The sequence below is a fragment of the Microbacterium meiriae genome (genome assembly GCF_040686935.1).
Taxonomy (GTDB): Bacteria; Actinomycetota; Actinomycetes; order Actinomycetales; family Microbacteriaceae; genus Microbacterium; species Microbacterium meiriae.
Window position 1 is genome coordinate 390,013 of record NZ_JBFBMF010000004.1, and the last position, 54,743, is coordinate 444,755.

Sequence of the window (54,743 nt, forward strand, 5' to 3'; positions counted from 1 at the left end):
CGGGAGGCGGCCGCGCGTTATCGGGCCCGACGGCAGCAGGGTGGTGGTGCTGAGGACGACGGCGAGATCGGCACCCCGTCCGCGGCGGCGGCGGTCGATCGAGCCGCCTTCGTCGAGTCCGCCATCCAGGTCGCCATCCGTCGCGGCGACTTCGACGACCTGCCGGGCGCCGGGAAGCCGCTCGAAGGGCTCGGAGACCACCACGACCCGGACTGGTGGATCCGTCGGAAGATCGAGACGGAGAGGCTGACCGGGCTCGGTCCTCCCGCGATCCTGCTGCGCACCGAGGACCGGGAGCTCGACGGCCAGCTCGACCTCCTCGGCAGAGAATCCGACGTCCGTGAGGTGCTCGAGGACTTCAACCGCCGCGTGCGCGAGGCGCGCAGGCAGCTGCAGGGCGGGCCACCCGTCGTGACACCGCTGCGCGACGTCGATGCCGAGGTCGCCGCGTGGGCGGAACGCCGCGCGACGCGGCCCGCCCCTGCCGAAGCGCCATCCACGCGCCGACGCTTCGGCCGCCGACGCCGGGACTGACCTCTTCTGGACACCGTGGGGGACCCCGGCCATAGGCTGGAGCGCATGACCGATGTGCTTCCCGCGGGCCTCGCGCTCGACGACCTCAGCCCCGACATCCGCCCGCAGGACGATCTCTACCGTCACGTGAACGGCGCCTGGATCGCTCGCACCGAGATCCCCGGGGACAAGGCGCGCTGGGGCTCCTTCCATCTGCTGGCCGAGCAGGCCGAGAAGGATGTGCGCGCGATCGTCGAGGAGTCGCAGGAGGCGGAGGAGGGGACTCTCGCCCGCAAGATCGGCGACCTCTTCGCGAGCTTCATGGACACCGATCGCGTCGCCGCCGCCGGTGTGACCCCGCTGGCCGAGACGTTCGCCGAGATCGACGCGATCGACGGCATCCCGGCCTTCCTCCGCACCGTGGGCGCCTACGACCGGGAGGGCCGGGCGGCGGTCATCGGCCTCTACGTCGACGGCGACCCCGGGAACCCGGAGCGCTACCTCCCGGTGCTCGTGCAGGCCGGACTCTCGCTGCCGGACGAGAGCTACTTCCGTCTCGACACCTTCGCAGAGACCCGCGCGGCGTACCGGGAGCACCTCGAGCGCCTGCTCGCTCTCGCCGGTGTCGCCGATGCCGCCGCGCAGGCCGAGCGCTCCATCGCCCTGGACACCGAGCTCGCCGGGCACCACTGGGACAACGTGCGCAGCCGTGACGCGGTGGCGACCTACAACCTCAAGACGTGGGACGAGCTCCAGGCCCTCGCCGGCGTCGACCTCACCCCGTGGCGCGAGGCCGTGACGCCGACGAACCCGCGGGCGTTCGACGAGGTCGTCGTCGCGCAGCCGAGCTTCTTCGAAGGGCTGGGCGGCCTGCTCACTCCCGAGCGGCTGGACGACTGGAAGGCCTGGCTGCGTGCGAAGGTCGTGCACGCGGCGGCGCCCTACCTCACCGACGAGCTCGTGCAGGAGAACTTCTCGTTCTACGGCACCCAGCTCACCGGCGTTCCCACGATCCGCGAGCGCTGGAAGCGGGGCGTGTCGGTCACCGAGGGGGCGCTCGGCGAGGCGATCGGCAAGGTCTACGTCGAGCGGCACTACCCGCCGACGGCGAAGGCCGCCATGGACGAGCTCGTCGCGAACCTCGTCGAGGCGTACCGGCAGAGCATCGAGACGCTGGAGTGGATGACCGCCGAGACCCGGCAGCGTGCGCTCGCGAAGCTGGACGCCTTCACGCCGAAGATCGGGCACCCGGAGGTGTGGCGGGACTACTCGGCCCTCGTGATCGACCCGGCCGACCTCCTCGGCAACGTGCGCCGCGCGGCGATCTTCGAGCACGACCGCAACATCGACAAGGTCGGGAAGCCGATCGACCGCACCGAGTGGCACATGCCGCCGCAGATGGTGAACGCCTACTACAACCCCTCGATGAACGAGATCGTGTTCCCCGCGGCCATCCTCCAGTACCCCTTCTTCGACGCGGGGCGCGACGCGGCGGCGAACTACGGCGGGATCGGCGCGGTCATCGGGCATGAGATCGGCCATGGCTTCGACGACCAGGGCAGCCGGTACGACGGCGAGGGGCGCCTGCAGGACTGGTGGACCGATGCCGACCGCGCCGCCTTCGAGGAGCGCACGAAAGAGCTCATCGCCCAGTACGACGCCCTCGTGCCGGAGGGGCTGGACGCCGAGCATCACGTGAACGGCGCTCTCACCATCGGCGAGAACATCGGCGATCTGGGCGGGCTCGGCATCGCGCTGAAGGCGTATGAGCTGTCGCTGCGTGCGGATCCCGCGGTGGCCGAGCCTGTCGAAGGCCCGGTCATCGACGGCTACACCGGTGTGCAGCGGCTGCTCCTGTCGTGGGCGCAGGTCTGGCAGCAGAAGAGCCGGGACGCCGAGACGCTGCGTCTGCTGACCATCGACCCGCACTCGCCCAACGAGTTCCGGTGCAACCAGATCGTCCGCAACATCGACGCGTTCTACGAGGCCTTCGGGGTCACCGAGAAGGACGCCCTATGGCTTCCGGAGTCTTCCCGGGTGACCATCTGGTGACGAACCTCCGCACTCTGTGAGACGCGCCCCGGCGGTGGGGTTACGATAGCCCTGCCGCCGGGGCGCCCCTTCCCGGAAGCGCAGTATCCCTCCCCCTCCTGAAGGACCACGCGTGGGTGCGACCGACCCTGGTGACGCGTTCCGGAACGCCTCGGCTCCCGGAGCGTCCGGGAGCGCGCCCGAGTCGGCCAGCGGTCGCCGTTCGCAGCGGCCGGGAGCCCGCCGGCTGCCGCGTCGCGTGGCCGTCGGTCGGCGGTCGTTCACGTCGACGCTGAAGGCTCTCGAAGGCCTGGCGAACGCCGGGGCACAGGTGTCGGTGCACGTGGTCGACCTCGACTCCCATGTGCACGTGCTGGCGGGGGACGACCACGTCACGATGCCCGTCGCGGGGCTCGGTGTGGTCCCCCTGCTCATCGAGGTGGCGGCGGCGTTCGAGTCCGGCGCCCTCGACCCTCTCGAGATCGTCGAGCGCTCGAGCGTCGAAGCCGTGGAGAGCTCCGGCCTGTGGCGGCATCTGCGCGCACCGGCGCTGCCGCTGGAGGATCTCGCCGTGCTGGCCGCCACCGCCGGAGATCCGATCGCCGTGAACATCCTGCTGCAGAAGGTGGGGCATGACCGGGTGCGCGAGCGCATCGAGGAACTGGGTCTGCGGCGCACCGCCCTGCTCGACCGGTTCCGCGACCGCCGCGGTCCGGACGACGCCCCGCAGGTCGCCGTGGGGTCGGCGCGCGAGCTCGCGGGTCTGTTCTCCGCGCTCGTCAACTCCCAGGTGGTGGATGCCGCAGTCAGCGCCCAGGTGTCGGAGTGGCTCAGCCTCAACCAGGACCTCAGTCTCGTGGCCGCCTCGACGGGGCTCGACCCCTTCGCACACGAGCACGATGCCCACGGCCTGCTGTTCGTGAACAAGACCGGCCGCGATCGGGGGGTGCGCGCCGAGGCCGGTGTGCTCGCGGGGCCGCGGGCCGGTGTCGCCTACTCGATGATCGTGTGCTTCGACGACCTCTCGATCAGCCACCGCCTCCGTGCGCACGACGCCTTCCGCGTGCTCGGGGTCGAGCTCATGGAGTACACGCACTGACTCCGCACGCCTGCCCCGCGCGTCAACGCAGGCATCCGCGTGGCATCAGGCGCCCAGGGGCGCAGCCAGCTTGATGTCGCGTGCTCGCCTGATGCGGCGCGAGAGCCTGAGGTGGCGCTCGCCTGATCGCGCGGGGCACGGGCTAGCATCGGGGCATGCCTCATGCCTGGACCCCGCACCGCCGCGACGACGGCGAGCTGCTCGGCTGGATCCATCCGGAGGGCGAGGACTGGGTCGCCGTCGATGTCCTCGGGCGCAGGGTCTCCGGCCCGGGCGAGTGGCTCGACGCGGAGGCAGCGCTGGAGGAGCACGGCATCGGCTGGCTCGCTGATCCGTGGATGCTCGAGGGAGAGGACGACCGCCCGCTGCGGGTGCGCATCCTCGAGGTCACGCCGGACGAAGAGGGCGTGCCGGGGCGCATCGTCGTGAAGGTCGACGACTTCGGGGACATGACCCGACCCGCGACCGCACGGTTCACTCTGCCGTGGCCGCTTCCCTCCCGGCTGCGGCCGCCGCGCGCCGATGACCCGGACCCGCGCACGATCTCCCGCTGAGACTCGGCCCGCACGTCGCAGATCCGCCGCACGTCGCACATCTTGCGGGAATCCTTGCGACCTCGCGCGATTATCCGACCTCGCGCGAATCCCGGACCGGCGCGAATCCCCGACCCCGCGCGAGTCAGCCCGGGAGCGACGGGTGCTGCTCCGTGGCGCGCCGCCGCGGGATGAACAGCGACAGGACCACGGCCACGATGCCGGCGGCGATCGCGAGCCAGAAGCACACCTCGAACGCCGTCCGCGTCGGCACGGCCACGCCTCCGACGTCGACGCTCATCGCCGCGAGCACCCCGCCCATCACGGCCGAGGCCGTCGAGGTGCCCACGGAGCGGAACAGCGCGTTGAGCCCGTTCGACGCCCCGGTCTCGTTCGCGGGCACGGAGCGCATGATGATCATGGGCATCGCGGCGAAGGTGAACCCGATTCCGACGCCGATGAAGATGTTGGCGACGAAGATGTGCCACACCTCGGTCGACCACAGCAGCACGAAGACGTAGGCGAGCACGATCGCGATGGCGCCGACGGTGAAGAGCGGACGCGGCCCCACGGTGCGCTCCAGCCATCCGGACAGCGGTGAGATCACCATCATGACCAGACCCGCCGGCATGATCACGAGCGAGGCGGCCACCATGTCGAGCCCGAACCCGGCGCCGCCCACCGCCGGCATCTCCAGCATCTGCGGGAAGGTGACGTTGGAGGCGAACAGGGCGAAGCCCATGCCGATCGCGGCGATGTTCGTGAAGAGGACGGCGGGCCGAGCGGCGACCCGCAGGTCGAGCAGCGGATCCTTCGCGCGGAGCTGATACCAGCCCCACAGCAGCAGCACCGCGACGCCGCCGATCACGCAGACGAGGGTGAGCGGTGCCGTCCAGCCCCACTCGGCGCCGCGCGACACGAACAGCAGCAGGCCCGTGAGGCCGATCGCGAGTCCGATGGCCCCGAGCACGTCGAGGCGGCCGGGGGAGCGGAGCACGTCCTCCGGCACCACGGCGAGCACCAGCAGCAGCCCGAGGACTCCGAGGGCGGCGGCGAGCCAGAACAGCATGTGCCAGTCGGCGTTCTCGGCGAGCAGTGCGGCGACGGGCATGCCGATCGCCCCGCCGACGCCCATGGTCGCGCTCATCAGGGCCACCGCGGTGCCGAGGCGCTCAGGCGGCAGCACGTCGCGCATGATGGCGATGCCGAGGGGGACGACGCCGGTCACGGCCCCCTGGAGGGCGCGGCCTATGATCACGCCGACGATCGATCCGGAGAGCGCGGCGATGACCGAGCCCACGATGAGGATCGCGAGGAGCACGATGACGACGCGACGCTTGCCGTACATGTCGCCGAGACGGCCGGAGATGGGGGTCGCGACGGCGGCCACGAGCAGGGTGATCGTGACCACCCAGGTGGTGTCCTCGCGGGAGGAGTTCAGCAGCTGCGGCAGCTCGGCCTGCAGCGGCACGACGAGGGTGAACATGAACGACGAGCACAGGCCCGCGAACGCGAGCACGGCGATGACCGCCCACCGCGGAGGGGTACGGGAGAGGCGTTTCCTGGCTCTGTCGTCGTTCGCACCCACCGGCTCAGGCTATCGGCGTTCCCGGAGGGGAGGGCCGATGTGGTTGCATGGCCGGATGACCGACGACTCCGCGCCCGTGCAGCACCCCGCCGACTCCGCGTACCACCGACGGCTCCCGATCGGAGAGGTGCTCGACGCCTCGGCGCTCGCGGAAGGCCTGCCCTGGGCGTTCGAGAGCATCACGATGCGACCGCTGGAGCCGATGCTCGTGCCGGAGGAACCCCGAGCCGGCGAGCGGGACCCGGCCGAGTGCGGCCACTGCGGTCCGAGCGTGCACACCATCTGGCACGACGACCTCTGGCAGGTGCGTGCCGGGTGGGATGTCGGCGGCCTGCCGTTCATCGGCGGGGTCGCGCCGCGTGAGCACTGGCTCCTCGAGAACGCCCCGCAGGAGGTGCTCGCCGCTCTCGGACCGCTGATGCAGCGCGTGTCGGAGGCGGTCAAGAGCATCCCCGGCGTCGCCCGCTGTCACTTCGGCCGCTGGAATGACGGCTCCGCGCACATGCACATGTGGGCGCTGGGCCGTCCGGCCGGCATGATGCAGGGACGCGGCGCGGTGCTCGCGTTCTGGGACGGGATCCTGCCGCCGCTGCCGGCGGAGATGGCCGAGGACCACCTCCGCATCGTCGCGGAGGCGCTCGCCGCGGGCGGGGGACAGGCCTTTCCGCACCGGTGACCCGGGGTCGGTTTCCGCGAACGGGCGGAGGAGGGGCAGACTGGGATCGTGCGAACCATCCGCGATCTCGACACCGTTGAACTCATCCTCGACGCCCAGAGCCTGCTCGACTCCATCCGGGGTCCGCAGCGCGTGGTGGACGCCGGGACCCTGCGCGCCCTGCAGCAGTCGGGCAACTACGTCGTCGGCTTCTTCGACGTCGAGGGCGACGAGGAGCGCATGGTCGGCGCCTCGATCGCCTTCTTCGGCGAACCGGCCCGCCGTGCCATGCACTCGCACATCACGGCCCTGCTGCCCGAGTACCGAGGGCGCGGATGGGGGCGGGAGCTCAAGGAGCACCAGCGGCAGTGGGCCTTCTCCCGCGAGGTCGGCCGCATCACGTGGACCTTCGACCCGCTGGTCGCCCGCAACGCGCACTTCTTCCTCACCGTCCTCGGCGCCCGCGCCACGGGCTACTCGGTGAACCGCTACGGCATCTTCGGCGGCGGCGATGCGGGCGACGAGAGCGACCGCCTCGACGTCGAGTGGGCCCTCGCGGACATCGCAAAGCCCCCGGCGGACGATGCGGTCGTCGAGACGCTGGAGATCCCGGACGACATCGAGGGCATGCGGGAGTCCGACCCCGCGGCCGCGCACGAGTGGCGGCTGCGCCTGCGCGCGCAGATGGAGGGCCTGCTCGGCAGCGGTCTCACGATCGGCGGCTTCGAGGCCGGTCGGGGCTACCTCTTCACCGCGTGATCGGCGGCGCGGCCGTCACCGCACGCCGCGCATGAGCCGCAGCACCGGCTTCACGCTCAGCAGCAGTCCGATGCCGACGAGGATCGCGATGCCGCCGAGGATCGAGAAGTACGGCACCTCGTTCCCCGGATCGTAGAACTTCACGAGCTCGCCCGAGATGGCGGTGCCGAGGGCGATGGACAGGAAGAACAGCGCGACCATCTGCGTGTGGAAGACCGCCGGGGCGAGCTTCGTCGTGACCGACAGCCCGACCGGCGAGAGCAGCAGCTCGGCGACGGTGAACACGAACAGGATGCCGACGATCGCGAGCAGCGGCGTCGAGTTCGCACCGCCGCCGGAGAACGGCAGGAACAGCAGGAACGCGGAGCCCATGATGATGGCGGCCAGTCCGAACTTGACCGGGGTCGACGGCTGACGCTTCCCCAGCTTCGTCCAGACCGCCGCGAAGACCCCGGACAGGATGATGATGAACACCGGGTTGATGGACTGCACCCACGACACCGGCATCTCCCACCCGAACAGGTCGCGGTCGAGCCGTTTGTCGGAGTAGATCGTCAGCACCGTGAACTGCTGCTGGTACAGCGACCAGAACGCGACGCTCGTGAGGAACAGCGGCAGGAACCCCCAGACCCGCGAGCGCTCGGTGGCGTCGATGCGGCGACTGCCGAGGATCACCGCGAAGTAGGCGACCGCGGCGACCGCGGTGACCCCGATCACGATCGTGGCGAGGTTGTCGGCCTGGATGACTCCGGTCAGCACGAGCACCGCGATCACGACGACCGCACCGACCGCGATGCCGGCGACCAGCGGGTAGCGCGTGCGGGGGAGCGGGTTCGGCACCTCGCGCGAGGAGGCGGGCAGGCCGCGGCGGCCGAACGAGTACTGCACGAGACCCAGCGTCATGCCGAGGGCGGCGAGGCCGAACCCCCAGTGGAAGCCGAGGGTCGACTGGAGCAGCCCGGTGAGGATCGGTCCGAGGAAGGCGCCGAGGTTGATGCCGAGGTAGAACAGCGAGAACCCGGCGTCGCGTCGTTCGTCGTCCGGACGGTACAGCGTCCCCACGACGGACGTGGCGTTCGCCTTCAGGCCTCCCGAGCCCAGGGCCACGAGCACGAGTCCGACCCCGACGCCGACGAACCCCGGCAGGAGCGCGAGGGCGAGGTGGCCCGAGACGATGACGATGGCGCTGACGAACAGCACCCGCTCGGAGCCGAACAGCCGATCGGCGAGCCAGGCCCCGAGGATGGTGGACAGGTACACGGAGCCGCCGTACGCGCCGACGATCCCGCCCGCCACCGCCTCCGGAAGCCCGAGGCCGCCGTCGGTCACCGAGAAGTACAGGTAGATGAGCAGGATGCCCTGCATGCCGTAGAAGCTGAACCGCTCCCACATCTCCACGCCGAAGATGTGCACGAGCGACCACGGCTGCCCGAAGAAGCGGGTGTCCTCGTCGCGGGAGGCGGGCGGGTGCGCGGTGGTGCTCATGCGTGGGACGGTACTCCTCCCGCGGGTCCCGCGGCCAGGGGTTGCGCTCCGGCCCCGGATAGACTGGGGGTGCCCGTGCTCACGGGCATTCTCCGCATCCGACCATTGGAGCCACCGTGGCCGAACAGTCCCGTCTTGACAAGGTCATCGCCCTCGCCCGCCACCGCGGGTTCGTGTTCCAGGCGGGTGAGATCTACGGCGGTTCCCGGTCGGCCTGGGACTACGGACCCCTCGGCACGGAGCTGAAGGAGAACATCCGCCGCCAGTGGTGGCAGACCTTCGTGCGCGGTCGCGGTGACATGGTCGGCCTCGACTCCAGCATCATCCTGCCGAAGCGCGTGTGGGAGGCCTCCGGCCACGTCGCGACCTTCACCGACCCGCTCGTCGAGTGCCTGCAGTGCCACAAGCGCTTCCGTGCCGACAACCTCATCGAGGACTTCGAGGCGCGCAAGGGGCGGAAGGCCGAGAACGGTCTCGCCGACATCCCCTGCCCGAACTGCGGCACCAAGGGGCAGTACACCGAGCCGAAGGCGTTCTCCGGTCTGGTGAAGACGTACCTCGGTGTGGTCGACGACGAGTCCGGCCTCTACTATCTGCGCCCCGAGACCGCGCAGGGCATCTTCGTGAACTTCGCGAACGTGCTCACCGCGAGCCGCAAGAAGCCGCCGTTCGGCATCGGCCAGGTCGGCAAGGCGTTCCGCAACGAGATCACCCCCGGCAACTTCATCTTCCGCACCCGCGAGTTCGAGCAGATGGAGATCGAGTTCTTCACGCCGCCCGCCGAGGCGCCGCAGTGGTTCGACCACTGGGTCGAGGCGTGCTGGAACTGGTTCATCGACCTCGGCATCGACCCGGAGAACATGCGGCAGTTCGACGTGCCGGAGGAGGACCGCGCGCACTACTCGGCCGGCACCATCGACGTCGAGTACCGCTTCGGCTTCGCCGGCAAGGAGTGGGGCGAGCTCATGGGCGTCGCCAACCGCACCGACTACGACCTCTCCAGCCACAGCGAGGCCTCCGGCCAGAGCCTGACGTACTTCGACCAGGCCACGGGCGAGCGCTACACCCCGTACGTGATCGAGCCCTCGTTCGGACTCACCCGCGCGATGATGGCCTTCCTCGTCGACGCGTACGTCGAGGAGCAGGTGCCCAACGCCAAGGGCGGCACCGACACGCGCACCGTGCTCAAGCTCGACCCGCGCCTGGCTCCTGTCAAGGCCGCCGTGCTCCCGCTGTCGCGCAACGAGAAGCTGTCGCCGCTCGCCCGCGAGGTGGCCGACACGCTGCGCGGCTCGTGGGCCGTGGACTTCGATGACGCCGGTGCGATCGGCCGGCGCTACCGCCGCCAGGACGAGATCGGCACGCCGTTCTGCGTCACGGTCGACTTCGACTCGCTCGACGACCGCGCCGTGACGGTGCGCGACCGGGACACGATGGCACAGGAGCGCGTCCCGATCGACGAGCTGCACGCCTACCTGGCGGAGCGCCTCCGCGGCGCCTGACGTGACGGCACCGGGGGGAGCCGACGCACGGGGGGAATCGTCGCCCGTGCGTCCGGTCGCGGCCATCGTGCTCGGCGCGCTCGCCGTGTCGTGGATGATCCTCACGGTGCTCGACCTGCGCGAGAACGACGGCGCAGGCCCGATCATCGCGATGTTCGGCATCCCGGCGCTCCCGGCGGCGCTCATCATCCAGATCGTGATGGCGCGGCTGGGGGAGCGCAAGCGGGTGCCGAAGGCCGTGTTCTGGTGGGTGCTCGCGGTGCTGCCGCTCGGGACCCTGGCGGGCTTCGTCGTCGCGATCCTCCGTGACCCGGACTACTTCATCGCGGACGAAGGCCCCTGGATGCTGATCTGGGTGCCGATCTTCATCGTCGTGGGGCTGCTGCTCGGCGCCCTCGTCTGGTTCTTCTTCGTGTTCCCGCTCGTGTCGCTCGTGACGGTGATCCGCATGATCGCGCGCGGGGAGGCGAAGCCCGGCGCCCTCATCATGCCGATCGTGCTGCTGAGCCTCGGGGTGCTGAGCATCGTGGGCGGACTCTCGATCGACACGGACAGCAGCGGCCGCGCGTCGTGGGGATCGATCATCGCCGCGTTCCTCGGCCTCCCTGGGAACTACGAGGTGATCTGGGAGCCCGGCCTCTGGATCGTCCGCGGCATCGTCCTCGCGATCATCCTCCTCTTCGCCGTCCCCGCCGTCCCCGCCCGCCTCCGCTCTCGCTGAGACCCCGGGTTCTCGCCGAGCCCCCGGGCCGCGTGTGGGGGTAGGTCGGGGTCTCGCCGAGAAAGCGGGGTCTGGCGGGCGCAGAGTGACCCTGCTATGGTCGCTCCTCGTGGGTACTCTGATTCGCTAGATCGGGACGCCGCGTCGAGAGCTCTTCTCCGCGGTGGGTCCTGAGCGACCCGCACCCGAGCAGGGTGCGGTCGAGGTTCCTGTTCCCCGCGTCATCGACGCAGATCCCGGCGGTGCGCGTGCGCCGCCGGAGAGGACCCCTCATGTTCCCTGTACCCTCGCCTCCTTCCGACACTCCGGCCCGCGTTCATCGCGAGTGCGCGCTGCAGGCCGCCTCCGTCCGGTTCGCCGACCGTCTCGTGCTGAACCGCATCGATCTCGCCGTCGGACCCGCCGACCGCCTCGCCGTCATCGGCGACAACGGCGCCGGGAAGTCGACGCTGCTCGATCTGCTCGCCGGTGCTCTCGCGCCGACATCCGGGGAGGTGCGGCTCGACCTCCCCGGCGGGATCGCTCATGCCCGGCAGAACCCCGTGTTCGCGGATGGAGCGTCGATGGCCGATGCCATCGACGATCTCCTCGGCGACCTCCGCGTGCTGGAGCGTGACCTCGGCCGCGCGTACGAGCTCCTCGCCGCCGGGGGATCCGCCGAGCGTGCGCAGCAGATGGCCGCTGTGGCCCTGTTGCAGGACCGTTTCGAGTCCCGCGGCGGATACGACGTCGACCGTCGCATCGACACCGCCCTGGAACAGCTCGGGCTGGGCGGAGTGGACCGCGCGCGACCGGTGGCCGCGCTGTCGGGCGGAGAACGGGCGCGGCTCGCTCTCGCGGTCGCCCTCTCTTCCGGAGCCGAACTGCTCCTCCTCGACGAGCCCACGAACGACCTCGACGACCGGGCGCTGACTTGGCTCGAGGAGCGACTCGCCGCGCACCGCGGAGCGCTGGTGGTCGTGACCCACGACCGCGACTTCGTGGACCGTTTCGCGACGGCTGTCGTGCAGGTGGAGGACGGTCGGATCCGCCGCTACGGCGATGGCTACGCCGGGTTCCTGCGAGCGCGCGAGGCCGAGAGACGTGCGGCGGCCGCGCGCCACGAGGAGTGGAAGGCCGAGGTCGCCCGGGCCGAGTCGCTGCTCGCCGCCAACGCGTTCCGGCTGCAGGCGATCCCGCGGAAGCTCGAGCTCGACGGCTTCGGTCATGGCGCGTTCCGGGCGCGGAGCCGCGACCACGGTGCCGTCGGACGCATCCGCATGGCGAAGGAGAGGCTGGCGCGGCTCCGGGCGGACCCGTGCCCACCTCCACCGGAGCGGCTGCGGTTCGTGGTCGCAGCAGAGGATCGGGCACCGCTCGACGACCCGCTCCTGACCCTCGATGCCGTCTCCCTCCGTGAACCGGGACGACGGCTCGACGTGTCGCAGTGGACGATCGAGGCCGGTTCGCGGTGGCTCGTGACCGGGCCGAACGGCGTCGGGAAGACGACGCTCCTCCGCCTCCTCGTCGGCGAGCTCCTGCCTGCATCCGGGACGCTCCTCCGCGCCGACGGCGTGCGGTTCGCGTTCCTCCGGCAGGAGGTCGACACGCGCCTGCGAGGTACCGCCATCGAGGTCTTCGCGGCGCGGACGGGGACGCCGCCGGCGGATGCGCACGACGCTCTCCTGGCTCATGGACTCTTCCGCGGGCCGGAGGCGGACCGCGACGTGCGGACACTCTCGGTCGGGCAGCGTCGCCGGCTGGATCTCGCGGTGGCCCTGGCGTCGCGGTTCGACCTGCTGCTGCTCGATGAGCCGACGAACCATCTCGATCCCGAGCTCGTGGAGCAGCTCGAGGGCGCCCTCGTCGACCATCCCGCCGCCGTCGTCACGGTGACGCACGACCGCCGGTGGCGGCGTCACGCGGCGCACGCGCGGCGCGTGCAGGTCGAGGAGGGGGTGGCTACCATCTGAGACCCCGCCCTCCCGCCGAGACCCCGGGCCCCACACGTCCCCACGCCGGGGTCTCGGCGGTAACCCGGGGTCTCGGCGACAGGAGGGGGAGCTACGACGTGATCGTCAGGTGCATACGCGCGTCGCCGCCGGACTCGACCCAGGCGCGCGAACGCTCGAGGATCCCGCGCAGCACGTCGAGGTCGACCTGATCGAGGTCCTTGATGTAAAGGCAGCCCACCCCTGTCGTGTGCGGGCCGAGCGCGCCGAGAGCCTCCGCGTGGGCGTCCACGCTGTCGAGGAGGTAGATCGTGGTCGCGGACTTCCGGGGGGCGAAGCTCAGAATGCCGCTGTCACCCTCCGTCCCGGTGGGGTAGCGGTAGTGGCAGGAGCCGAACCCGATGATCGAGCCCCAGGTCTGCGGTTCGCGTCCGGAGATGTCCCGCAGGAGAGCGGTCAGCGTCTCCGCATCACGGCGACGCACGGCCGGGGAGGAGCGGGCGATCAGCCCCGCGACGTCGTCCCCGGTCGGCTGCACTACTTCGCCGCCTTCGCCGCCGCCTTCATCGCCTTCTTGTACTCGCGCACCTTCGTCAGCGATTCGGGCGACACGATGTCGGCGACGCTGCGGTACGAACCGTCCTCGCCGTAGGGAGCGGAGGCCTCCCGCCAGCCCTCGCCGGTGAACCCGTACTGCTTGCCGAGGAGGGCGAGGAAGATCTTCGCCTTCTGCTCACCGAAGCCGGGAAGAGCCTTGAGTCTCTTGAGCACCTCGGCGCCGCTCGGCTGGCTCCCTGAGCCTGTCGAAGGGCCTGAGCCTGTCGACGGGCGCGTCCAGAGGGCGGCGGCGTCCCCGTCCCAGTCGTCGACGAGCGCCTGGCACAGGGTCTGCACCCGCGTCGCCATGGATCCGGGGAACCGGTGCACTGCGGGGGTCTGCCGGAAGGCCTCCAGGAACTCCTCCGGTGCCATGCCCGCGATCGCCGAGGCATCCGCGGCGCCGGTGCGCTGCTCGATCTTGAGCGGACCGGAGAACGCGGTCTCCATGGGGATCTGCTGGTCCAGCAGCATGCCGATCAGCAGAGCCGTCGGGTTCTCGGTCAGCAGGGCGTCGGCGGCGGTGTCTCCGGTGATGTGAAGGGCCATGAGTCCCATCCTCTCTCACTACGGGGCGGCGGATTCGCAGATGCAGAGCTGGGTCGAGGAGCCCGCCCCGAAGAGGCTGCCGTCCCAGCCGCCGAAGCGCTCGACCAGTCGGAGTCCGGCATGCGCAAGGAGCACCGGCAGTTCCTGGGGGAAGATGATCCGCACCTCGATGGACACCGTCTGGAAGTCGGGCTCGGAGTCCGTCGAGAAGTACCAGGTGCCGCGCGTCACCTGTGCGGCGGCATCGTAGGCGTCCGCGACGTCGACGCGGACGTCGCCGCGGTCGGGATCGGCGAATGTCGTGCGCGGGCGCCGGACCCCGTCGGCGTCAGCCAGGAGCCGCACGTCGGGATGGAAGACGTCGAAAGCGAAACGTCCGCCGGGCGCGAGGTGCCGCCGTGCCGCGCGGAAGCACTGCACGATGTCGTCAGCCTCGTGCAGGTGCAGCAGAGCGTTGCCCGCGATGAAGATGAGGTCGAACTCGTCGCCCAGGTCGAAGTCGCGCATGTCGCCGTGCTGCCACTCGACGGACACACCGCGCTCCTCAGCCTTCTGACGTGCCACAGCCAGCATGTCGAGCGACAGGTCGAGTCCGACGCTCGGGTGCCCGTCGGCCGCGATCGGGATCAGCTTCTGACCGGTTCCGCATCCGAGCTCGAGCACGCGACCGCCCACGCTGTCGGCTTCGGCGCGGTAGAAGTCCACGGCTGCCTCGCTCGTCGGAAACAGCAGGTCGTACAGCCTCGCGTCCGAGTACAGATCCTGGGTCATTCGCGCCTCCTCGTGCCCCACGCTCTCACAGCGCGGATCCTCGCGCAGCCCATGGCTCCCGCACTCTGGTCCATCAGCATGTCGACGCGCAGCACACGGCTCTCGTTCCGCAGCGTCGGCGGCGGTGTCTCCGGTGATGTGGAGGGCCGCGCCTCCCATCTCGCCCACACGGGATCAGGCTGTGGCGGCGTCTTCGACCGTGTCCGCGGCAGGGGCGATCCCGTACAGCGTCGCGAGCGCGGCGGCGAACTCGTCCGCGCGACCGGCGGCGGCGAGCTCATGAGCCCGCACGGTCGGCGTGTGCAGCAGCACGCCGGAGAGGTGCCGGAGGGCCTGCTCGACCTTGCCGTCCTCGTCGCCGCGGGCGCGCGCACGGTCGATCTCGCGCTCCAGCAGCTCGAAGATGTGCGACCGGAACGCCACCACCGACGGGGTCACGCTCTGGCGGGCACCGACGACGTGGAAGGTCTCCGCGGCCTCGCGGACGACGCTCCGGGCGGCGTCCGTCGCCTGCAGCTCCTCGAGCGGGGCGTGCAGGCGGATGGTCTCCAGGTCCAGCAGCGCGACGCCCTCCAGTGCGGCCACGGCCGGGTCGACGTTGCGCGGCATGCCGAGGTCGACCACCAGCCGGCTCGGGACACCGGTGGTGCCGCTGGTCGCGCTGACGGGGCAGCCCGCGGCGGCGAGGCCGACCGGGAGCTGCAGGTGCTCCGGGCCGAGCACGGGCTCGGTCGCGGTGGTGCAGGTGATCAGCAGCGTGGAGTGCGCCGCCGTGCGTGCGTACTCGTCTGCCGGAACCGGGCGGATGTCGTGCTTGGCCGCGAAGATCTCTGCGCGGCCCGAGGGGGAGTAGACGGAGATGTCGACGGCGCCGCGCTCGCGCAGAGTCGCGAGGGTGACGGCGGCGTAGGCTCCGGTGCCGACCAGCAGCACGCGCTCGGCCGACCAGTCGGCGATGCGGCTGTCGGCGAGCTCCAGTGCGAGACGCACGAGAGATCGACCGGCGCGGCCGAGGGCGGTGACGTTCTTGACCTTGCGCTGCGCCTGGCTCGCGCGCTGGAACAGGCGCTCGAGCTCGGGGGAGGTGGTGCCGTCCTTGCGGGCGGACTTCAGGGCACGCCGCACCTGGCCGGCGATCTCGCCCTCGCCGGAGACGACGGACTCGAGACCGGAGGCCACGGAGAAGAGGTGCTCGGCGACGCGGCGGCCGGAGTGCACGGCGTAGGCACCGTCGAGGTCGGCGGCGGGAATGCCGGTCGCGGACTCGACGGCCTCGATCACGGCTTCGACGCCGATGGCGCCGGCCGCGGTCACGGGCTCGTCCATCTCCACGTACGCCTCGAAGCGGTTGCACGTCGCCAGGACCACGGCACCCTGCACGCACGGCGCCATGCCCACGATGGTGGGAGCGACGTCGTCGGGGGTGCGGCTCAGGCGTTCGAGCAGTTCGAAGGAGGCGGTCTTGTGACTCGCCGTCACACACAGCAGCACCCTTCGATTGTACCCGAGCGTACGGAGCCGGGACTCGGCGGCTCCCTAGGCGCCGGATGGGAGGATGGGGGCATGGCACTCTCCGACGCCCCGCTGCTGCGCGCCCTCACCGGCGACCGCCCCGCCACCGCTCCGGTCTGGTTCATGCGCCAGGCGGGCCGGTCCCTGCCCGAGTACCGGGAGCTGCGGGTCGGCACGCGTATGCTCGACGCCTGCCTCACCCCCGACCTCGCCGCCGAGATCACCCTCCAGCCCGTGCGGCGGCACGGCGTCGACGCGGCGGTGTTCTTCAGCGACATCGTCATCCCGCTGCGTCTCGCCGGCGTGGACGTGGAGATCGAGCCCGGCCGCGGCCCGGTCTTCGCGAACCCCGTGCGGACGCTGGCCGACGTCGACCGCATCACGGCGATCGATCCGGACAGCCTCGACGGCAGCGCGATCGCGGAAGCCGTCGGCATCGTCGCCGCCGAGCTCGGCGACACCCCGGTCATCGGCTTCGCGGGAGCCCCCTTCACGCTCGCGGCGTATCTCGTCGAGGGCGGTCCGTCCAAGGAGCACCTGCGTGCGCGCGGCATGATGCACGCGGAGCCCGAGGCCTGGCACCGTCTCGCGGGCTGGCTGGCGCAGATCTCGCGGCGGTTCCTGGAGACGCAGCGCGATGCCGGCGCCGCGGTCGTGCAGCTCTTCGACAGCTGGGCGGGTTCCCTCAGCCCCGCCGACTACCGCACCTTCGTGGCGCCGCACTCACGGACCGCTCTGGACGGCATCGGGGTCCCGACGATCCACTTCGGCGTCGGCACCGGCCCCTTCCTCGGCGACATGCGGCTGGACGGCATCGCCGACGGCGTGGGGGTCGACTGGCGGCTGCCCCTCGACGAGGCCGCCGCGATCCTCGGCCCCGACGTCTCGGTGCAGGGGAACATCGACCCCGCGTTCCTCGGCGCGCCGTGGCCGGTGCTCGAGGCGCATGTCCGCGACGTGCTCGAACGCGGTCGCGCGGCCCGCGGACACATCCTCAACCTCGGCCACGGTGTGCCCCCGGAGACCGACCCCGACCAGCTCACCCGTATCGTCGAGCTGGTGCATGCCGGCTGACCTCCGTTCGAATCGCCTGCTTTGCGGCATCTGCGGCCCAGATGCAGCCATTCAGGCGATTCGAAGCGCGCGCACCAGCCGCAGATCCGAAAGACCGAAGCGCCCGGTGGGCAGCGCCGCGCGGATGCTGGCGTCGTCGAACGGCCGTGAGGGGCGGATGCCCTCCGGCGGCTCCGGCGCCCACGGTGCCGGTTCGCTGACGCCCTCCGCGAGCATCCGCGCCTGCGCCTTCGCGACCAGGGGCACGACCATGGTCCACTCGGTGAGCTGCGCGAGCACCCGCACGACCCAGGCCGGAACGGGGAGGAACGCGGGACGACGTCCGGCGACGCGGGCGATCCGGCGGATGGCCTCCCCGAGCGTGACCTCGTCCGCCCCCATCACGGCGACCGTCGGCTCCGGGATGCGGCCCTCGAGCGCGGCCACCAGCACGTCCGCGGCATCCTCGACGGGGACCGGGCGGGCGGTGCGTTCGCGGTAGCCGACCGTCCAGAAGAAGGGGAGGGTGCGGACGGCACGGGTCACATGGTCGACCATGTGATCGCCGGGGCCGTAGATCATCCCGGACTTCAGGATCGTGTGCGGGAGCCCGGAGCCGCGGATGATCTCCTCGGCCTCCCACTTCGACTCGTGGTAAGCGGAGCCGCAGTCGGGCCGGGCGCGGAGGAAGCTCACCATGACGAGCCGCCGGACGCCGGCGCGGCGAGCGGCCTCGACGACGGCGGCCGTGCCCTCGACGTGCACGCGGCGGAAGGTCTGGTCGCCGATCTCCCGGTTGATCCCGGCGCAGTGGGCGACGGCGTCGCATCCGGCGAAGGCGGCGGTCAGCGCGTCGACGTCGGTGATGTCCGTGCCGGAGCGTCGGGAGATCACCACGGGCTCCTCCAGGCGATCGGCGAGGGCGCGGCCGACGAATCCACTGCCTCCGGTGATGGCGACCTTCATGGTGTTCTCCTTCGCTAATTAGCTATCTGGCGAAACTGTATCTAGCGAAGGTGCTATATTGCAAGCATGGCCGACAGCGCATCCGACATCTTCGCGGCGCTCGCCCATCCCACCCGGAGGCAGATCCTGCAGGACCTCAAGGAGGGGGAGCTCGCGGCCGGGGAGATCGCGTCCCGCTTCTCCGCGAGCGGCCCGACCATCTCCCGGCACCTGAGCGTGCTGCGCCAGGCGGGCCTCGTCTCCGAACGTCGCGATGCCAACCGCATCTTCTACTCGCTCGTCGGTGAACGCCTCGCCCTCTCCGTCGGCGACTTCCTCTCCACGGTCTGTCCCGAGCAGATCGTCCTCCGCGAGGTGCGCAAGCGCGGTCGGGCCTGACCTCCGTTCGGATCGCGCACCTGGCGGCATCCGCGGCGATTATCCGGCCAATCGGGCGATTCGAAGCACAGGGGCGGTGAAAGGATGGAGGCATGAGCCCCGAGCACCCCGCACCCGCTGAACCGGCCGACCTGGCCGCCCGTGCCGCACGGAAGCACGTCGTCGTGGTGGGCGGCGGCGTCGGCGGACTCGTGGCCGCGCGGGAGTGCGCGAAGGTCGGCATGCAGGTCACGCTGCTCGAAGGGTCCGAGTCCCTGGGTGGCGTGATCCGCAGGGTCGCGCTGGACGGTGTCGTCGTCGACGCGGGCGCGGAGAGCTACGCGACGAAGGGCGGGCACGTCCGGGCTCTCGTGAACGACCTCGGTCTCTCCGACCGCGTCGTGACGCCGCAGGCGGGAGGCGCGTGGCTCGCCGGACTCCCCGGCGGCGGCGCGGCTCCGCTTCCGGCCGGCGGCATCCTCGGCATCCCGGGCAACCCCTTCCAGGACGACGTCCGCCGCATCATCGGCTGGTCGGGCGCCTGGCGGGCCTATCTCGACCGGGTGCGCCCGCCGCTCACCATCGGCCACCAGCTGAGCCTCGGCCGCCTCGTCGCCTCGCGCATGGGGGAGAAGGTGCGCGACCGCCTCGTCGCCCCCGTCACCACGGGTGTCTACTCCGCCTCCCCGGACGACGTGGACATCGACGTCGCCGCCCCCGGACTCAACGCCGCCCTGACCCGCGTCGGATCCCTCTCCGGGGCGGTGCTGGCCCTCCGTGGTGAGGCGGCGTCGCGCGGCGCGAAGACTCCCGGTGCCGCCGTCGAGGGGCTCGTCGGCGGGATGAGCGTGCTCGTCGACGCCCTCGCGGCCGACCTCGACGAACTCGGTGCGACCGTGCGCACCCGTGTCCGAGCTCGTCGCCTCACCACCGACGGCACCACCTGGCGCGTCGTGGTCGAGGAACCCGCCGCGGAGGAGCCGATCGAGGGCGAGGAGACGACGCAGGAGGCGGAACTCGCCGCCGACGCCGTGATCGTCGCAACCTCCGAGCACGGGGCGCGGGAGCTGCTCGCGGGCGCCGTGCCCGCCCTCGCGGCCGCTGACGCGGTACCGGCCCCCGAGATCGAGATCATCAGTCTGCTGCTCGACGCGCCCGCGCTGCGCACCCCGCCCCGGGGCACCGGCGTGCTCACGGTGCCGCACAGCCACACGGCGAAGGCGCTCACGCATTCCACGGCGAAGTGGTCCTGGGTGCGGGAGGCCGCCGGCGACCGGGAGGTCGTCCGCGTCTCGTTCGGCGCCCAGGGGGAGCCGGCGGCGACGGCGGCGCTGGACGACGGGGCCGCGGTCGACCTCGCCCGCCGGGAGGCCTCGGCCCTCCTGGGGGTTCCCCTGACGGCCGACCAGGTCGTGGCAGGCCACCGGGGGCGCTTCGTGCAGGCGCAGCCGGCATCGATCATCGGGTCGGGAGAGCGCCGCGCGGCGGCGCGTCAGGCTGTGCAGGCGGTTCCCGGTCTGGCCGCGGTGGGGGCCTGGCTGGCCGGCACCGGGCTCGCGCAGGTCGTGCCGGACGCCGCGGAGGAAGCCGAGCGCCTGCGTCGCGCCCTCCTCTGGGACTGAGTGCGCGCGGGGCGTACGCGAGTGCGCTCCGGGGCTCCGTGTCAACCCTCTCATCGATTGATGCCGAAATCGGCATACGGCGTTACGCTGGGTACCTGATCGCGGCGGAGACGCGGGCGATCGGGCGTCCCCCGGGACGGACCACAGCCGGAACAACGTGAGGAGACCCCATGAAGGGGAAGATCGGACTCGTCGTCGGACTCGGCGTCGGCTATGTGCTCGGCACCCGCGCAGGACGCGAGCGTTACGAGCAGATCAAGACGCAGTGGCTGAAGGTCTGGAACACGGACCCGGTGCAGGAGCGCGTCGACAAGGTCAAGGGCTTCGTCGGCGACAAGGCCGCCGCGGTTCCCGGCGCGGTCTGGACCGGCGCCGTCAAGATCGTCAAGTCGGTCAAGGGTGACGGTACGCCCGGCCAGAAGCTCGACGCGGTCATCGCCTCCGGCAAGGACGCCGCGGAAGAGATCTCGGACGCCGCGGAGGACGCGGTCGACGAGGTCAAGGAGCGCGCGGCCGAGGCCCAGAAGCCCGCGGCGTCGAAGCCCGCCGCGAGCAAGCCCACCCCGCGGAAGTCCGACGACTGACATGCCCCGCGGATATCGGGATCGCGCCGACGACAGTCTGCTGACGCTGCTCGGCGACCTGCCGGAGCTCGTCACCACCCTCGTCAAGGCCGAGATCGACGCGGCCAAGGCGTGGGTGTCGCGCACGGCGAAGGATGCGGGCGTCGGCTCCGTCTGGTTCCTCGTCGCGCTGTTCTTCCTGTTCTGGGCCGTGCCCGTGATCCTCGTGTTCGCGATCGCGGGACTGTCGTCGTGGTGGCCGGTCTGGCTGTCCGCGCTGGCGGTGTTCGGCATCCTCATCGTCGCCGTGCTGCTGTTCGCGCTGCTCGGCATCCTGAAGTTCCGCAAGGTGCTCCGTCGCCAGAACCCGGCACAGGCCGTGGCCGAGGACATCCGAATCGTGAAGGAGGCCGGCGATGAGCACCCCTGAGTCTCTGCCGCGCACCGCGGTCCCCGCGGGAATCGTCGATCCCGTCGCCTCGGCGCGGGCGGAGTTGAAGGCGGCCCTGGCCGCCATCGAGGTCAAGGGGAACATCCCCCGGCGCGTGGAGAAGGCGTCGGCGCGGGCGGCCGTGAAGGCGCGCGCGTTCGCCGACCGCAACCCCGCCGCAGCGATCGCCGCGACCGTGGGCATCGCCGCCGCCGTCGGCGGGGCGGTGTGGGCCATCGCCCGCGCCATCGCCCGCTGATCGACCCCCGTACCGCCCTCGCGTGGGGGCAGTATTCCCCTGATTAGCGGCTCCTCCGCAAAGGGGGCAGACTGGGATCATGTCCGACCTGCGTGAAGAGAACCCGTCCGGTTACACCCTCTGGGCCGTCTGGCGACGCAATCCCGATGCTCCCGTCACCGAGAACGACGCGACCGAGGTCGAGTCGATCGTCTCGCACATCGAGGACTCGGGCGTCACCGTCCGCGGCTTCTACGACGTCTCCGGGCTCAAGGCCGACGCCGACCTCATGGTGTGGCTGCACGGTGCCACGGCCGAGGAGCTGCAGCGGGCGCTCCGTCGCCTGCGCCGCACCGAGATGCTGCGTTCGCTCCTGCCGGTGTGGAACGCCATGGGTGTCCACCGCGACGCCGAGTTCAACCGCGCGCACGTCCCCGGGTTCCTCCGTGGCATCGAGCCCAAGGACTGGCTCGTCCTCTACCCGTTCGTCCGCACCCCGGAGTGGTACCTCGCGCCGGAGGGGGAGCGCCGCACGATGCTCGCCGACCACGGTCGCAAGGGCGCCGCGTTCACCGGTGTCATCGCGAACACCGTCGCAGCCTTCGCGCTGGGCGACTACGAGTGGCTGCTGCCGATGGAGGCGGACGAGCTCACGGACCTCGTCGACATGATGCGCGACCTCCGGTACACGGATGCCCGCATGTTCGTGAAGGAGGAGGTGCCGTTCTACACCGGGCGCCGCCTGCGCTTCGACGAGATCGCGGACGTGCTGCAGTAAGCGCCATGAGCACCCCCATCCGTCTCGGCACCCGTCGCAGCGCGCTCGCGCAGGCGCAGTCCGGTCACGTCGCCGCCGCTCTCGAGAAGGTCACCGGCCGCCGCGTCGAGCTCGTCCCGATCACCAGCGAGGGCGACACCAATCGTGCCTCGTTGTCGGAGATCGGCGGCCTCGGCATCTTCGCCACCCGTCTCCGTGAGGCCCTCCTCGCCGGCGAGTGCGACTTCCTCGTGCACTCCCTCAAGGATCTCCCGACCGCGGTGCCGGAGTCGCTCGTCATCGCCGCGACGCCCCGACGGGAGGATGCCCGCGACGTGGTGCTCACCCGACACGGCATCCCGCTGCACGAGCTGCCGGCCGGGAGCGCCGTGGGAACCGGGTCGCCCCGCCGCATCGCGCAGGTCCACCGCCGTGCGCCCCGGGCTCACGTCGTGGACATCCGCGGCAACGTCGACTCCCGCCTCTCCCGCGTCGCGTCCGGAGAGTTGGACGCCGTGATCCTCGCCGCCGCCGGGCTCTCGCGGCTGGGCACGGACTCGCCCCTGCATCGCGAGGAGCTCGGTCTCGCGGAGTGGCCGACGGCGCCGGGCCAGGGGTCGCTGGCGGTAGAGACGCGGGCGGATGCGCCGGAGGAGCTGCGCGCGGCGCTGTCGGCGCTGGACCACCGCGAGACGCGGCTCGCGATCACGGTCGAGCGGGCCATCCTGGAGGGCCTGGACGCCGGTTGTCAAGCCCCCATGGCGGCGCACGCCGTCGTCCAGGGGGCCGAGATCCGCGTCAGGACAGTGGTCTACGCCCCGGACGGGGGTCGCCGGATCGGTCTGGACGTCACGGAAGCCCTGAACGGGGAGTATATTCATCGGAACGGCAGTGGCAATGGTGCGGATGCTGCCGATGGTGCAGACCCGATGCACGCAGCGCGTGAGTTCGGGCTCGCTGTTGCCCGTCGGCTGCTCGATCAAGGGGCGGCCGACCTCGTCCCTCAAGAGCAATCCGAATTGTCATGACCACTTCTGAAAGCAAGCAGGACCGACCGCTGGACGGCTGGCGCATCCTCGTGCCCCGTGGTGGACCCTGGGGCGACAGCGTCGCCGCGAGTCTCCGGAACCTCGGGGCCGTTCCCGTCGTCGCCCCGCTCATCAACTTCGCGCCCACGACGGACCAGGCGACGCTCGACCGGGCGCTGGAGCAGCTCGCGGCCGGTGAGTTCGATTGGCTGACCGTCACGAGCGCGACCACAGTGGACGTGTTGTTCGCCCACCGCGCCGTCGTGCCGAAGACCACGAAGATCGCGGCCGTCGGCGAGACGACGGCCACGGCGCTGCAGGCCGTGGGCTACGAGGTCGCCCTGGTGCCGGAACAGGACAACTCCGCGCAGGGCATGGCGCAGCAGCTCATCGCCCTGGAGCACGAGCCTCGCCGGATCCTGGCGCTGCGCAGCGAGATCGCCAAGCCCGTCCTCAGCCTCCTCCTTTCCGACGCGGGGCACGACGTGCACGGCGTCGTCGCCTATCGCACGGTCGGTGTCCCGGTGACGGAGCGCATCCGCCGCGATGTCGAGAACGGCCGGATCAACGCGATCCTCATCACCAGCGGTTCGGTGGCCGAGCAGGTGCGGGAACAGTTCCCCGAGATCCCGGACGAGACGCTGCTCGCGGCGATCGGTCCCCGCACGGCCAAGGACGCCGAGCGCGCCGGTCTCCCCGTCTCGGTGGTCGCCGACCGACAGACCATCGATGCGCTGATCGAAGCCGTCTCGCAGTTCACCCTTCCGCACGCGGCAGACGAGTTCGCGCCGTGAGCTTCCCCGACATCCGCCTGCGCCGACTTCGCCAGTCGCGCGCCGTCCGCGACCTCGTGCGCGAGACCTCTCTCGAGCCGCGGCAGCTCGTGCTCCCGCTCTTCGTCCGCGAGGGCCTGAGTGAACCGGTCGCCATCGGGTCGATGCCCGGTGTCGCCCAGCACTCGATCGACTCGCTGCGCGCTGCGGCCGTGGAGGCCGCGGAGGCCGGGGTCGGCGGCGTCATGCTGTTCGGCGTTCCCGCGGTGCGCGACGCCCGGGGCTCCGGCGCGGACGACCCGCAAGGCATCCTGAACGTCGCCACCGAAGCGCTGGCGGCCGAGGTCGGCGACGCCCTCGTCGTGCAGACCGACCTCTGTCTCGACGAGTTCACCGACCACGGTCACTGCGGCGTCCTCGCCGCCGACGGCTCCGTGGACAACGACGCGACCCTGGAGCGGTACGCCTCGATGGCCCTGGCCCAGGCGCGCGCAGGGTCCCAGCTGCTCGGGCTGTCCGGGATGATGGACGGCCAGGTCGCCGTGATCCGTCAGGCGCTCGACGCCGAGGGGTTCACGGACACGCTGATCCTGGCGTATGCCGCGAAGTACGCGAGCGCGTTCTACGGCCCGTTCCGCGAAGCCGTCGACTCGCAGCTCCAGGGCGACCGCCGTACGTACCAGCTCGACCCCGGCAACCGCCGCGAGGGCGTGCGGGAGGCCCTGGTCGACGAGGACGAGGGCGCGGACATCGTCATGGTGAAGCCGGCGATGGCCTTCCTGGACGTGCTCCGCGAGGTGCGCGACGCCGTGACCGTCCCGGTCTGGGCGTACCAGGTGTCGGGCGAGTACGCGATGATCGAGGCCGCCGCGGCGAACGGGTGGATCGATCGGCGTGCCGCGGTGCTCGAGTCGCTGCTCTCGATCCGTCGCGCGGGTGCCGACGCGGTGCTGACCTACTGGGCCACGGAAGCCGCCCGCTGGCTGCGCGGCTGAGCCTCCCTCCTGTCCGCAGACGGCCTTCGAAGGGCAGGCGGCGGGTTAGCCTGGAAGGGATGCCGGGAGAGCTCCGTGCATCACGGAGGAGCCTCGATGACCGACCGCAATGACGACCTTTTCTCTGCCGCCCGTGCGGTGATCCCCGGCGGGGTGAACTCTCCGGTGCGCGCCTACGGGTCGGTCGGCGGGACGCCGCGGTTCCTCGCCTCGGCGCGGGGAGCGACCGTGACCGATGCCGCGGGCAACGAGTACGTCGACCTCGTCGCGTCGTGGGGCCCCGCCCTGCTCGGCCACGCACAGCCCGAGGTCGTCGCCGCGGTGCAGGAAGCCGCCACCCGCGGGCTCTCGTTCGGCGCTCCCACCGAGGGGGAGGTCGAGCTCGCCGCGCTCATCGCAGACCGCGTCCGCTTCGGCGAGATCCGTCCCGTCGAGCGTGTCCGGTTGGTCTCGACCGGCACCGAGGCCACCATGACCGCCATCCGCCTCGCTCGCGGCGCGACCGGCCGCGATCTGCTCGTGAAGTTCGCCGGCCACTATCACGGACACTCCGACGGCCTGCTCGCCGAGGCCGGCTCCGGGGTCGCCACCCTCGCGCTGCCCGGCTCGGCCGGCGTGCCCGCGCCGATCGCTGCGCAGACGCTCGTGATCCGCTACAACGACCCGGAGGCGCTCGCCGCCGTCTTCGCCGAGCACGGCCCGCGGATCGCGGCCGTCATCGTCGAGGCCTCGGCGGCGAACATGGGCGTCGTCCCTCCGCTGCCGGGCTTCAACCGCCTCATCGCGGAGACCGCCCACGCGCACGGCGCCCTCATGATCCTCGACGAGGTCCTCACCGGATTCCGGGTGCACCCGGCGGGCTTCTGGGGACTCCAGGCGGAGGCGGGGGAGGACTACCTGCCCGACATCCTCACCTTCGGGAAGGTCGTCGGCGGCGGTATGCCGCTGGCGGCCCTCGGCGGTCGTGCCGAGGTCATGGACCTTCTGGCGCCGCTCGGCCCGGTCTACCAGGCGGGCACGCTCTCCGGGAACCCGCTGTCGGTGGCCGCGGGCCTGGTCACGCTGCGACTCGCGACGCCCGAGGTCTACGCGACCGTCGACGCCGCGGCCGCTCGGGTGTCGTCGGCGCTGGACTGCGCGCTCGGCGAGGCCGGGGTCAGCCACGCTCTGGCGTCGGCCGGCAATCTCTTCAGCGCGTCTTTCCGGGCGTCCGCTCCGCGCGACTACGCCGAGGCGCAGGCGCAGGAGTCGTTCCGGTACGCGGCGTTCTTCCACGCGATGCGCGAGCACGGGGTCGCGCTGCCGCCGAGCGTCTTCGAGGCCTGGTTCCTCACCGCCGCGCACGGCGAGGACGAGCTCCAGCGCATCGAGGAAGCCCTGCCGCACGCCGCCCGGGCCGCCCTCACCGCGCGTCCCTGACTTCCGCCGCCGCTCCTCTTTCGCGCGAGGACAGGCGCCCGCGCGGGAACAGGCGCCACTGGACCCTGCTGCCTGAGGTCGCGCGGATGCCTGCGCAGGGAGCGGCGGTCGCGAGGTCGGCGAGATCAGGCGCTCGCGCGGAGTCAGGCTTGCACTCCCGGTAGCGGCCTGTTCCGGCGTGAGCGCCTGTCCTCGCGGGAGGTGGTTGCTGCGGGTGGGCGTGTGGGTGATTCCGACAAGGGATCGTTGCGTTCCTGTGAGCAACTTCCAGCCAACCGGGAGGGCGGCGCTGGCAGACTGGGGACATGGTGACGTTGTTGCTGGACCAGACGCAACTCGAGGTCGTGCTCTCGCCCATCGAACGTGCCGCCACCTTCCACCGTGAGAACGTCCGCATCGTGCGCGACACGATCACCAAGGTCCAGCTGACCGATGACGCCTGGACCTGGCTCCGCGGCGTCCCGAACCCGGGCACCCACATCCCGGGCGTGCTGGCGGCGGGGAGCTGGAAGGCCGCGGGCAGCCTCGACTTCGTGCTGATCCGTCGCCGTCGCCCCAGCGTGGTCGTCGATCTCGAGGGCGACCCGCAGTACAACCGGCTGATCCTCACCACCCGGCACGGCCTCGCGCTCACGCAGGCTCTCCGCCTGCCCGTGTCAGAGGAGCCCGCGACGGTCGAGGAGATCGTCGCCACGGCCCCGACTCCCGTCTCGAAGGGCAGTCGTCGGCCCGTCATCCGGCCCCGTCCGGCCTGACCTCAGACGCAGAACGCCCTCCCGATCGGGAGGGCGTTCGTGTGTGCGGTTCAGCCGTGGTTCTCGTCGGAGTGCGCGCCGTGGTCCTCGTCCGCCTGCTCCTCGGACGGGGTGGCCTCGGCGGGGGCGTCGCCCTCCGCGGACGCGAGCGGGTAGTCCCGGGGCTCGTCCTCGTAGTAAGCGCGGGCGGCGGCGGCGAGCATGGAGCTCACGGCCGCGGATCGCGGGTCCTCGTCGTCGGTCGCGGGATCGGAAGCCTCTGCCGGCTGCGTCGTGTCGGCGGTCGCGGTCTCGTCGTTCCACCCGGACGCGGCGTCGAGCTCGGAGAAGAACTCCACGCCCGCGGGCTCCGGTTCGTCGGCCGCGGACTCCGCGTCCTCGGTGCCGGTCGTGTCGTCGGCGGCGTCGATGTCAGACGGAGCCTCGGGGCCCTCGATCTCGGCGCCCGCTGCGGGGACGGATGCGTCGGGTGTCGTCTCGTCCGACTCCCCTGGGGCGGGAGCGTCCTGTCCTGCCGACTGCTCGGGCGACGTGCGCGCCTCCGCCGTGTCTTCGTCCGCCATCTCGGCGGAGGATGCCGCGAACAGGGCGGCGAAAGACCGTCGCGGGGACTCGGTCGCGGGCACCGGCGCGGGAGCGCCGAAGAGGATGTCGTCGAACGAACGCGAGGAGTCGGACTCCGCATCGGACGCGGTGTCGGGCTCCGCGCCCGTCTCCTCCTCGGCATCGCTCAACGTCAGCGCGGCGGTCTCCTCGACCACGGGGAGGACCTGGATGGTCTCGTCGCCCGCAGCGGTCTCGACCACGGTCACGAGCTGGGTGGTCTCGTCGTCGACCGGGCCCTCGGCTCCCGCCGTCTCGTCATCGTCGCCGGACCCGGTGGCCGCGGCGTCGCCGGGGGTCTCCGTGCTGAGGTCATCGGCGAGAGCCGCGGCACCGCCGGCCGCGAGAGCGGAGGCGGCGGCACCGGCGGCCGCATCGCCTGTCGTGGCCGTCTCGGTCCCGGTCGAAGCGTCTTCCGACGGTTCGAGCGCCGGAGCGGTGTCGAACCGGCCGCCGCGCATGAGGTCGATGAAGACGTCCTCCAGCGTCGGGCCGCGCTGCACGAGCGTGCTCAGAGCGATACCGGCGTCCGCAGCCACGGCACCCACTCGGCTCGCGTCGGTGCCGCGCACGGTCAGGCCGGAGCGGAGCACCTCGATGTCGAACCCGGCGGCGACCAGTGCGGTCGTGAGGCCCGGGCGATCGACGGAGTCGACGACCACCGAGCCGCCGGCCGGATCGGCGAGGGTCTCGATGCCGCTCGACAGCACGAGGCGTCCCTTGGAGAGCACGAGGACGTGGTCGGCGACCTGCTCGATCTCGCTGAGCACGTGGGACGAGACCAGCACCGTGCGGCCTTCGTCGGCGAGGCGACGCATCAGCAGACGCATCCAGCGGATGCCCTCGGGGTCGAGACCGTTCGCCGGCTCGTCGAACACGAGCGCTCCGGGGTCGCCGAGCAGCGCGTGGGCGACGCTGAGGCGCTGGCGCATGCCGAGCGAGAACCCGCCGATGCGCGTGTCCGCTTCGCCCTCCAGGCCGACCAGGGAGATCACCTCGTCGACGCGGGCGAGGCGGATGCCGTTGGCCTTCGCGGCGATGGTGAGCTGACGACTCGCGGTGCGGCGCGGCCGGTAGGCCGTCTCCTCCAGGACCGCGCCGATGGTGCGCAGTGGCTGGCGCAGCTCCGCGTACGCGACGCCGCCGATCGTGGCGGTGCCGGACGTGGGGCGCACCTGGCCGAGCAGGATGCGCAGGGTCGTCGTCTTGCCCGCGCCGTTGGGGCCGAGGAAAGCGGTGACCGCGCCGGGCTCGACCCGTGCGGAGAAGTCCGAGACGGCCGTGACCTCGTTGAAGCGCTTCGTCACATTCGTGAACTCGAGCACCTGTCCTTCGGGCATCCGGGACCTCTCGTTGCGATGAACAGTTCCTCCTATCCTGCCGGAAAACCGCCCCGGAACCCGCATTTCGTGCGGAATCCGGCCGCATGCGACGGGGTAGCCTGGCACCCGTGACCGATACCCCCGCCGCGCCCCGTGTCCTCATCCGCACCGAAGGAGCGCTCGGGCGGCTCACGCTCAACCGCCCTGAGGCGATCAATGCGCTCGACGAGGACATGATCGCGGCCATCACGACGGCGCTCATCGCGTGGCGCGACGATTCCGACGTGCAGATCGTCCTCATCGACGGCGAGGGTGAGCGCGGCATGTGCGCGGGCGGCGACGTGCGCCGCCTGCACAGCCAGATCACGTCGGGTCATCCGGAGCAGTCCGCAGAGTTCTTCCGCCGGGAGTACGCGATGAACGCCATGATCGCGGAGTACCCGAAGCCCGTGGTCGCGCTCGCCGACGGCATCACCATGGGCGGCGGCATCGGTCTCGCGGGGCACGCCGCGATCCGCGTGGTCACCGAGCGCTCGAAGCTCGCCATGCCGGAGACCCGGATCGGCTTCACGCCCGACGTCGGCGGCACGTGGCTGCTGGGGCGGGCGCCGGGACGGCTCGGCGAATACCTCGGTCTCACCGGGGCCACGATGAACGGTGCCGACGCCGTGTACGCGGGCTTCGCCGACCACTTCGTCCCCTCCGACCGCCTCGACGCGCTGCGCGAGGCTCTGGCGTACCGCGCAGATCCGACGAGCCCGAGCGAGATCGTCCTGCTCTTCGACGAGACGCCGGAGCCGTCCGCGCTCCCCGACGCGCGGGAGTGGATCGACGAGGTCTTCGCCGCCTCGACCGTGCCCGAGATCCTGGAGCGGCTGCGTGCGCTCGGCACCGATGAAGCGGCCGCCGTCGCCGACCTCCTCGACGGACTGGCCCCGACCGGCCTCGTCGTGACCCTCGACGCCGTGCGGGAGACGCGGGGGATGAGTGGGCTTCGTGCCGCGCTCGAGGGCGAGTACCGCCGGGTGCTGTGGTTCGTGAACGAGCACCCCGACCTGGTGGAGGGCATCCGGGCACAGGTGGTCGACAAGGACCGCAACCCGAAGTGGCAGCCGGCCTCCCTCGCCGAGCTCGGCCCCGAGGCCGGGGCGGCCGCGCGCGACTACGTGCCGCAGCCGGCGCTGTTCTGACGCGCGCCTCAGCCCTCTTCGGAAACGACGGCTGCGCGGCGACGGGACTCCCAGGTCGCCCGGATCACATCGGTGACGTCGCCGGGTTCGAGGCCGGCGTCCTGTGCGGCGTCGACCAGCTCGCGGATCCTCCGGATAACCGCCCCCGGCAGCACGGCGGCGGAGTCGGCGACTCGCGTGCCTGCCGCGGTGCGCGATACGACCAGACCGTCCGCTTCGAGCATCTTGTAGGCGCGCGCCGCCGTGCCTGGGGCGACCCCGAGGTCGCCTGCCGTCTGCCGGACCGACGGCAGGCGCTCGCCGGCACCGAGTTGCCCGGAGACGATGAGCCCGCGGAACTGCCGATAGATGTCCCGGGCCGGGAGCGCATCGTCGGGGCCGGACAGCGGCGAGCGCGCCGTCATCGCGCGTCCTCCGGCTGCCGCGTCGCCACTGTCGCGGCGTCCACCGACCGGCGGGAGCCGCCCCGCTGCAGAGCCAGCGTCGAGAGGACCAGGAGCGTCACGGCGGCGACCTCCAGCGCGGGGGCGAAAACGCCGGCCGCGCGGGCGATGTCGGCGTAGCGCCAAACAACTTCGAACGTGCCTTCGCCCTCGATCGTGAGAGGGCCGATCCGCCCCGCGCTCCCGATGAACCGCCAGGCGGCGGCCATCGTGAGCAGGATCCCTCCGGTCGCGACCTGGGCGAGCCCCGCGGCGATCCGGCGGCGCTCGTGATGCTCGGCGGAAACGGTCGCCGGGCGGAGGAACGGACGCGTGGCGTTCGCCGACAGCGCCCACAGGACCGCTCCGGCGAGGAGTGCGCAGCAGAGCAGTACCGCGACGCCGTAGGCCCACCCATAGAACCACAGCCGCACCGGGTCTACGTCGGTGTTCGGCGCGGGGATCTCCAGGAACACGAAGGGCCCGCCGTCGATGTTCGACGACGCGCAGCCGGCGGCGATCGTCGTGAGGACGAGTCCGAGGAGCGCGAGGCCTGCCGCGGCGGTTCCACCGCGAGGGCTGAAGGAGAGCCAGGTCCGCCGGGTCCCGGTGGTCACCGGCTCCGTCGTGTGGCGCGCACCTCGAACGCTGATCGTGAGTGCCAGGGTGGCGGCGACGGCGGCGGTGGCGAACACGGGGGCGGCGTAGCGCCACCAGGACACCTCGCCGTTCAGCGACAGCACGTGCCGCGCGAGCACCTCCACCGTCACCCCCGTCCCGAGGACCACCAGGGCGCCGACGGCGAGGAGGCGCCGCTCGGGCGAATAGCGCGCGCCCACGGCGACGGCCTCATCGCGCATCAGTCGGGTCGCCGTCGCCGCACGCGTGCGCCACCAGGGCGTGAGAGCGAGCAGCGCAGCGATGACGAGGCCGATGACGAGGGAGACGACCGGCGAGGAGAGGACGGCGCCGACGATGTCGGGCGGGGTGGCGTTCGGCATGCGGACTCCATTCGTTGTGCCATATGTCTATCACAAGTTGTGTCAGTTGCATGATACATAGAGAGGTTCGCTGTGAGCGAAGGTCCTCCCGGAGGGGGATCCGAATGTCGCCGCTTCGTGGCACCCTGTCCTATGGCCGGTCGTCGGTCGGCATCCGTCTGCCGGGAGACCCGCCGCCTCCTCCTTCCTAGAAAGTCCGCCTGTGCTGGGAAAACTCCTCCTCCGATATCTGTCTCGCTACAAGTGGCTCCTCGTCGCCGTGCTGGTCTTCCAGTTCGCCAGCGCGGCCGCGACCCTCTACCTGCCCCGCCTCAACGCCGACATCATCGACAAGGGCGTCGCCCAGGGCGACACCGCGTACATCTGGCGCACCGGCCTCTTCATGCTGGCCGTGTCGCTCGGCCAGATCGTGGCCTCGGTCATCGCGACCTTCTTCGCCGCCCGCGCCGCGATGGGGGCGGGTCGTGACATCCGTGCCGACGTGTTCGGCAAGGTCAGCGGCTTCTCCGAGCGCGAGGTCTCGCAGTTCGGTGCCGGTTCCCTCATCACCCGCAACACGAACGACGTGCAGCAGGTGCAGATGCTGGCGATGATGGGCGCGACGATGCTCGTCACCGCGCCGCTGCTCGCGATCGGCGGCATCATCTTCGCCGTGCAGACCAACGCCGGGCTGAGCTGGCTGATCGCCGTCTCCGTCCCGGTGCTGCTCCTCCTCGCGGCACTCGTCATCGGCCGCATGGTCCCGCTGTTCCGCAGCTACCAGGGCAAGCTCGACAACGTGAACCGCATCATGCGCGAGCAGCTCACCGGCGTGCGCGTGGTGCGGGCCTTCGTCCGGGAGCGCATCGAGGAGGAGCGCTTCCGCGGCGCGAACACCGACATCATGGTCGTCGGCCGCAAGGTCGGCTCCCTGTTCGTGCTGCTGTTCCCGCTCTTCATGCTCATCCTCAACGTGACGGTCGTCGCCGTCATCTGGTTCGGCGGCATCGAGGTCAACAACGGCACCGTGCAGGTGGGCACCCTGTTCGCCTTCATGCAGTACATCGGTCAGATCATGGGCGGCGTCATCATGGCGAGCTTCATGGCCATGATGATCCCGCGCGCCGCCGTCTCGGCCGAGCGCATCGGCGAGGTTCTGAACACCGAGTCGACGATGACCCGTCCGGCGGACGGCGTCACCGTCTTCCCGACGCCGGGCGCCGTCGCCTTCGACGACGTGTCGTTCACCTACCCCGGTGCCGACGCCCCGGTCCTCACCGGCATCAGCTTCGCCGCGGAGCCGGGCGAGACCGTCGCGGTCGTGGGTTCCACCGGGTCGGGCAAGACCACGCTCGTCTCGCTCATCCCGCGCCTGTTCGACGTGTCCGGCGGCTCCGTGCACGTCGGCGGCACGGACGTGCGGAACGCCGACGTCGAAGCGCTGTGGGACAGCATCGGCCTCGTGCCCCAGCGTCCCTTCCTCTTCACCGGCACCGTGGCCTCCAACCTGCGCTACGGCCGCGAGGACGCCACCGACGAGGAGCTCTGGCACGCTCTCGAGATCGCTCAGGGTCGTGACTTCGTCGAGGAGATGCCGGACGGCCTGAACTCCCGCATCGCCCAGGGCGGAACGAACGTGTCCGGCGGTCAGCGACAGCGCCTCGCGATCGCGCGGGCCATCGTGCACCGGCCGCAGGTGCTCGTGTTCGACGACTCCTTCTCCGCACTCGACCTCACGACGGACGCCCGTCTGCGGCAGGCATTGTGGCGGGAGCTTCCGCACGTGACGAAGATCGTGGTCGCGCAGCGCGTCTCCACGATCACCGACGCCGACCGCATCGTGGTGCTCGAGGGCGGCACGATGGTCGGAGTCGGCACCCACGAGGAGCTGCTGGAGACCAGCGAGACCTACCGGGAGATCGTCGAGTCGCAGCTGGGGGTGGACGCATGAGCGAGCAGGACCCTTCGACACGCTCAGGGACCCAGGGGGCGGGCCCTTCGACAGGCTCAGGGACCCAGGGCGCAGCGGCGCGGCGCCGCGGGCGAGGGAAGGCCCCGGCTCCCACGGCCGAGCGGGAGCTCACCGCCGAGGAGCAGTACGAGGCGGAGCTCGCCGAGCAGGCTCGGCAGCACTCCGGCGACTGGGACAGCGTCGCACCGGGCAAGGCCGACAACTTCGGCAAGAGCTTCGCCCGGATGATCGGGCTGCTCAAGCCCTCCGCCGTCTGGTTCGTCCTCGTGTCGATCCTCGGAGCGATCGGGGTCGTGCTGACCGTCGCCGCGCCGAAGGTGCTCGCCGAGGCGACGAACATCGTCTACCGCGGCTTCATCTCCATCCAGCTCGGCCAGCCGAGCGGCGACTTCCCCGGATTCCCCGCGGGGACGCCGCAGGACGTGGTGGTCGACGCGCTGCGTGATGCCGGACAGACCGACTTCGCGAACCAGGTGGGAGCGCTCGGCGACTTCCGGGTCGGCGACGGCATCGACTTCGACGCCCTGCGCTGGGTCATCGCGGCAGTCCTCGCGATCTACGTCGTGGCCGCGTTCCTCAGCTGGCTGCAGGGGTACGTCATCAACGTCATCATGGTCCGCACCATGTGGCGCCTGCGTGAGGCCGTCGAGGCGAAGATCAACCGGCTGCCGCTGGCGTACTTCGACAAGGTGCAGCGCGGCGAGCTGATCTCCCGCGTGACGAACGACATCGACAACATCACGCAGACCATGCAGCAGTCGCTGTCTGGTGCCCTGACCGCCGTGCTGACGGTGGTCGGCGTGCTCGTGATGATGTTCTCGATCTCGTGGCAGCTCGCACTCGTGGCCCTCGTGGCGCTTCCGCTCATGGGAGTGATCTTCGGCGTCATCGGTCCGCGGTCGCAGAAGGCCTTCGGCACGCAGTGGCGCAAGGTCGGGCGGCTCAACGCCCGGGTCGAGGAGGCCTTCTCCGGCCACGCCCTGGTCAAGGTGTTCGGCCGCGAGCAGGACGCCCTGGACAAGTTCAAGGCCGAGAACGAGGAGCTGTTCCAGGCGAGCTTCAAGGCGCAGTTCCTCTCGGGCATCATCATGCCCGCGATGACCTTCGTCGGCAGCCTCACCTATGTCGGCATCGCGGTGCTCGGCGGCCTCATGGTCGCGAGCGGGCAGCTGCGCCTCGGCGACGTGCAGGCGTTCATCCAGTACTCGCAGCAGTTCACGCAGCCGCTGTCCGAGCTGGGCGGCATGGCCGCGGTCGTGCAGTCCGGCACGGCGTCGGCGGAGCGGGTGTTCGATCTGCTCGACTCCGACGAGCAGGAGGCCGATGCCCCCGACGCCCCCGCGCTCCGCGAGGGCGAGGGCGTGATCGAGTTCGAGAACGTCTCCTTCTCGTACTCGCCCGAGCGTCCCCTCATCACCGATCTGTCCTTCCGGGTGGAACCGGGGCAGACCGTCGCGATCGTCGGCCCCACGGGTGCGGGTAAGACGACGCTCGTGAACCTCATCATGCGGTTCTACGAGCTCAGCGGCGGCCGGATCATGCTCGACGGTCAGGACATCTCGACCATCACCCGGGACGAACTGCGCTCCCGCACCGGCATGGTGCTCCAGGACCCCTGGCTCTTCGCCGGGAGCATCCGCGAGAACATCCGCTACGGCCGTTCGACCGCGACGGACGAGGAGGTGCTGGCCGCGGCGAAGGCGACCTACGTCGACCGCTTCGTGCACGCGCTTCCGGACGGGTACGACACCGTGCTCGACGAGGACGCGTCGAACGTCTCGGCCGGTGAGCGCCAGCTCATCACGATCGCGCGGGCCTTCGTGGCGCAGCCGTCGATCCTCATCCTGGACGAGGCCACCTCGGCGGTCGACACCCGCACCGAGCTGCTGCTGCAGAACGCGATGGCGGCGCTCCGGCACGGACGGACCTCGTTCGTCATCGCGCACCGTCTGTCGACCATCCGCGACGCCGATCTCATCCTCGTGATGGAGCACGGCGACATCGTGGAGAAGGGCACGCATGACGAGCTCATCGCGGCGCAGGGCGCGTACTGGCGGCTGTACCAGTCGCAGTTCGAGCAGGCGGCGACTGACCTCGATGCGGAAGCGGCTCTCACCGGCTCGTCTCCGGTGGTCGTGACCGGCGAGGCGGACGCGGAAGCCAGTGCCGAGGAGCAGGCGGCGGACGCCGTGGCGGGAGCAGCCGTCGGCGCCCAGGTTCCGGCGGCCGAGTCCGCAGCAGCGCAGGCGCTTCTCGACGACGGCGCGGACGGCTCCACGCCCCGCGCCTGACCCGCTCCACGCACGATGCCCCACTCCGGATCCGGAGTGGGGCATCGTGCGTCAGGACTCAGTCGTCCCCGGAGATGCCGAAGAGCTCGAGCGGGTGGGTGAGCCGCCACCAGGGGCTCGGACCGTCCAGGTCCTCGTCGAGGACGAGTGCGGTCTCTGTGCTGTCGACAGGGCCGGTCGTGGTCAAGGTGCCGACCGTCCCGTCCGCCTCCCGTTCCTCCCCGAGGTCGAACACCGGCGATGCGGTCGCGCTCGCTCCGTTCCACAGCACGACGTCGGCGTCCTCGCCCGCGACCACGTCGACGCGCTCACCCCAGGCGGTGACCACGCGCCCGACCACCGTGCCCGCCGGGACGGCCGGGCCCTGGGCCTGCAACGCCGCCTCCGTCTGGGCGAACAGCGCACGGGTGAGCGCGAGACGCGCCTCGTCGTCCTCCTGGTTCAGCGCCGCGGCGTAGAGCCGGACCGTCGAGTCGCCGACGGCGACGTCCTTGGCGGTCAGCAGATTCCACCCGACGAGGGTGCCCGTCTTGATGCCGACGACACCCGGATCGGCGAGCATCCCGTTCGTGTTCTCGACCTTCCCTGCCCCGGGCAGGTCGACAGACCGGGTTCCCACGATCTCGGCGAACACCGGGTTGCGCATGGCCATCTCGCCCAGGGCCACGAGGGCCTCGGGGGTGGCGACGTTGCGTTCATCGAATCCCGACGGCGTCACCACCGTGATGCCGGAGAGCCCGCGTTCGCCGAGCCAGACCTCGGCCGCGGCCGCGAACTCCCGGTCGGACCCCCAGATCTCCGACGCCAGCCGGTCGATGTAGTTGTTGGCCGAGCCGAGCAGGGTGCCCTGGAGAAGCTGGTACTCGGTCAGCACTCCGCCCACGGGGACATCGAGTGCGGACTGATTGGCGATCCGGTAGTCCCAGTAGCGGATGCTGTCGGCGTACGTGAAGGCGAACTCCGGACCCTGCTCCCCGGGGGCCAGCGGCAGACGATCCAGCACCATGAGGCTGCTGACGACCTTCGTGATGCTCGCGATGCTCACCGGAGCGGTGGTGGACGCCGCGGTCGTCATCCCGGCGATCCCGACGGCGCCGTCGCCGATCGCCGGCCAGGCGAGGGCGGCGGTGGGGGCGGCGACCGGGGTGAACTCGACGGCCTGGACGGTCGGGGCGACCTCGTGCAGCGGCCAGAGCAGCGTGGTGCCGGCGTAGGAGGCGACGAGGCCGACGAGCACACCGAGCGGGACGAGCAGTCCGGGGCCGGCGATCGCGGGTCGCAGTTTCGCGTCGCGCAGCAATCCCGCCTCGTCCTCCGTGCCGGCCGATGCGTCGAACTCGGGCGTCGACGACTCCGCGGCGACGAGCGACGGGTCCACCCAGGTCAGCGCGGTCGGCGGGGCCGAGGCATCGGCCCACGACACCGCTTCCGTGGCCGGAGAGTCGAGCGCGGGCTCGGCGGACACGGGTGCGGAGTCTTCGGGCCGCGCGTCGACGTCGACGCCGCCGGACGCCTCTTCAGGGGGATCGGAAGCGGTCACTCGCTTACGGTACCGAATACCGCCCGGAATCCGCCGTGCGCGGCTCGGGACGCGCGGGCGGAACGGGGTAGGATCGACAGCACAACCACGGGAGTCCGGCGAGCCGGGCTGAGAGGGAGCGAATCGCGCTTCGACCGTCGAACCTGATCTGGGTCATGCCAGCGCAGGGAGGAGTTCACATGAGTACGTCCACGTCCGCATCCGCGTCTGCGAAGACCACGGCCGTTCCGGCGCGCGGCTATCTGCGCTGGCGCGTCGTCGACATCGTCGTCGCCAGCGTCCTCGGCGTCGCCGCCGGTCTGATCTTCCTGGCCTGGAACGTCGGATACCTGGGGCCGAAGGCCCTGCTCGAGCCGTTTCTTCCCGGCCTCCAAGGGCTCCTCGACGGCCCGTGGCTCTTCGCGGGCGTGCTCGGCGGGCTCATCATCCGCAAGGCGGGCGCCGCGATCTACGTCGAGCTGCTGGCCGCCGTCGTCTCGGCGCTCATCGGCAACCAGTGGGGCGGCTTCCTCACGCTCGAGGCGGGCCTCGTGCAGGGCCTCGGCGCCGAGCTGGTCTTCCTGCTGTTCTTCTACCGCCGCTGGTCGTTGCCCGTCGCGATCCTCGCCGGTGCCGGGGCCGCGCTCGCGGGCGGCATCAACAACCTCATCCTCTGGTACGCCGGCTCCGGTCCCGCCTTCACCGCGATCTATCTCGTGAGCACCGTGATCTCCGGGGCGGTCATCGCCGGTGCGCTGTCCTGGGTGCTCGCGCGCGGCATCGCGGCGACGGGGGCTCTGGACCGTTTCGGCTCCGGGCGCGAGGTGCGCGTGCGCGTCTGATGTCGTCCGAGCAGGTCGCTCCCGCCGGCGTCGAGGCCCGGGGGTGGGGGTGGCGACACGCGAGCCGCCTCGCCTGGGCGCTGCGCGATGTCTCGTTCCGCATCGAGCCCGGCGAGCGCGTGCTCGTGCTCGGTGCCTCTGGCGCGGGCAAATCCACGCTGCTGCACGGCCTCGCCGGTGTGCTCGGCGGCGAGGAGGAGGGGGAGAGCGAGGGGGAGCTGCTCATCGACGGCGGCCCCGCCGTGGCCACCCGCGGTCGGGCCGGGCTCGTCCTCCAGGATCCCGACTCGCAGGTGATCCTCGCCCGAGCCGGCGACGATGTCGCCTTCGGCTGTGAGAACCTCGGGGTGCCGCGGGCGGAGATCTGGCCTCGTGTCGAGGCGGCCACGGCGGCCGTCGGCCTCGACGTGCCGCTCGACCATCCGACCGCGGCGCTCTCGGGCGGCCAGAAGCAGCGCCTCGCCCTGGCCGGCATGCTCGCGATGCGCCCCGGACTCGTGCTGCTGGACGAGCCGACGGCGAATCTCGATCCCGAGGGCGTGCGCGAGGTGAGGGATGCGGTGGAGCGGATGCTCGCCGCGCGTCCCGCCACCCTCGTGGTGGTGGAGCATCGTCTCGAGGTGTGGCTGCCCCTCCTCACGCGGGTCATCGTGATCGGCGCCGGCGGGGTCGTCGCGGACGGCCCTCCCGCGGAGGTGCTCGGCACGGAGGGGGAGCGCCTGGCGGCGGACGGCGTGTGGGTACCCGGCCGCCCGCCGGCCGAGCCCCGCGCACCACGCGCGGCGCCCGGGGACGTGCTGCTCTCGGCGCACGGGCTGGCTGTCGCGCGGGTGAAGGGGCGTCCGGTGGCGCACGACATCGACCTGGACGTGCGTGCCGGCGAGGCCCTCGCGATCACCGGGCCGAACGGCGCGGGCAAGTCCACGCTGGGCCTGACCCTCGCGGGGCTCCTCCCTCCCGCAGGGGGAGCCGTGATCGCGGCGCCGTCACTCGCGCAGGGGGCCGATCCGTCTCCGATCCGGTGGGCGTCTCGCGAGCTCCTCACGCGGATCGGGATGGTGTTCCAGGAACCGGAGCACCAGCTCCTCGCCAAGACCGTGCGCGACGAGCTCGCGGTCGGTCCCCGCGCCCTGGGCGTCCCCGATGACGAGGTGTCTGCCCGCGTCGACGAGCTGCTCACCCGCCTGCGGCTCGCGCACCTGGGTGCGGCGAATCCGTACACGCTCTCGGGCGGGGAGAAGCGCCGCCTGACGGTCGCGGCCGCGATCGCCACGAGACCCCGGGTGCTGATCCTCGACGAGCCGACCTTCGGCCAGGACGCCCGGACCTGGGCCGAGCTCGTGGCGATGCTCGCCACCCTCCGGGACGAGGGATCGGCGATCGTCACCATCACCCACGATCTCGATGTGGCGCGCGCTCTGCACGCCACCCGGTTCGTCCTGGGGGCACCGGCATGACGGCGCTCGCCCCCGCCCCCACCCGCACCGGCGTCGTCGCCCGCATCAATCCGGTCGCCAAGCTGGGGGTGAGCGCGCTCATCGCCGTGCCGCTGGTCCTCACGCTCGACCCGGTGTCGGCGGCCGTCGCCCTGGCACTCGAAGCGGTGCTGTTCCTCTTCGCGGGCATCGGCTGGCGGGAGTTCTGGGTGCGCACGTGGCCGGTCTGGCTCGCGGCGCCGCTGACCGGTCTCACCATCGCCCTCTACGGCGAGACGAGCGGCACCGTCTACGTCGACTGGTTCGTGCTGCGCATCAGCGAGGGGTCGCTCGCGCTCGCCGTCGCCACGATGCTGCGCGTGCTCGCGATCGCCCTGCCCTCCGTGGTCCTGTTCATCACGGTGGATCCCACGGATCTCGCCGACGGCCTCGGGCAGATCCTGCGGCTTCCGGCCCGATTCGTCCTCGGCGCGCTCGCCGGCCTGCGCATGGTGGGACTGTTCCTCGACGACTGGCGTGCTCTCGAACTCGCACGTCGCGCGCGCGGCGTGGCCGACCGCGGGCGCATCCGGCGCTTCCTCGGCATGGCCTTCGCCCTGCTCGTGCTGTCGATCCGCCGGGGCGCGAAGCTCGCGACAGCGATGGAGGCGCGGGGCTTCGGCGCCCCCGGTCGTCGCACCTGGGCGCGCGAGTCCCGCTTCGGTGCGTCCGAGTGGATCCTGCTCGCCGTGGGGGCGGCGATCTCCGGGACGGCGATCGCCGCCGCGGTCGCGACCGGGGCCTGGAACTTCATCCTCGGGCCGTCCTGACCCTCACCCCTTTCGGACGAGGGTCCCTGGAGGTCGGTCGGAGGCGGGGCTAGCGTCCGCAGGAGACAGTGCCAATCGACACCGACCGAAAGGGACGTCCCATGAGCATCTCCTCCACCGACGACCAGCCGCTCTTCACGCGGCCGGGTGAAGCCACCGTCGCACCACGACATGTCATCCCCGACACCGAGTCGCTCCCGGCGACGGCGAAGCAGATCGTCGAGGACGAGACCATCCTCGACGGCAACGCACGCCTCAACCTCGCGACCTTCGTCAGCACCTGGATGGACGACGAGGCGAAGCAGGTCTACATGGCCTCCTTCGACAAGAACATGATCGACAAGGACGAGTATCCGCAAACCGCCGCCATCGAGGACAACTGCTGGCACATGCTCGCGAACCTGTGGAAGGCCCCGGATGCGGCGCGCAGCATCGGCACGTCGACGATCGGCTCCTCCGAGGCGTGCATGCTCGGCGGCCTGGCGTTCAAGCGGCGCTGGCAGCAGGCCCGCCGTGCCGCCGGCAAGGACGCCTCCACGCCGAACCTCGTGATGTCGAGCGCGGTGCAGGTGTGCTGGGAGAAGTTCTGCAACTACTTCGACGTGGAACCGCGCTACGTGCCCATCAGTGAGGAGCACAAGACGCTCGACGGCCACGATCTCGAGAAGTACGTGGACGAGAACACCATCGGGGTCGTCGCCATCATGGGCGTCACCTACACCGGCATGTACGAGCCGGTGGCGGAGATCGCCGCGGCGCTCGACGCGATCCAGGAGAAGACCGGCCTCGACATCCCGATCCACGTGGACGGCGCCTCCGGTGCCATGATCGCTCCGTTCCTCCAGCCGGACCTCGTGTGGGACTTCCGGCTGGAGCGTGTGCACTCGATCAGCACCTCGGGGCACAAGTACGGTCTCGTCTACCCCGGCCTCGGCTGGGTGGTCTGGCGCGACGCACGGTGGCTGCCGGAGGACCTCGTCTTCCAGGTGAGCTACCTCGGCGGCGAGATGCCGACCTTCGCCCTGAACTTCTCCCGCCCCGGTGCTCAGGTGCTGCTGCAGTACTACCTGTTCCTCCGCCTCGGGTTCGAGGGCTATCGCGCGGTGCAGCAGGCCTCGCAGGACGTGGCGAAGTTCCTCTCCGCGGGCATCGCGAAGCTCGACGCGTTCGAGCTGTGGAACGACGGCAGCGACATCCCGGTGTTCGCCTGGCGCCTGAAGGACGGGCACACTGACAAGTGGACGCTCTACCACCTGCAGGATCGGCTCCGGATGCGCGGCTGGCTCGTCCCCGCGTACCCGATGCCCGCCGATCTGGAGGACCTCACAGTGCAGCGCATCGTCGTGCGCAACGGGCTCAGCATGGACCTGGCCGCCGAACTGCTCGACGCCATCACCGCCGAGGTGGCCCACCTCGACGCGCTCACAGCCCCCATGCCGTCCGACCACCCCGACTCGGCGTTCCACCACTAGGGGGCCGAGATGTCCGCTCCGCAGTCCGGTCCGACCGGCGCCGCGCCCGCGCCGCGCGTCTCCCGTCCCGCCGTCGCCGTCCTCGGCATCGGCCAGCTCGCCCTGCTCACCCTGGTCGTGGTCGCGAGCCTGCGGTCGCTGCCCGCGATGGCGATCTACGGCCTCGGCAGCATCACGCTGTACCTCATCCCCGCGGTGCTGTTCCTCGTCCCCACCGCCCTCGTCGCCGCGGAGCTGGCGACGGGGTGGAAGGGCGGGGTGTACGTCTGGGTGCGGGAGGCCCTCGGCAACCGCTGGGGATTCACCGCGGTGTGGCTGCAGTGGATCCAGAACGTCGTCTGGTTCCCCACGCAGCTCGCGTTCGTGGCCGGCGCCCTCGCCTTCGTCTTCCTCGACCCCTCGCTGTCCAGCTCCGGCTTCTTCACGGCCGTCATCATCATCGTCTGCTACTGGGGCGCCACGCTCGTCACGCTCCGCGGCGGCGACCTCTTCGCCAAGCTGGGCTCCTGGGGCGGCATCATCGGCACGCTGTTCCCGGCGGTGCTGCTCATCGTGTTCGGGGCGGTGTGGGTCTTCAGCGGGGAGAAGAGCCAGGTGCCGCTGGAGGCTTCGGCGGTGATCCCGCCGTTCACGGGTCTCGCGTCCATCGTGCTGATCGTCTCGAACGTGCTGGCCTACGCCGGCATGGAGGTGAACGCGGTCCACGTGAATCAGATGAAGGATCCCGGCAAGGGCTACCCGCGCTCGGTGTTTCTCGCCGCCGGCCTCATCCTGCTCGTCTTCATCCTGCCCACCATCGCGATCGCGGTCGCGGTGCCGAAGAAGGAGCTCGGGCTGACGAACGGCATCATGCTCGCGTTCGGGGAGTACTTCGACCACTGGGACATGGGATGGGCGACGGCCGTCGTGTCCGCGCTCATCGCCGCCGGTGCTCTCGCCTCGGTCGTGACCTGGGTCGCCGGTCCCTCCAAGGGCGTGCTGGCGGCCGCGGAGACGGGACTGCTCCCGCCGCTGCTGCAGAAGCGGAACAAGGCCGGTGTGCAGTCCGGCATCCTGATGCTCCAGGGAACCATCGTCACGATCCTCGCGGCGATCTTCATCATCGTGCCCAACGTCAGCGCCGCCTTCGTGGCGCTCATCGACATGGCCGCCGCGCTGTACCTCATCATGTACATGCTCATGTTCGCCTCGGCGATGGTGCTGCGGCGGAAGGCGCCGGACGTCCCCCGTGCCTACCGGGTGAAGGCTCTCCCGTTCGTCGCCGGCGTCGGGTTCTTCGCCTGCCTCGCGGCGTTCCTGCTCGCCTTCATCCCGCCCGACGGCTTCACCGCGTTCCCGGCCGCCGCGTACCCGTGGATCGTCGGTGTCGTGATCGTCGTGCTCGGCGCTCCGCCGTTGCTGTTCTACGCGCTGCGGAAACCGTCGTGGGACCGGCGCCCGGCCGACGGGAGCCTCCTCAGCGACGCCCACCCGGAGGCGTGAGCCCGGCTCAGGACTCGTTCCAGAGCCGTCGGTAGTACTCCAGCCTCGGGCGGTCGGGGTCGACGCCGTAGGCCGCGATGAGCGTGTCCTCCCACCCGGGACCGAAGTTCCACAGCGTGCTCATGGCGGCCACGGCGATGTCGGCCCACCGGTCGGCGACCCCGAGCGCGGCGAGGTCGACGTGGGCGACCGGACGGCCGTCGTCGTCGAGCAGGGTGTTGGGGAGGCACGCGTCGCCGTGGCAGACCACGAGCCGGTCGATCGACGGCGGCTCGAGCAGGGCCGTCGGCACCGTCGTGCCGCGGGCGGCGGCGTTCGCGATGCGCTCCGCCGGGCTCCACGTCCACGGGCACTCCGCGACGGGGAGGGCGTCGTGCAGGAGGCGCAGACCGACCCCGACCGCGCGCACGGCGGTCTCCGGAGACGACGCCCAGCGCGGATCCACCGCACTGCTGCCGGGGAGGGCTGTCGTCACGAGCCACTCGTACGCCTCGTCCTGACCCTGGGAGATCACCTCGGGCACGGTGGTCCAGGTGCGGGCCCAGCGCATCCGCTCGGCCTCGTCACGCATGTTCGCCTCGGGATCGAGGGGACCCCATTTGATGTAGCGGCCGTCATCGGTGCGGAAGGTCAGGCCGCCGAGCGCGTTGCGCCACGCGGGGGTCAGTGCGGCCCCGGCGGCGAGTTCGCGCACCCGGGCGGGGACCTCGACGGACGCTGCGGGGATGCTCACCCGTCCATCCTGCCGGAACGCCGGTGTCGTAGGCTCGGGGGCGACGCGGCAGGCCTGCGGTGACACCAAGAACCGCATAGGCTGGGACTGCGTTCCATGCATGTCGCACGACGACGTTCGAAGGAGAACATCAGATGCAGATCAGCGGACAGGGGGCCCTCGTCACCGGGGGCGCCTCCGGACTCGGACTCGCGACCGCCCGTCGGCTCACGGCCGCGGGCGCGCACGTCACCATCATCGACCTCGCCTCGTCGAAGGGGGAGGAGGTCGCGGCGGAGCTCGGCGGTCTCTTCGTCCCCGCCGACGTGACGAGCGTCGACGAGGTCAAGGCCGCCGTCGCCGCCGCACAGGCCGCCGCACCGCTACGGGTCGTCGTGAACTGCGCCGGCATCGCCCCGCCCGCCAAGGTGCTCGACCGGGACGGCACCCCCGCCGTCCTCGCCGACTTCGAGCGGATCGTCCGGATCAACCTCGTCGGCACGTTCAACGTGATCTCCCAGGCCGCCGCCGTCATCGCCGCGAACGAGCTGCACGACGAGGAGCGGGGCGTGGTCGTGAACACGGCGAGCGTCGCCGCGTTCGACGGGCAGATCGGGCAGCCGGCGTACTCGGCCTCCAAGGGCGGGGTGCACGCGATGACCCTGCCGATCGCCCGCGAGCTCGCCCGCCACGCCATCCGGGTGTGCACCATCGCCCCCGGGATCATGGAGACGCCGATGCTCATGGGGCTGCCGCAGGAGGCGCAGGACTCGCTCGGTCAGCAGGTGCCGTTCCCCGCTCGCCTCGGACGCCCCGACGAGTACGCCGCCCTCGTGCAGCAGATCGTCGAGAACGGCTACCTCAACGGCGAGACCATCCGCCTCGACGGCGCCATCCGCATGGCCCCGCGGTGACCCCTCCCGGCGTTCGAATCGCCTGAATGACCCGATTCGAGCCGGAAATCCAGCCAATCACGCGATTCGAAACGAGAACCATGAGCACACTCGCCGGAAAGACCATCCTCATGTCGGGCGGCAGCCGCGGGATCGGCCTCGCGATCGCCCTGCGCGCGGCCGCGGACGGCGCGAACATCGCGATGCTCGCCAAGACCGACTCCCCGCACCCGAAGCTCGAGGGCACCGTGCACAGCGCTGCCGAGCAGATCCGCGCCGCCGGCGGCCAGGCGCTGCCGATCGTGGGCGACGTGCGGGACGACGACCACATCACCGAGGCCGTCATGAAGACGCAGGGCGAGTTCGGCGGGATCGACATCGTCCTCAACAACGCCAGCGTCATCGACCTCTCCCGGTCGCTCGACCTCTCCGCGAAGAAGTACGACCTGATGCAGGACGTGAACGTCCGCGGGACGTTCATGCTCTCCCGGGCCGCAGTGCCCATCCTCAGGGACGCCGAGAACCCGCACATCCTCTCGCTCTCGCCGCCGCTGAACCCCACCCCGAAGTGGCTCGGCGCGCACACCGGGTACACGCTGGCGAAGTACGGCATGACGATGGTCACGCTCGGACTCGCGGCGGAGTTCGCGGCCGACGGCATCGCCGCCAACACACTGTGGCCGCGCACGACGATCGCGACGGCCGCGGTGCAGAACCTCCTCGGCGGGGACAAGGTGATGGCCGCGAGCCGGACGGCGGACATCTACGCCGACGCCGCCTATGCCGTGCTCACCCAGCCGGCGCGCACGTACACGGGGCAGTCGCTGATCGTGGAGGATGTGCTCGAGGCGAACGGCGTCACCGACTTCTCGGGCTACGCCGCCGTCCCCGGCACTCCGGACAGCGCGCTGTTCCCCGACATCTTCCTCGACTGACGCGCTTCGACAGGCTCGGCGACCCACCGCTGGGTCCCCGAGCCTGTCGAAGGGGTGGGTCCCTGAGCCCGTCGAAGGGTTGGGTCCCTGAGCCCGTCGAAGGTCCCTGAGCCCGTCGAGGGGTTGGGTCCCCGAGCCGGTCGAGGGGTCACAGCAGCAGGTACACGGCACCGAGGACCGTCAGCACGATCACGATGCGGTCGAAGAGCCGCTGGTCCAGGCGCCGCGCCACCCGCAGGCCGAGCAGCGCGCCGAGCACCACGAGCGGCGCGAGGATCGCATCGGTGAGCAGCACGGGGCCGGTGAACAGCCCGATCCCGGCGAGGAACGGCACTTTGATCACGTTGATGATCGCGAAGAACCAGGCGGAGGTGCCGAGGAAAACCTGGACGGGCGTGCGGGTGGCGAGGAAGTACATCGACATCACCGGCCCGCCCGCGTTGGCCACCATGGTCGTGAAGCCGCCCAGCGTCCCGTAGACCCCGGCCAGCGCCGCACCGCCCCTGGCCGCCGCCTCCTGCTCCGCCCTGGCCTGCCGCCACCGGCGCCACAGGGTCACGGCGATCATCAGCAGCAGGATCACGCCGATGGCGCGGCGAACGACCCCGTCTCCGGTCAGTGCGAGGAACGCGAAGCCGAAGAGGAGTCCTGCCACGACCGCCGGTGCGAGCCGCAGCAGCGTGGGCCAGTGCGCATGCCGTCGATAGGCGAGCAGCGCGAACACGTCGCCCACCATGAGCAGCAGGAGTGTCGCCGCCGTGGAGGTCCGCGCCGGGAGCACGGCGGCGAACAGGGCGATCGCGAGGATGCTGCCGCCCGGAAGAGCGGTCTTCGAGATCCCGATGACGACCGCGGCCACGCCGAGAGCGGCCCAGGCCCAGGGATCGAGCGCTGTCACCGCCGGAGCTCGGCGACGATGGCGTCGTACCCGCGGGCGGCCGCGAGGTCGACCGGCAGCACGCCGTCGCCGTCGCGGATGGTCGCGTCGGCGCCGCCGTCGAGGAGAGTGCGCACCACCTCGACGTACCGGGCGGAGCCGTCGCCGAGCACGATCGCCTCGTGCAGGGCGGTCCAGCCGAGGTTGTTGATGTGGTCCGGATCGACGCCCGCCTCCAGGAGGATCTCGACCGTCGGCAGCAGGCCGCGTTCGGACGCGGGGATCAGCGCCGTGCCGCCGAAGCGGTTCGTGCTGCGGAGGTCGGCCCCGTGCACCAGGGTCATCCGCAGGATCTCGTCATGCCCGCGGGCGCCGGCGTAGAGATAGGCGGAGTCCTGGATGTCGTCCTTCGCGTTCACGTCGGCGCCGGCCTCGATCAGGAGCCGTGCCGCGTCGACGCGGTTCGCCTTGGTGGCCGCGACCAGGGGAGTCATGCCGCCGTCACCGCGGGCCTCGATGTCGGCGCCCGCGTCGAGCGCGCGGCGGACCGCGTCAGCGTCGCCCGCGGCGGCCGCAGCGAGCAGGTCGGATGTGGCGTCGGTCATGGGAGCGCTGATCTGCCGTTCAGCTCCGCGTGGCAGCGAGGGCGGCGGCGAAGCGCGAGGCCCGCTGCTCGATGTCCGCCCAGTCCGCGTTCGCGATGGCGGTGCCGTTCGCGAGGTCTCCACCGGCTCCCACGGCGACAGCGCCCGCCGCGAACCAGTCGGCGAGGTTGTCGGGCTTCACGCCGCCCGTGGGCATCAGCGGGGCGTCGGGGAACGGTCCGCGCAGCGCCCCGAGGTAGGCGGGGCCGCCGAGCGAGGCGGGGAAGATCTTCACGACGTCGACCCCGAGCTCGAGTGCGCCCATGACCTCGGTCGGCGTCATCGCGCCGGTCATCACGACGCGGTCGGTGTCGAGCATGGCGCGCGTGAGATCGGGAAGGGTTCCCGGGCTGACGAGGAACGCGGCACCCGCGTCGGCGGCCCGGGTCGCCTGCTCCGACGTCGTGACGGTGCCGGCGCCGATGTACGCGGCGTCTCCGTGACGGGCGATGAGTTCGCGGATCACGGCCGGGGCGTCCGGAGTCGAGAAGGTCACCTCGATGCCGGAGACGCCGCCGCGGATGATCGCCTCCGAGGCCTCCAGGGCCAGTTCCGGCGACGGGGCGCGGAGGACGGCGAGGATGCCGGTGGTGCGGGCGCGGGCGAGACGGTCGGACATGCTGCTCCTTGATCGAGGGGACGGGCCCATTCTTCCGCATCGCAACTTGTCATTACAAGTAGCCGTGGAGCGGCGAGCGAAGAGGGGTCGTGCCCAGGTGCCTCCCACCCGCATCCCGGTACCCTGGAGGGATGGCCGAGAACCCCCGCACACCCGAGACGCGCTCCGCGACAGCGCCCGCGTCGTCCCGTTCGGGGGCGATCCGCGAGACCCGTACCCCGCAGGTGCGCCCCGCGACCGAGGGCTGGACCCAGAAGAAGGACGCGGAAGGGCGCCCCCTGCTGCAGTTCGCGAGCCCGAAGCGCGGCAAGCCGCCGGTCCACCTCGCCGACCTCACCCCGGCCGAGCGCATCGAGAAGGTGAAGGAACTCGGGCTCCCCGGCTTCCGTGCCAAGCAGCTCGCCACCCACTACTTCCGGCACTACACGTCCGACCCCGCGGAGATGACCGACCTCCCCGCCGGTATCCGCGACGAGCTGGTCGCCGGCGTGCTTCCGCCCCTCATGACCGAGGTGCGACGACTGGAGACCGACCGCGGCGACACCATCAAGTTCCTGTGGCGTCTGCACGACGGCGCGCTCGTCGAGTCCGTCCTCATGCGCTACCCCGGCCGCATCACGCTCTGCGTGTCGAGCCAGGCCGGCTGTGGCATGAACTGCCCGTTCTGCGCCACCGGGCAGGCGGGACTGACCCGCAACATGTCCACAGCGGAGATCATCGAGCAGATCGTCCGGGCCAACCGGGCCATCGCCAACGGTGAGCTGGGCGGCAAGAAGCGCGACGACCACAGCATGGAGCGCGTCTCCAACATCGTCTTCATGGGGATGGGAGAGCCGCTCGCCAACTACAAGCGCGTCATGGACGCGGTGCGCACCATGGTCGCCCCGCAGCCCGATGGTCTCGGCATGAGCGCGCGTGGCATCACGGTGTCCACCGTGGGCCTCGTGCCCGCGATCCGGAAGCTCGCCGACGAGAACATCCCCGTCACGTTCGCCTTGTCGCTGCACGCCCCCGACGACCACCTTCGCGACGAGCTCATCCCCGTGAACTCGCGGTGGAAGGTCGATGAGGCGCTCGATGCGGCCTACGACTACTACGCCAAGACCGGTCGTCGGGTGTCCATCGAGTACGCACTCATCAAGGACATGAACGACCATGCGTGGCGGGCCGACCTGCTGGCGGAGAAGCTCAACCAGCGCGGTCGCGGGTGGGTGCACGTGAACCCGATCCCGCTGAACCCGACGCCGGGTTCGATCTGGACGTCGTCGGAGAAGGACGTCACGGACGAGTTCGTGCGGCGGCTGAACGATGCCGGCATCCCGACGACCCTCCGCGACACCCGTGGCAAGGAGATCGACGGCGCCTGCGGTCAGCTCGTGGCGACGACCGAGGACGAGGTCGCCGCTGCGGCGATGGCCTGACCTCCGTTCGAATCGCGCACTTGGCTCCAAAACCGGCCCGGATGGAACCAATCGCGCGACTCGAAGGCCCGTCCAAGGGATCTTCCACGGTATGCACAGGCGGAGTTTCGTAGATTGTCGGGATGCCCTATTCCGCCCACCGCCCGGGTCGCTTCGACTCGCAGGGTCGGATCATCCTCGACGGCGACCCGAACGCCGACACGGATGACCTCGACTTCCTGCGCGAGTACGAGCCGACCGGCGACACACCCGCGCAGCCCGACGTCGCGTCCGACGACCCGACGTCCGAGCCGGTGACGGCGCCCGACGCCCCGGTCGACGCGGAGCCCGCCCCCGACCGTCCGGCGCGCCCGCAGCGCGTCCGGAAGCCGCGTCGCCGGCGCACCGCCGCCGAGCGCCTCCGTGCTCTCGCGATCCTCGGCGGGGCCGAAGGGGAGATCCTCGACCGCGTCCCGGGTGAGACCCCGCGCTTCGTGCAGATGTTCTTCGTGCTCGCCGGGACCGCCTTGGTCAGCGCGATCTCCATGCTCTTCGCCCTGACGACGGGGGTGCGCGCGGCGGTCTGGCTGGCCATTCCGCTCGCGATCGTGTGGGCACTGATCATCTTCAACCTCGACCGCTTCCTCACCTCGACCATGACGTCGACCCGCAACGTCTGGAAGCTCATCGGCCTCGCGATCCCCCGCGTCATCATGGCGGCGATCATCGGGTTCGTCGTCGCGGAGCCGCTCGTGCTGCAGATCTTCCACAACGACATCTCCCGGGAGGTCGCCGCGACCAACATCGTCCAGGCGCAGTCCGACCAGGAGGCGCTCGAGACCGGGCCCGAGAAGAAGGCGCTGGACGCGGCGTCCGAGCGCGTCGCGGCGCTCGAGAACCAGGCGGCGACGGGCATCGTCGCCGGGACCGAGTCGTCATCGGCCACGGAGTCGGCCGCCCAGTCCACGGTCGACGATCTGACGGCCAAGCTCACGGAGCAGCAGGCGGTGATCGACCAGGCGCGGACGCTGTATCAGTGCGAGCTCACCGGCGAGGGCGCGGGCACCGTTCCCGGCTGCACCGGTGTGAACGGCGAGGGGGCGAGCTCGCAGGCCGCGCAGGCCCAGCTCGCCGAGGCCCAGCAGACCTACGATGCACTGGCCGCCCAGCTCCGCACGGCCAACGAGGAGCTCGCCGCTGCCGGAAGCGCCGCCAAGGAGAACACCACGGCGTCGGAGTCGCAGAACCGTCAGCAGGCGCAGGACGAGCTCCCCGCCGCGCGCGACACGTATGAGCAAGCGCTCGCGGCTTACAACGCCCGGGCGGACTCCGTGGCGCAGGGCAACGCCGGGGCGGTGGGACTGCTGAGCCAGATCAGCGGCCTCAACCGTCTGAGCGAGAAGGAGCCCACGATCCTGTGGGCGCACATCCTCATCGCGGCGCTGTTCTTCATGATCGAGCTGCTGCCGGTGCTGGTGAAGGTGCTGACGAGCTACGGCGACCCGAGCCTCTACGAGAAGGCGCTGGCCATCCGCAAGCAGGTCGCCCTGGACAGGGTGACGGCGGAGGGCTTCCGCGACCGCGCCGACATCGTCACCACTCCCGGGGCTCAGGCCACCTGACTCCTTTCGAATCGCCCACTGTGCTCCATCCCGGCCGGGCTTGGGACAAAGCGGGCGATTCGAACGCGGGAGAGGTCCCCGGACCGGGACGCCAGCGCGAGAGAACGGGTCAGGGCGACCGTGGATGGGGTGGTCTGCCACGGGGTGCCGGTCACGACGGCCTCGATGAGCGCCAGCGGCTGGCGGAGGGTGGGGTCGTGGGTGCGGGCGTCGTCGCCGAGCCAGTCGAGGAGTTCGCCCATGGTCCAATCCCGGTCGATTGGACCGAGATCGAGCCCGAAGCTGGTCGTGGGAACTGTCATTGGTCCAGAATCGGGTCTCATGGACACCCTCGACAGGGCCAATGCGACGCCGGTGGCCCACGGATCGGCCCCCGGCCCTCTCGTCCAGGGCGGGGAGGTCTCCGCGGCCGCGCTCGCCGCACGCCTCGGCCGCTGGGCCCATGGCGACGGCACCCTCTCAACCCGACTCGCTGCAGGGATCGCCGCCCTGATCGGCAGTGGTGAGCTGCGCCCCGCCGACCGCCTGCCTGCCGAACGCGCCCTCGCCGCGGTGGTCGCGGTCTCGCGGGGCACGGTCGTGTCCGCCTATGCGTCCCTCGCGGAGCAGGGTCTCGTGGAGCGCCGACAGGGCAGTGGGACGAGGGTGTCGGGGGCGAGGACGGCGCCCGCGGCCGACCGCCGTCCGGGACGTGGCGAGGCGCTGTTCTCGGCACTCCCCAACGCGATCGACCTGCTCCGCACGGTCCCGCAGATCCCGGATCTGGGTGTGCAGCTCATCCGCGACCACCAGCCGAGGCTCGACCTCGCCCTGCTCCCGGAGACCGACCCCGCGGGTCTCCCGGCGCTCCGCGAACTCATCGCCGACATGTACCGCGCCGAGGGGACGCCGACCACGCCCGAGCAGATCCTCGTGACCCACGGCGCGCAGCAGGCCATCAGCCTCGTCGTCAATGCGCTCGTGGAGCCGGGGGACGTCGTCCTCGCGGAGGAGATCACGTGGCCGGGCGTGACCGACTCCGTGGGGTTGCGCGGCGGGACGGTCCACGGCGTGCCGATGGGGGCGGACGGCCTCGACGTCGATGCGCTGGAGCAGGCGATGGCCCGGCTGCGTCCCGTGCTCGTCGCGCTCAACCCGCACCACCAGAACCCGACGGGGACGCGTCTGCCCGGGGCGGCGCGGCATCGCGTGGCCGAACTCGCCGCGCAGTACGGGGTGCCCGTGATCGAGGACCGCGTCGTCGCCGGCATCTCGTTCGACGGGGTCGTGCCGCCCACGCTCGCCTCGGAACGGCCGGACGCCCCGGTGCTCGTCGTCGAGTCCGTGTCGAAGTGGGCCTGGGCCGGGCTGCGGATCGGGTGGCTGCGCGCCGACCCCGTCCTGGTCCGACGGCTGCGCGGTGCGCGCCAGCTCGCCGACCAGTCCACGAGCGTGCCCGGCCAGCTCCTCGCCCTCGACCTCATCGCCCATGCGACGGAGCTCCGCCGCGCCAACAGTCGCGTGCACCGGGAACGCCTCCTCCTGCTGCAGGACCTGATGGCCGCGCACGTGCCGGACTGGACCTACGACGCTCCGCGGGGCGGACTCTCGCTGTGGGCGGCGCTGCCGCGGGGCTCTGCGTCGGCTCTCGCGCGAATCGCTGCGGCGCACGGGGTCTCCATCGCGGGCACCGGGGCCTTCGCGGTCTCGGCCGCCGCGCCGGACGACCACGTGCGCCTGCCGTTCACCGCGCCGGACGACGTGCTCACCGAGGGGGTGCGCCGCTTGGGCGACGCCTGGCGCGAGTACCGGGAGACTCTCAGCAGCCCTGCCTAGGGTGACCGCATGACACCGGTGCCGCGCCCCACCCTCTGGATCTGCGTCGCGGGCGTGCTCGCCGTCACCGCGTACGCCGCGCTCGCCGCCGTGCAGATCCTCGTGCTGAACCCGCTCGCCGCGGCGCCGGGCGGCCTCTCCCTCGACGAGGTCAGGGCCGCGATGTCGAACGCCGGAGAGAGCCTCATGCCGCAGACCGTCCTCGGCATCCTCGGCGCGGGTGTGTGCCTGGGAGTCGGGACGGCGGTCGTCTGCCTCCTCACGCGGGCTCCGGCGGTGGTGGCCGGCATGACCTTCCTCGCGCTGCTCATGGGCGGGGCGCCGGCCTACTTCGTCGCGTCGTTCGGCCCTGGCATGGGGCTCGCCGACACCTTCGGCATCAGCGGCGCCGATGCCTCCCCGTGGGCGCTGCCCCTGTACGCGGTCAGCGCGCTCTCCGCGGTCGGGGTGCTGGTCGGGGCGGCGCTCACGTCCCGCCGCCGCGGGCCTTCGCCCGCCACCGCCTGATGATCGCGGTCGATCCGGCCCGCCGGTCCCCCTGGCGGGACTAGCGTTGGTCCATGGTCAACTATCGCTATCTCGGCAACAGCGGTCTCAAGGTCTCGGAGATCACGTACGGCAACTGGGTCACGCACGCCTCGCAGGTCGAGGACGACGCCGCGGTCAAGACCGTGCATGCCGCCCTGGATGCCGGCATCACCACGTTCGACACCGCGGACACGTACGCCAACACGGCGGCCGAGGTCGTGCTCGGCAAGGCCTTGGAGGGTCAGCGCCGCGAGAGCCTCGAGATCTTCACGAAGGTCTACTTCCCGACCGGTCCCAAGGGTCCGAACGACACCGGCCTGAGCCGCAAGCACATCTTCGAGTCGATCAACGGCTCGCTGCAGCGTCTCGGCACCGACTACGTCGACCTGTACCAGGCGCATCGCTTCGACTACGAGACCCCGCTGGAGGAGACGTTCCAGGCCTTCGCCGACGTCGTCCGTCAGGGCAAGGCGCTCTACATCGGCGTCTCGGAGTGGACCGCGGAGCAGCTGCGTGAAGGGCACGCGCTGGCGACGCAGCTCGGCATCCAGCTCATCTCGAACCAGCCGCAGTACTCGATGCTGTGGCGGGTCATCGAGGGCAAGGTCGTCCCCGCGTCGGAGGAGCTCGGCATTTCGCAGATCGTCTGGTCGCCGATGGCGCAGGGCGTGCTCAGCGGCAAGTACCTGCCGGGGCAGCCGGTGCCGGAGGGCTCGCGGGCGACCGACCAGAACTCGGGTGCGGGCTTCATCAAGAGCTTCCTGCAGGACGACATCCTCACCGCGGTGCAGCGCCTCAAGCCGATCGCCGAGCAGGCGGGGCTGTCGATGCCGCAGCTCGCGATCGCGTGGGTGCTGCAGAACCCGAACGTCGCAGCGGCCCTCGTCGGCGCCTCCCGCCCGGAGCAGCTCGCCGACACGGTCAAGGCCTCCGGCGTGAAGCTCGACGCCGACACGATGACCGCGATCGACGAGGCCCTCGGCGACACGGTCAACCGCGACGCCGAGCACACGTACTCGGTGTCGCCGAAGTCCCGGCTCGTCTAAGCCTTCGAATCGCGCAAATGGTCCCATTCCGTCGCGGAATGGGGGCCGATGGGGGGGTGGGGGGGGGTGTGGAATTTCGGCCCCCCCCCGGGGGGCCCGGGGGGAGCACC

52 protein-coding genes and 1 riboswitch (1 of these 53 running past the window's edge) are annotated in these 54,743 nt (G+C 71.2%); of the genes, 36 read left to right on the forward strand and 16 right to left on the reverse strand.

The window, feature by feature from the left end:
- From AB0P08_RS15165 to AB0P08_RS15180, 4 genes are all read left to right on the forward strand, one after another.
- A protein-coding gene (locus tag AB0P08_RS15165; protein WP_363590399.1) for a DnaJ family domain-containing protein crosses the window boundary here: on the forward strand, positions 1 to 534 show its 3' portion. 12 nt of this gene lie to the left of the window's left edge; only the last 534 of its 546 coding nucleotides appear in the window; the start codon falls outside the window, past its left edge; it ends in the stop codon at positions 532 to 534.
- 45 nt (positions 535 to 579) lie between these two features.
- Positions 580 to 2,565, forward strand: coding sequence for a M13 family metallopeptidase (locus tag AB0P08_RS15170; protein ID WP_363590400.1), 1,986 nt, complete (start codon positions 580 to 582; stop codon positions 2,563 to 2,565).
- A gap of 112 nt (positions 2,566 to 2,677) precedes the next feature.
- The gene (locus AB0P08_RS15175) at positions 2,678 to 3,643 is read left to right on the forward strand and encodes a serine hydrolase (protein WP_187662577.1); all 966 of its coding nucleotides are present in this window, start codon (positions 2,678 to 2,680) and stop codon (positions 3,641 to 3,643) included.
- Positions 3,644 to 3,798: 155 nt separating this feature from the next.
- Positions 3,799 to 4,197 (forward strand): hypothetical protein, encoded by a 399-nt coding sequence (locus AB0P08_RS15180; protein WP_363590401.1) that lies wholly within the window; start codon positions 3,799 to 3,801, stop codon positions 4,195 to 4,197.
- 124 nt (positions 4,198 to 4,321) lie between these two features.
- Here AB0P08_RS15180 and AB0P08_RS15185 read toward each other — a convergent pair whose 3' ends face one another.
- On the reverse strand, positions 4,322 to 5,764 hold the full coding sequence (locus AB0P08_RS15185; RefSeq protein WP_363590402.1) for an MFS transporter: 1,443 nt from the start codon (positions 5,762 to 5,764) through the stop codon (positions 4,322 to 4,324).
- 55 nt (positions 5,765 to 5,819) lie between these two features.
- On the opposite strand from AB0P08_RS15185, the gene AB0P08_RS15190 reads away from it, so the two are divergent.
- Positions 5,820 to 6,440 carry a hypothetical protein gene (locus AB0P08_RS15190; protein WP_363590403.1) on the forward strand — a complete coding sequence of 207 codons (621 nt, stop codon included), beginning with the start codon at positions 5,820 to 5,822 and terminating at the stop codon, positions 6,438 to 6,440.
- Positions 6,441 to 6,488: 48 nt separating this feature from the next.
- Entirely contained in the window at positions 6,489 to 7,178 is a 690-nt protein-coding gene (locus tag AB0P08_RS15195; RefSeq protein ID WP_363590404.1) for a GNAT family N-acetyltransferase, read from the forward strand.
- 15 nt (positions 7,179 to 7,193) lie between these two features.
- On the opposite strand, the gene AB0P08_RS15200 is transcribed toward AB0P08_RS15195, so the two are convergent.
- The gene (locus tag AB0P08_RS15200; protein WP_363590405.1) at positions 7,194 to 8,663 is read right to left on the reverse strand and encodes a peptide MFS transporter; all 1,470 of its coding nucleotides are present in this window, start codon (positions 8,661 to 8,663) and stop codon (positions 7,194 to 7,196) included.
- Positions 8,664 to 8,779: 116 nt separating this feature from the next.
- On the opposite strand from AB0P08_RS15200, the gene AB0P08_RS15205 reads away from it, so the two are divergent.
- The 3 genes from AB0P08_RS15205 (at position 8,780) to AB0P08_RS15215 (ending at position 12,838) form a co-directional block, all read left to right on the forward strand.
- Positions 8,780 to 10,165: a glycine--tRNA ligase gene (locus tag AB0P08_RS15205; RefSeq protein WP_187662571.1), complete on the forward strand. Its 1,386-nt coding sequence runs from the start codon at positions 8,780 to 8,782 to the stop codon at positions 10,163 to 10,165.
- A gap of 46 nt (positions 10,166 to 10,211) precedes the next feature.
- On the forward strand, positions 10,212 to 10,886 hold the full coding sequence (locus tag AB0P08_RS15210; protein WP_363590406.1) for a hypothetical protein: 675 nt from the start codon (positions 10,212 to 10,214) through the stop codon (positions 10,884 to 10,886).
- A gap of 272 nt (positions 10,887 to 11,158) precedes the next feature.
- A complete protein-coding gene (locus tag AB0P08_RS15215; RefSeq protein ID WP_363590407.1) occupies positions 11,159 to 12,838 on the forward strand; it encodes an ABC-F family ATP-binding cassette domain-containing protein in 1,680 nt (559 codons plus the stop codon).
- Between the two features lie 91 nt (positions 12,839 to 12,929).
- Here AB0P08_RS15215 and AB0P08_RS15220 read toward each other — a convergent pair whose 3' ends face one another.
- From AB0P08_RS15220 to AB0P08_RS15235, 4 genes are all read right to left on the reverse strand, one after another.
- The gene (locus AB0P08_RS15220; protein WP_363590408.1) at positions 12,930 to 13,355 is read right to left on the reverse strand and encodes a DUF1801 domain-containing protein; all 426 of its coding nucleotides are present in this window, start codon (positions 13,353 to 13,355) and stop codon (positions 12,930 to 12,932) included.
- Positions 13,355 to 13,963: an HhH-GPD-type base excision DNA repair protein gene (locus AB0P08_RS15225; protein WP_363590409.1), complete on the reverse strand. Its 609-nt coding sequence runs from the start codon at positions 13,961 to 13,963 to the stop codon at positions 13,355 to 13,357. The genes AB0P08_RS15220 and AB0P08_RS15225 overlap by 1 nt, the downstream gene beginning before the upstream one ends.
- An 18-nt stretch (positions 13,964 to 13,981) precedes the next feature.
- Complete coding sequence (locus tag AB0P08_RS15230) at positions 13,982 to 14,734, reverse strand: class I SAM-dependent methyltransferase (protein WP_363590410.1); 753 nt, start codon at positions 14,732 to 14,734, stop codon at positions 13,982 to 13,984.
- A gap of 174 nt (positions 14,735 to 14,908) precedes the next feature.
- Complete coding sequence (locus tag AB0P08_RS15235) at positions 14,909 to 16,225, reverse strand: glutamyl-tRNA reductase (RefSeq protein WP_363590411.1); 1,317 nt, start codon at positions 16,223 to 16,225, stop codon at positions 14,909 to 14,911.
- A 72-nt stretch (positions 16,226 to 16,297) separates the two neighbouring features.
- On the opposite strand from AB0P08_RS15235, the gene hemE reads away from it, so the two are divergent.
- Positions 16,298 to 17,320, forward strand: a complete 1,023-nt coding sequence (gene hemE / locus AB0P08_RS15240) for a uroporphyrinogen decarboxylase (RefSeq protein WP_187662565.1) — start codon at positions 16,298 to 16,300, stop codon at positions 17,318 to 17,320.
- Positions 17,321 to 17,371: 51 nt separating this feature from the next.
- Here hemE and AB0P08_RS15245 read toward each other — a convergent pair whose 3' ends face one another.
- Complete coding sequence (locus AB0P08_RS15245; protein ID WP_363590412.1) at positions 17,372 to 18,265, reverse strand: NAD(P)H-binding protein; 894 nt, start codon at positions 18,263 to 18,265, stop codon at positions 17,372 to 17,374.
- A 66-nt stretch (positions 18,266 to 18,331) separates the two neighbouring features.
- On the opposite strand from AB0P08_RS15245, the gene AB0P08_RS15250 reads away from it, so the two are divergent.
- The 11 genes from AB0P08_RS15250 (at position 18,332) to AB0P08_RS15300 (ending at position 27,202) form a co-directional block, all read left to right on the forward strand.
- Positions 18,332 to 18,643 carry a metalloregulator ArsR/SmtB family transcription factor gene (locus AB0P08_RS15250; RefSeq protein ID WP_060921528.1) on the forward strand — a complete coding sequence of 104 codons (312 nt, stop codon included), beginning with the start codon at positions 18,332 to 18,334 and terminating at the stop codon, positions 18,641 to 18,643.
- 92 nt (positions 18,644 to 18,735) lie between these two features.
- Complete coding sequence (locus AB0P08_RS15255; protein ID WP_363590413.1) at positions 18,736 to 20,244, forward strand: protoporphyrinogen/coproporphyrinogen oxidase; 1,509 nt, start codon at positions 18,736 to 18,738, stop codon at positions 20,242 to 20,244.
- Between the two features lie 170 nt (positions 20,245 to 20,414).
- A complete protein-coding gene (locus tag AB0P08_RS15260; protein ID WP_259954394.1) occupies positions 20,415 to 20,828 on the forward strand; it encodes a hypothetical protein in 414 nt (137 codons plus the stop codon).
- A 1-nt stretch (position 20,829) separates the two neighbouring features.
- Positions 20,830 to 21,237, forward strand: coding sequence for a phage holin family protein (locus tag AB0P08_RS15265; RefSeq protein ID WP_259954392.1), 408 nt, complete (start codon positions 20,830 to 20,832; stop codon positions 21,235 to 21,237).
- Positions 21,224 to 21,496 (forward strand): hypothetical protein, encoded by a 273-nt coding sequence (locus AB0P08_RS15270; RefSeq protein ID WP_025104872.1) that lies wholly within the window; start codon positions 21,224 to 21,226, stop codon positions 21,494 to 21,496. The genes AB0P08_RS15265 and AB0P08_RS15270 overlap by 14 nt, the downstream gene beginning before the upstream one ends.
- A gap of 76 nt (positions 21,497 to 21,572) precedes the next feature.
- Positions 21,573 to 22,253, forward strand: a complete 681-nt coding sequence (hemQ, locus tag AB0P08_RS15275; RefSeq protein WP_370429007.1) for a hydrogen peroxide-dependent heme synthase — start codon at positions 21,573 to 21,575, stop codon at positions 22,251 to 22,253.
- Between the two features lie 5 nt (positions 22,254 to 22,258).
- On the forward strand, positions 22,259 to 23,260 hold the full coding sequence (gene hemC, locus AB0P08_RS15280; RefSeq protein WP_187662560.1) for a hydroxymethylbilane synthase: 1,002 nt from the start codon (positions 22,259 to 22,261) through the stop codon (positions 23,258 to 23,260).
- Positions 23,257 to 24,054 (forward strand): uroporphyrinogen-III synthase, encoded by a 798-nt coding sequence (locus AB0P08_RS15285; RefSeq protein WP_187662559.1) that lies wholly within the window; start codon positions 23,257 to 23,259, stop codon positions 24,052 to 24,054. The genes hemC and AB0P08_RS15285 overlap by 4 nt, the downstream gene beginning before the upstream one ends.
- Positions 24,051 to 25,028: a porphobilinogen synthase gene (gene hemB, locus AB0P08_RS15290; protein ID WP_280567767.1), complete on the forward strand. Its 978-nt coding sequence runs from the start codon at positions 24,051 to 24,053 to the stop codon at positions 25,026 to 25,028. Before AB0P08_RS15285 ends, hemB begins: the two co-directional genes overlap by 4 nt.
- A gap of 96 nt (positions 25,029 to 25,124) precedes the next feature.
- Positions 25,125 to 26,447: a glutamate-1-semialdehyde 2,1-aminomutase gene (gene hemL / locus AB0P08_RS15295; protein WP_363590414.1), complete on the forward strand. Its 1,323-nt coding sequence runs from the start codon at positions 25,125 to 25,127 to the stop codon at positions 26,445 to 26,447.
- Between the two features lie 305 nt (positions 26,448 to 26,752).
- On the forward strand, positions 26,753 to 27,202 hold the full coding sequence (locus tag AB0P08_RS15300; RefSeq protein WP_136052962.1) for a hypothetical protein: 450 nt from the start codon (positions 26,753 to 26,755) through the stop codon (positions 27,200 to 27,202).
- A 50-nt stretch (positions 27,203 to 27,252) separates the two neighbouring features.
- Here the strand turns inward: AB0P08_RS15300 and AB0P08_RS15305 are convergent, their stop codons facing one another.
- Positions 27,253 to 29,145 (reverse strand): ATP-binding cassette domain-containing protein, encoded by a 1,893-nt coding sequence (locus AB0P08_RS15305; RefSeq protein WP_363590415.1) that lies wholly within the window; start codon positions 29,143 to 29,145, stop codon positions 27,253 to 27,255.
- Positions 29,146 to 29,255: 110 nt separating this feature from the next.
- Between AB0P08_RS15305 and AB0P08_RS15310 the strand changes: the two genes are divergently transcribed.
- Complete coding sequence (locus AB0P08_RS15310; RefSeq protein WP_363590416.1) at positions 29,256 to 30,317, forward strand: enoyl-CoA hydratase/isomerase family protein; 1,062 nt, start codon at positions 29,256 to 29,258, stop codon at positions 30,315 to 30,317.
- A gap of 8 nt (positions 30,318 to 30,325) precedes the next feature.
- Here the strand turns inward: AB0P08_RS15310 and AB0P08_RS15315 are convergent, their stop codons facing one another.
- Together AB0P08_RS15315 and AB0P08_RS15320 are read right to left on the reverse strand one after the other, a co-directional pair.
- A complete protein-coding gene (locus AB0P08_RS15315) occupies positions 30,326 to 30,721 on the reverse strand; it encodes a GntR family transcriptional regulator (protein ID WP_363590417.1) in 396 nt (131 codons plus the stop codon).
- The gene (locus tag AB0P08_RS15320; protein WP_363590418.1) at positions 30,718 to 31,740 is read right to left on the reverse strand and encodes a hypothetical protein; all 1,023 of its coding nucleotides are present in this window, start codon (positions 31,738 to 31,740) and stop codon (positions 30,718 to 30,720) included. Before AB0P08_RS15320 ends, AB0P08_RS15315 begins: the two co-directional genes overlap by 4 nt.
- 202 nt (positions 31,741 to 31,942) lie before the next feature.
- On the opposite strand from AB0P08_RS15320, the gene AB0P08_RS15325 reads away from it, so the two are divergent.
- Together AB0P08_RS15325 and AB0P08_RS15330 are read left to right on the forward strand one after the other, a co-directional pair.
- The gene (locus AB0P08_RS15325; protein ID WP_187662555.1) at positions 31,943 to 33,670 is read left to right on the forward strand and encodes an ABC transporter ATP-binding protein; all 1,728 of its coding nucleotides are present in this window, start codon (positions 31,943 to 31,945) and stop codon (positions 33,668 to 33,670) included.
- On the forward strand, positions 33,667 to 35,982 hold the full coding sequence (locus AB0P08_RS15330; RefSeq protein WP_363590419.1) for an ABC transporter ATP-binding protein: 2,316 nt from the start codon (positions 33,667 to 33,669) through the stop codon (positions 35,980 to 35,982). The genes AB0P08_RS15325 and AB0P08_RS15330 overlap by 4 nt, the downstream gene beginning before the upstream one ends.
- 58 nt (positions 35,983 to 36,040) lie before the next feature.
- Here the strand turns inward: AB0P08_RS15330 and AB0P08_RS15335 are convergent, their stop codons facing one another.
- Positions 36,041 to 37,522, reverse strand: coding sequence for a D-alanyl-D-alanine carboxypeptidase family protein (locus AB0P08_RS15335; RefSeq protein WP_363590420.1), 1,482 nt, complete (start codon positions 37,520 to 37,522; stop codon positions 36,041 to 36,043).
- Positions 37,523 to 37,599: 77 nt separating this feature from the next.
- Positions 37,600 to 37,711, forward strand: a riboswitch (TPP riboswitch).
- On the opposite strand from AB0P08_RS15335, the gene AB0P08_RS15340 reads away from it, so the two are divergent.
- The 5 genes from AB0P08_RS15340 to gadC all read left to right on the forward strand — a co-directional run bounded on the left by AB0P08_RS15340 (position 37,702) and on the right by gadC (position 43,542).
- A complete protein-coding gene (locus AB0P08_RS15340; RefSeq protein ID WP_363590421.1) occupies positions 37,702 to 38,343 on the forward strand; it encodes an ECF transporter S component in 642 nt (213 codons plus the stop codon). Its footprint overlaps the riboswitch before it by 10 nt.
- Entirely contained in the window at positions 38,343 to 39,800 is a 1,458-nt protein-coding gene (locus tag AB0P08_RS15345) for an ABC transporter ATP-binding protein (protein WP_363590422.1), read from the forward strand. The genes AB0P08_RS15340 and AB0P08_RS15345 overlap by 1 nt, the downstream gene beginning before the upstream one ends.
- Entirely contained in the window at positions 39,797 to 40,588 is a 792-nt protein-coding gene (locus AB0P08_RS15350; protein WP_363590423.1) for an energy-coupling factor transporter transmembrane component T family protein, read from the forward strand. The genes AB0P08_RS15345 and AB0P08_RS15350 overlap by 4 nt, the downstream gene beginning before the upstream one ends.
- Positions 40,589 to 40,689: 101 nt before the next feature.
- Entirely contained in the window at positions 40,690 to 42,060 is a 1,371-nt protein-coding gene (gene gad, locus AB0P08_RS15355; RefSeq protein WP_363590424.1) for a glutamate decarboxylase, read from the forward strand.
- A 9-nt stretch (positions 42,061 to 42,069) separates the two neighbouring features.
- Complete coding sequence (gadC, locus tag AB0P08_RS15360) at positions 42,070 to 43,542, forward strand: glutamate/gamma-aminobutyrate antiporter GadC (RefSeq protein WP_232089111.1); 1,473 nt, start codon at positions 42,070 to 42,072, stop codon at positions 43,540 to 43,542.
- A 7-nt stretch (positions 43,543 to 43,549) separates the two neighbouring features.
- On the opposite strand, the gene AB0P08_RS15365 is transcribed toward gadC, so the two are convergent.
- Entirely contained in the window at positions 43,550 to 44,275 is a 726-nt protein-coding gene (locus AB0P08_RS15365) for a phosphotransferase (protein ID WP_363590425.1), read from the reverse strand.
- A gap of 134 nt (positions 44,276 to 44,409) precedes the next feature.
- Here AB0P08_RS15365 and AB0P08_RS15370 point away from each other — a divergent pair, with 134 nt between their 5' ends.
- Complete coding sequence (locus tag AB0P08_RS15370; RefSeq protein WP_187662547.1) at positions 44,410 to 45,168, forward strand: SDR family NAD(P)-dependent oxidoreductase; 759 nt, start codon at positions 44,410 to 44,412, stop codon at positions 45,166 to 45,168.
- Positions 45,169 to 45,248: 80 nt separating this feature from the next.
- Entirely contained in the window at positions 45,249 to 46,082 is an 834-nt protein-coding gene (locus AB0P08_RS15375; RefSeq protein WP_259954372.1) for an SDR family oxidoreductase, read from the forward strand.
- A gap of 148 nt (positions 46,083 to 46,230) precedes the next feature.
- Here AB0P08_RS15375 and AB0P08_RS15380 read toward each other — a convergent pair whose 3' ends face one another.
- From AB0P08_RS15380 to AB0P08_RS15390, 3 genes are read right to left on the reverse strand one after another with little or no spacing between them, the layout of a single operon-like run.
- Complete coding sequence (locus AB0P08_RS15380; protein ID WP_363590426.1) at positions 46,231 to 46,980, reverse strand: sulfite exporter TauE/SafE family protein; 750 nt, start codon at positions 46,978 to 46,980, stop codon at positions 46,231 to 46,233.
- Positions 46,977 to 47,564, reverse strand: a complete 588-nt coding sequence (locus AB0P08_RS15385) for an ankyrin repeat domain-containing protein (protein ID WP_363590427.1) — start codon at positions 47,562 to 47,564, stop codon at positions 46,977 to 46,979. Before AB0P08_RS15385 ends, AB0P08_RS15380 begins: the two co-directional genes overlap by 4 nt.
- A gap of 19 nt (positions 47,565 to 47,583) precedes the next feature.
- On the reverse strand, positions 47,584 to 48,222 hold the full coding sequence (locus AB0P08_RS15390; protein WP_363590428.1) for a bifunctional 4-hydroxy-2-oxoglutarate aldolase/2-dehydro-3-deoxy-phosphogluconate aldolase: 639 nt from the start codon (positions 48,220 to 48,222) through the stop codon (positions 47,584 to 47,586).
- Positions 48,223 to 48,353: 131 nt separating this feature from the next.
- On the opposite strand from AB0P08_RS15390, the gene rlmN reads away from it, so the two are divergent.
- Together rlmN and AB0P08_RS15400 are read left to right on the forward strand one after the other, a co-directional pair.
- Complete coding sequence (gene rlmN / locus AB0P08_RS15395; protein ID WP_363590429.1) at positions 48,354 to 49,643, forward strand: dual-specificity RNA methyltransferase RlmN; 1,290 nt, start codon at positions 48,354 to 48,356, stop codon at positions 49,641 to 49,643.
- 122 nt (positions 49,644 to 49,765) lie between these two features.
- Positions 49,766 to 51,244 carry a DUF4407 domain-containing protein gene (locus AB0P08_RS15400; protein ID WP_363590430.1) on the forward strand — a complete coding sequence of 493 codons (1,479 nt, stop codon included), beginning with the start codon at positions 49,766 to 49,768 and terminating at the stop codon, positions 51,242 to 51,244.
- Here AB0P08_RS15400 and AB0P08_RS15405 read toward each other — a convergent pair.
- On the reverse strand, positions 51,232 to 51,546 hold the full coding sequence (locus AB0P08_RS15405; RefSeq protein WP_363590431.1) for a hypothetical protein: 315 nt from the start codon (positions 51,544 to 51,546) through the stop codon (positions 51,232 to 51,234). The genes AB0P08_RS15400 and AB0P08_RS15405 overlap by 13 nt on opposite strands.
- A gap of 19 nt (positions 51,547 to 51,565) precedes the next feature.
- Here AB0P08_RS15405 and AB0P08_RS15410 point away from each other — a divergent pair, with 19 nt between their 5' ends.
- The 3 genes from AB0P08_RS15410 to AB0P08_RS15420 are packed head-to-tail and all read left to right on the forward strand — an operon-like array spanning position 51,566 to position 54,633.
- On the forward strand, positions 51,566 to 53,059 hold the full coding sequence (locus tag AB0P08_RS15410) for an aminotransferase-like domain-containing protein (protein ID WP_363590432.1): 1,494 nt from the start codon (positions 51,566 to 51,568) through the stop codon (positions 53,057 to 53,059).
- Between the two features lie 9 nt (positions 53,060 to 53,068).
- On the forward strand, positions 53,069 to 53,566 hold the full coding sequence (locus AB0P08_RS15415) for a hypothetical protein (RefSeq protein ID WP_363590433.1): 498 nt from the start codon (positions 53,069 to 53,071) through the stop codon (positions 53,564 to 53,566).
- Between the two features lie 53 nt (positions 53,567 to 53,619).
- The gene (locus AB0P08_RS15420; RefSeq protein ID WP_363590434.1) at positions 53,620 to 54,633 is read left to right on the forward strand and encodes an aldo/keto reductase family protein; all 1,014 of its coding nucleotides are present in this window, start codon (positions 53,620 to 53,622) and stop codon (positions 54,631 to 54,633) included.
- Positions 54,634 to 54,743 lie beyond the last annotated feature (110 nt).

Bases quoted from the DNA above. Each gene is read 5' to 3' on its own strand.
- rlmN (WP_363590429.1), top strand. From the start codon at position 48,354: ATGGCCGAGAACCCCCGCACACCCGAGACGCGCTCCGCGACAGCGCCC.
- AB0P08_RS15305 (WP_363590415.1), bottom strand. From the start codon at position 29,145: ATGCCCGAAGGACAGGTGCTCGAGTTCACGAATGTGACGAAGCGCTTC.
- AB0P08_RS15200 (WP_363590405.1), bottom strand. From the start codon at position 8,663: ATGAGCACCACCGCGCACCCGCCCGCCTCCCGCGACGAGGACACCCGC.
- gad (WP_363590424.1), top strand. From the start codon at position 40,690: ATGAGCATCTCCTCCACCGACGACCAGCCGCTCTTCACGCGGCCGGGT.
- AB0P08_RS15265 (WP_259954392.1), top strand. From the start codon at position 20,830: ATGCCCCGCGGATATCGGGATCGCGCCGACGACAGTCTGCTGACGCTG.
- AB0P08_RS15230 (WP_363590410.1), bottom strand. From the start codon at position 14,734: ATGACCCAGGATCTGTACTCGGACGCGAGGCTGTACGACCTGCTGTTT.
- AB0P08_RS15320 (WP_363590418.1), bottom strand. From the start codon at position 31,740: ATGCCGAACGCCACCCCGCCCGACATCGTCGGCGCCGTCCTCTCCTCG.
- hemL (WP_363590414.1), top strand. From the start codon at position 25,125: ATGACCGACCGCAATGACGACCTTTTCTCTGCCGCCCGTGCGGTGATC.
- AB0P08_RS15215 (WP_363590407.1), top strand. From the start codon at position 11,159: ATGTTCCCTGTACCCTCGCCTCCTTCCGACACTCCGGCCCGCGTTCAT.
- AB0P08_RS15180 (WP_363590401.1), top strand. From the start codon at position 3,799: ATGCCTCATGCCTGGACCCCGCACCGCCGCGACGACGGCGAGCTGCTC.
- AB0P08_RS15250 (WP_060921528.1), top strand. From the start codon at position 18,332: ATGGCCGACAGCGCATCCGACATCTTCGCGGCGCTCGCCCATCCCACC.
- AB0P08_RS15385 (WP_363590427.1), bottom strand. From the start codon at position 47,564: ATGACCGACGCCACATCCGACCTGCTCGCTGCGGCCGCCGCGGGCGAC.
- AB0P08_RS15410 (WP_363590432.1), top strand. From the start codon at position 51,566: ATGGACACCCTCGACAGGGCCAATGCGACGCCGGTGGCCCACGGATCG.
- AB0P08_RS15255 (WP_363590413.1), top strand. From the start codon at position 18,736: ATGAGCCCCGAGCACCCCGCACCCGCTGAACCGGCCGACCTGGCCGCC.
- AB0P08_RS15270 (WP_025104872.1), top strand. From the start codon at position 21,224: ATGAGCACCCCTGAGTCTCTGCCGCGCACCGCGGTCCCCGCGGGAATC.
- AB0P08_RS15225 (WP_363590409.1), bottom strand. From the start codon at position 13,963: ATGGCCCTTCACATCACCGGAGACACCGCCGCCGACGCCCTGCTGACC.
- AB0P08_RS15285 (WP_187662559.1), top strand. From the start codon at position 23,257: ATGACCACTTCTGAAAGCAAGCAGGACCGACCGCTGGACGGCTGGCGC.
- AB0P08_RS15420 (WP_363590434.1), top strand. From the start codon at position 53,620: ATGGTCAACTATCGCTATCTCGGCAACAGCGGTCTCAAGGTCTCGGAG.
- AB0P08_RS15190 (WP_363590403.1), top strand. From the start codon at position 5,820: ATGACCGACGACTCCGCGCCCGTGCAGCACCCCGCCGACTCCGCGTAC.
- AB0P08_RS15375 (WP_259954372.1), top strand. From the start codon at position 45,249: ATGAGCACACTCGCCGGAAAGACCATCCTCATGTCGGGCGGCAGCCGC.
- AB0P08_RS15245 (WP_363590412.1), bottom strand. From the start codon at position 18,265: ATGAAGGTCGCCATCACCGGAGGCAGTGGATTCGTCGGCCGCGCCCTC.
- hemE (WP_187662565.1), top strand. From the start codon at position 16,298: ATGGCACTCTCCGACGCCCCGCTGCTGCGCGCCCTCACCGGCGACCGC.
- AB0P08_RS15405 (WP_363590431.1), bottom strand. From the start codon at position 51,546: ATGACAGTTCCCACGACCAGCTTCGGGCTCGATCTCGGTCCAATCGAC.
- AB0P08_RS15390 (WP_363590428.1), bottom strand. From the start codon at position 48,222: ATGTCCGACCGTCTCGCCCGCGCCCGCACCACCGGCATCCTCGCCGTC.
- AB0P08_RS15345 (WP_363590422.1), top strand. From the start codon at position 38,343: ATGTCGTCCGAGCAGGTCGCTCCCGCCGGCGTCGAGGCCCGGGGGTGG.
- AB0P08_RS15400 (WP_363590430.1), top strand. From the start codon at position 49,766: ATGCCCTATTCCGCCCACCGCCCGGGTCGCTTCGACTCGCAGGGTCGG.
- AB0P08_RS15340 (WP_363590421.1), top strand. From the start codon at position 37,702: ATGAGTACGTCCACGTCCGCATCCGCGTCTGCGAAGACCACGGCCGTT.
- AB0P08_RS15170 (WP_363590400.1), top strand. From the start codon at position 580: ATGACCGATGTGCTTCCCGCGGGCCTCGCGCTCGACGACCTCAGCCCC.
- AB0P08_RS15350 (WP_363590423.1), top strand. From the start codon at position 39,797: ATGACGGCGCTCGCCCCCGCCCCCACCCGCACCGGCGTCGTCGCCCGC.
- AB0P08_RS15260 (WP_259954394.1), top strand. From the start codon at position 20,415: ATGAAGGGGAAGATCGGACTCGTCGTCGGACTCGGCGTCGGCTATGTG.
- AB0P08_RS15330 (WP_363590419.1), top strand. From the start codon at position 33,667: ATGAGCGAGCAGGACCCTTCGACACGCTCAGGGACCCAGGGGGCGGGC.
- AB0P08_RS15300 (WP_136052962.1), top strand. From the start codon at position 26,753: ATGGTGACGTTGTTGCTGGACCAGACGCAACTCGAGGTCGTGCTCTCG.
- AB0P08_RS15415 (WP_363590433.1), top strand. From the start codon at position 53,069: ATGACACCGGTGCCGCGCCCCACCCTCTGGATCTGCGTCGCGGGCGTG.
- gadC (WP_232089111.1), top strand. From the start codon at position 42,070: ATGTCCGCTCCGCAGTCCGGTCCGACCGGCGCCGCGCCCGCGCCGCGC.
- AB0P08_RS15370 (WP_187662547.1), top strand. From the start codon at position 44,410: ATGCAGATCAGCGGACAGGGGGCCCTCGTCACCGGGGGCGCCTCCGGA.
- AB0P08_RS15315 (WP_363590417.1), bottom strand. From the start codon at position 30,721: ATGACGGCGCGCTCGCCGCTGTCCGGCCCCGACGATGCGCTCCCGGCC.
- hemC (WP_187662560.1), top strand. From the start codon at position 22,259: ATGAGCACCCCCATCCGTCTCGGCACCCGTCGCAGCGCGCTCGCGCAG.